Origin of the sequence: Paucibacter aquatile, assembly GCF_002885975.1 — a bacterium.
GTDB lineage: Bacteria > Pseudomonadota > Gammaproteobacteria > Burkholderiales > Burkholderiaceae_C > Paucibacter_A > Paucibacter_A aquatilis.
This window is the reverse complement of sequence record NZ_POSP01000003.1, coordinates 971,426-1,028,757: the sequence shown is the minus strand read 5'-3', so window position 1 is coordinate 1,028,757 and position 57,332 is coordinate 971,426. Positions and strand designations below refer to the sequence as shown.

The 57,332-nt window shown below is 64.4% G+C and carries 46 protein-coding genes and 1 tRNA gene (1 of these 47 cut by a window edge); 18 read left to right on the top strand and 29 right to left on the bottom strand.

The window, feature by feature from the left end:
* The 3 genes from C1O66_RS07690 to C1O66_RS07680 form a co-directional block, all read left to right on the top strand.
* On the top strand, positions 1-33 hold the final stretch of the coding sequence (locus C1O66_RS07690) for a BlaI/MecI/CopY family transcriptional regulator (RefSeq protein WP_102767340.1). The gene continues 420 nt to the left of window position 1, outside the view; 33 of the gene's 453 nt are visible here — the last part of the coding sequence; its start codon lies off the left edge, out of view; its stop codon occupies positions 31-33.
* 32 nt (positions 34-65) lie between these two features.
* Positions 66-1,601, top strand: a complete 1,536-nt coding sequence (locus C1O66_RS07685; protein ID WP_102767339.1) for a M56 family metallopeptidase — start codon at positions 66-68, stop codon at positions 1,599-1,601.
* A 290-nt stretch (positions 1,602-1,891) separates the two neighbouring features.
* Positions 1,892-3,118: a serine hydrolase domain-containing protein gene (locus C1O66_RS07680; protein WP_102767338.1), complete on the top strand. Its 1,227-nt coding sequence runs from the start codon at positions 1,892-1,894 to the stop codon at positions 3,116-3,118.
* 82 nt (positions 3,119-3,200) lie between these two features.
* Here the strand turns inward: C1O66_RS07680 and C1O66_RS07675 are convergent, their stop codons facing one another.
* The 12 genes from C1O66_RS07675 to prfB form a co-directional block, all read right to left on the bottom strand.
* The gene (locus C1O66_RS07675; protein ID WP_102767337.1) at positions 3,201-3,542 is read right to left on the bottom strand and encodes a YciI family protein; all 342 of its coding nucleotides are present in this window, start codon (positions 3,540-3,542) and stop codon (positions 3,201-3,203) included.
* Positions 3,543-3,562: 20 nt separating this feature from the next.
* The gene (locus C1O66_RS07670) at positions 3,563-5,110 is read right to left on the bottom strand and encodes a tryptophan halogenase family protein (protein ID WP_102767336.1); all 1,548 of its coding nucleotides are present in this window, start codon (positions 5,108-5,110) and stop codon (positions 3,563-3,565) included.
* Positions 5,107-6,714, bottom strand: coding sequence for an ATP-binding protein (locus C1O66_RS07665; protein WP_102767335.1), 1,608 nt, complete (start codon positions 6,712-6,714; stop codon positions 5,107-5,109). Before C1O66_RS07665 ends, C1O66_RS07670 begins: the two co-directional genes overlap by 4 nt.
* Positions 6,704-7,420 (bottom strand): response regulator, encoded by a 717-nt coding sequence (locus C1O66_RS07660; RefSeq protein ID WP_102767334.1) that lies wholly within the window; start codon positions 7,418-7,420, stop codon positions 6,704-6,706. The genes C1O66_RS07665 and C1O66_RS07660 overlap by 11 nt, the downstream gene beginning before the upstream one ends.
* Complete coding sequence (locus C1O66_RS07655; protein ID WP_165794525.1) at positions 7,417-8,787, bottom strand: ABC transporter substrate-binding protein; 1,371 nt, start codon at positions 8,785-8,787, stop codon at positions 7,417-7,419. The genes C1O66_RS07660 and C1O66_RS07655 overlap by 4 nt, the downstream gene beginning before the upstream one ends.
* A 640-nt stretch (positions 8,788-9,427) precedes the next feature.
* Positions 9,428-9,751: a hypothetical protein gene (locus C1O66_RS07650; RefSeq protein WP_102767332.1), complete on the bottom strand. Its 324-nt coding sequence runs from the start codon at positions 9,749-9,751 to the stop codon at positions 9,428-9,430.
* Between the two features lie 232 nt (positions 9,752-9,983).
* Positions 9,984-14,258, bottom strand: a complete 4,275-nt coding sequence (locus tag C1O66_RS07645) for a PAS domain-containing hybrid sensor histidine kinase/response regulator (RefSeq protein ID WP_102767331.1) — start codon at positions 14,256-14,258, stop codon at positions 9,984-9,986.
* A 48-nt stretch (positions 14,259-14,306) separates the two neighbouring features.
* Entirely contained in the window at positions 14,307-14,672 is a 366-nt protein-coding gene (locus tag C1O66_RS07640; protein ID WP_243392735.1) for a VanZ family protein, read from the bottom strand.
* Between the two features lie 304 nt (positions 14,673-14,976).
* Positions 14,977-15,052: transfer RNA gene (locus tag C1O66_RS07635), tRNA-Thr, on the bottom strand.
* 25 nt (positions 15,053-15,077) lie between these two features.
* Complete coding sequence (locus tag C1O66_RS07630; protein WP_102767330.1) at positions 15,078-16,091, bottom strand: class 1 fructose-bisphosphatase; 1,014 nt, start codon at positions 16,089-16,091, stop codon at positions 15,078-15,080.
* 90 nt (positions 16,092-16,181) lie between these two features.
* Positions 16,182-18,878, bottom strand: a complete 2,697-nt coding sequence (gene pepN, locus C1O66_RS07625; protein WP_102769528.1) for an aminopeptidase N — start codon at positions 18,876-18,878, stop codon at positions 16,182-16,184.
* A 107-nt stretch (positions 18,879-18,985) separates the two neighbouring features.
* Positions 18,986-20,090 (bottom strand): peptide chain release factor 2 gene (gene prfB, locus C1O66_RS07620; protein ID WP_102767329.1). Its coding sequence is split into 2 segments (ribosomal slippage): positions 18,986-20,008 and positions 20,010-20,090, totalling 1,104 coding nucleotides; the frame shifts between segments, so codons are not numbered across the junction.
* Positions 20,091-20,302: 212 nt separating this feature from the next.
* Here prfB and C1O66_RS07615 point away from each other — a divergent pair.
* Positions 20,303-20,608, top strand: coding sequence for a DUF4212 domain-containing protein (locus C1O66_RS07615; protein WP_102767328.1), 306 nt, complete (start codon positions 20,303-20,305; stop codon positions 20,606-20,608).
* Positions 20,609-20,626: 18 nt separating this feature from the next.
* On the opposite strand, the gene C1O66_RS07610 is transcribed toward C1O66_RS07615, so the two are convergent.
* The gene (locus C1O66_RS07610; RefSeq protein WP_102767327.1) at positions 20,627-21,601 is read right to left on the bottom strand and encodes an alpha/beta fold hydrolase; all 975 of its coding nucleotides are present in this window, start codon (positions 21,599-21,601) and stop codon (positions 20,627-20,629) included.
* Between the two features lie 114 nt (positions 21,602-21,715).
* Here C1O66_RS07610 and C1O66_RS07605 point away from each other — a divergent pair, with 114 nt between their 5' ends.
* The gene (locus C1O66_RS07605) at positions 21,716-22,204 is read left to right on the top strand and encodes a GNAT family N-acetyltransferase (RefSeq protein ID WP_207795918.1); all 489 of its coding nucleotides are present in this window, start codon (positions 21,716-21,718) and stop codon (positions 22,202-22,204) included.
* A gap of 16 nt (positions 22,205-22,220) precedes the next feature.
* Here the strand turns inward: C1O66_RS07605 and arsC are convergent, their stop codons facing one another.
* From arsC to C1O66_RS07570, 7 genes are all read right to left on the bottom strand, one after another.
* On the bottom strand, positions 22,221-22,589 hold the full coding sequence (arsC, locus tag C1O66_RS07600; protein WP_102767325.1) for an arsenate reductase (glutaredoxin): 369 nt from the start codon (positions 22,587-22,589) through the stop codon (positions 22,221-22,223).
* Between the two features lie 28 nt (positions 22,590-22,617).
* Complete coding sequence (locus tag C1O66_RS07595) at positions 22,618-23,421, bottom strand: hypothetical protein (RefSeq protein ID WP_102767324.1); 804 nt, start codon at positions 23,419-23,421, stop codon at positions 22,618-22,620.
* An 82-nt stretch (positions 23,422-23,503) separates the two neighbouring features.
* Positions 23,504-24,181 carry a hypothetical protein gene (locus C1O66_RS07590; RefSeq protein ID WP_102767323.1) on the bottom strand — a complete coding sequence of 226 codons (678 nt, stop codon included), beginning with the start codon at positions 24,179-24,181 and terminating at the stop codon, positions 23,504-23,506.
* A complete protein-coding gene (locus tag C1O66_RS07585) occupies positions 24,178-24,426 on the bottom strand; it encodes a helix-turn-helix domain-containing protein (RefSeq protein WP_102767322.1) in 249 nt (82 codons plus the stop codon). The genes C1O66_RS07590 and C1O66_RS07585 overlap by 4 nt, the downstream gene beginning before the upstream one ends.
* A complete protein-coding gene (locus C1O66_RS07580; RefSeq protein ID WP_165794524.1) occupies positions 24,426-25,022 on the bottom strand; it encodes a DUF2975 domain-containing protein in 597 nt (198 codons plus the stop codon). The genes C1O66_RS07585 and C1O66_RS07580 overlap by 1 nt, the downstream gene beginning before the upstream one ends.
* A 132-nt stretch (positions 25,023-25,154) precedes the next feature.
* Positions 25,155-25,748 (bottom strand): GNAT family N-acetyltransferase, encoded by a 594-nt coding sequence (locus C1O66_RS07575; protein ID WP_165794523.1) that lies wholly within the window; start codon positions 25,746-25,748, stop codon positions 25,155-25,157.
* A gap of 8 nt (positions 25,749-25,756) precedes the next feature.
* Complete coding sequence (locus tag C1O66_RS07570; protein ID WP_165794522.1) at positions 25,757-26,656, bottom strand: dienelactone hydrolase family protein; 900 nt, start codon at positions 26,654-26,656, stop codon at positions 25,757-25,759.
* A 236-nt stretch (positions 26,657-26,892) separates the two neighbouring features.
* Here C1O66_RS07570 and C1O66_RS07565 point away from each other — a divergent pair, with 236 nt between their 5' ends.
* From C1O66_RS07565 to C1O66_RS07550, 4 genes are all read left to right on the top strand, one after another.
* The gene (locus C1O66_RS07565; protein ID WP_207795917.1) at positions 26,893-27,474 is read left to right on the top strand and encodes a GbsR/MarR family transcriptional regulator; all 582 of its coding nucleotides are present in this window, start codon (positions 26,893-26,895) and stop codon (positions 27,472-27,474) included.
* 4 nt (positions 27,475-27,478) lie between these two features.
* Positions 27,479-28,852, top strand: a complete 1,374-nt coding sequence (locus tag C1O66_RS07560) for a cytochrome ubiquinol oxidase subunit I (RefSeq protein ID WP_102767318.1) — start codon at positions 27,479-27,481, stop codon at positions 28,850-28,852.
* An 11-nt stretch (positions 28,853-28,863) separates the two neighbouring features.
* Positions 28,864-29,883, top strand: coding sequence for a cytochrome d ubiquinol oxidase subunit II (locus C1O66_RS07555; protein ID WP_102769526.1), 1,020 nt, complete (start codon positions 28,864-28,866; stop codon positions 29,881-29,883).
* 172 nt (positions 29,884-30,055) lie between these two features.
* Positions 30,056-30,352: a hypothetical protein gene (locus tag C1O66_RS07550; RefSeq protein WP_133155133.1), complete on the top strand. Its 297-nt coding sequence runs from the start codon at positions 30,056-30,058 to the stop codon at positions 30,350-30,352.
* A 92-nt stretch (positions 30,353-30,444) separates the two neighbouring features.
* On the opposite strand, the gene C1O66_RS07545 is transcribed toward C1O66_RS07550, so the two are convergent.
* Both C1O66_RS07545 and C1O66_RS23625 read right to left on the bottom strand, forming a co-directional pair.
* Positions 30,445-30,969, bottom strand: coding sequence for a GNAT family N-acetyltransferase (locus tag C1O66_RS07545; RefSeq protein ID WP_102767316.1), 525 nt, complete (start codon positions 30,967-30,969; stop codon positions 30,445-30,447).
* Between the two features lie 122 nt (positions 30,970-31,091).
* A complete protein-coding gene (locus C1O66_RS23625) occupies positions 31,092-31,271 on the bottom strand; it encodes a hypothetical protein (protein ID WP_133155132.1) in 180 nt (59 codons plus the stop codon).
* A gap of 115 nt (positions 31,272-31,386) precedes the next feature.
* On the opposite strand from C1O66_RS23625, the gene C1O66_RS07540 reads away from it, so the two are divergent.
* Complete coding sequence (locus tag C1O66_RS07540) at positions 31,387-31,887, top strand: SET domain-containing protein (protein WP_102769525.1); 501 nt, start codon at positions 31,387-31,389, stop codon at positions 31,885-31,887.
* A gap of 88 nt (positions 31,888-31,975) precedes the next feature.
* Here the strand turns inward: C1O66_RS07540 and C1O66_RS07535 are convergent, their stop codons facing one another.
* Entirely contained in the window at positions 31,976-32,698 is a 723-nt protein-coding gene (locus C1O66_RS07535) for a UPF0149 family protein (protein WP_102767315.1), read from the bottom strand.
* Between the two features lie 82 nt (positions 32,699-32,780).
* Positions 32,781-35,423 carry an alanine--tRNA ligase gene (gene alaS / locus C1O66_RS07530; RefSeq protein ID WP_102767314.1) on the bottom strand — a complete coding sequence of 881 codons (2,643 nt, stop codon included), beginning with the start codon at positions 35,421-35,423 and terminating at the stop codon, positions 32,781-32,783.
* Between the two features lie 162 nt (positions 35,424-35,585).
* Between alaS and C1O66_RS07525 the strand changes: the two genes are divergently transcribed.
* Positions 35,586-37,076 (top strand): NAD-dependent succinate-semialdehyde dehydrogenase, encoded by a 1,491-nt coding sequence (locus C1O66_RS07525; RefSeq protein WP_102767313.1) that lies wholly within the window; start codon positions 35,586-35,588, stop codon positions 37,074-37,076.
* A 112-nt stretch (positions 37,077-37,188) separates the two neighbouring features.
* On the opposite strand, the gene C1O66_RS07520 is transcribed toward C1O66_RS07525, so the two are convergent.
* The gene (locus C1O66_RS07520; protein ID WP_102767312.1) at positions 37,189-39,660 is read right to left on the bottom strand and encodes a TonB-dependent receptor; all 2,472 of its coding nucleotides are present in this window, start codon (positions 39,658-39,660) and stop codon (positions 37,189-37,191) included.
* A 778-nt stretch (positions 39,661-40,438) separates the two neighbouring features.
* Between C1O66_RS07520 and C1O66_RS07515 the strand changes: the two genes are divergently transcribed.
* Complete coding sequence (locus C1O66_RS07515) at positions 40,439-42,019, top strand: bifunctional metallophosphatase/5'-nucleotidase (RefSeq protein ID WP_165794521.1); 1,581 nt, start codon at positions 40,439-40,441, stop codon at positions 42,017-42,019.
* Between the two features lie 73 nt (positions 42,020-42,092).
* Here C1O66_RS07515 and C1O66_RS07510 read toward each other — a convergent pair whose 3' ends face one another.
* Entirely contained in the window at positions 42,093-42,305 is a 213-nt protein-coding gene (locus C1O66_RS07510; RefSeq protein ID WP_133155131.1) for a hypothetical protein, read from the bottom strand.
* 687 nt (positions 42,306-42,992) lie between these two features.
* Here C1O66_RS07510 and C1O66_RS07500 point away from each other — a divergent pair.
* Entirely contained in the window at positions 42,993-44,450 is a 1,458-nt protein-coding gene (locus tag C1O66_RS07500; RefSeq protein ID WP_165794520.1) for a hypothetical protein, read from the top strand.
* A gap of 819 nt (positions 44,451-45,269) precedes the next feature.
* Here C1O66_RS07500 and C1O66_RS07495 read toward each other — a convergent pair.
* Positions 45,270-45,470 carry a hypothetical protein gene (locus tag C1O66_RS07495; protein ID WP_102767307.1) on the bottom strand — a complete coding sequence of 67 codons (201 nt, stop codon included), beginning with the start codon at positions 45,468-45,470 and terminating at the stop codon, positions 45,270-45,272.
* A gap of 245 nt (positions 45,471-45,715) precedes the next feature.
* On the opposite strand from C1O66_RS07495, the gene C1O66_RS07490 reads away from it, so the two are divergent.
* Positions 45,716-46,621, top strand: a complete 906-nt coding sequence (locus tag C1O66_RS07490; protein WP_133155128.1) for a hypothetical protein — start codon at positions 45,716-45,718, stop codon at positions 46,619-46,621.
* On the top strand, positions 46,591-47,505 hold the full coding sequence (locus C1O66_RS07485; protein WP_102767305.1) for a hypothetical protein: 915 nt from the start codon (positions 46,591-46,593) through the stop codon (positions 47,503-47,505). Before C1O66_RS07490 ends, C1O66_RS07485 begins: the two co-directional genes overlap by 31 nt.
* Before the next feature lie 399 nt (positions 47,506-47,904).
* Here C1O66_RS07485 and C1O66_RS07480 read toward each other — a convergent pair whose 3' ends face one another.
* Positions 47,905-48,201: a DUF3892 domain-containing protein gene (locus tag C1O66_RS07480; protein ID WP_102767304.1), complete on the bottom strand. Its 297-nt coding sequence runs from the start codon at positions 48,199-48,201 to the stop codon at positions 47,905-47,907.
* A 602-nt stretch (positions 48,202-48,803) separates the two neighbouring features.
* Complete coding sequence (locus tag C1O66_RS07475) at positions 48,804-49,577, bottom strand: DNA/RNA non-specific endonuclease (protein ID WP_102767303.1); 774 nt, start codon at positions 49,575-49,577, stop codon at positions 48,804-48,806.
* Between the two features lie 1,378 nt (positions 49,578-50,955).
* Here C1O66_RS07475 and C1O66_RS07465 point away from each other — a divergent pair.
* From C1O66_RS07465 to hsdR, 3 genes are all read left to right on the top strand, one after another.
* A complete protein-coding gene (locus C1O66_RS07465; protein WP_165794519.1) occupies positions 50,956-51,453 on the top strand; it encodes a GIY-YIG nuclease family protein in 498 nt (165 codons plus the stop codon).
* A 55-nt stretch (positions 51,454-51,508) separates the two neighbouring features.
* Entirely contained in the window at positions 51,509-51,742 is a 234-nt protein-coding gene (locus C1O66_RS07460; RefSeq protein ID WP_102767300.1) for a type II toxin-antitoxin system CcdA family antitoxin, read from the top strand.
* 1,987 nt (positions 51,743-53,729) lie between these two features.
* Positions 53,730-57,209 carry a type I restriction-modification system endonuclease gene (hsdR, locus tag C1O66_RS07455; protein ID WP_102767299.1) on the top strand — a complete coding sequence of 1,160 codons (3,480 nt, stop codon included), beginning with the start codon at positions 53,730-53,732 and terminating at the stop codon, positions 57,207-57,209.
* The last annotated feature ends 123 nt before the right edge of the window (positions 57,210-57,332 follow it).

Below are 57,332 nucleotides of genomic sequence, written 5' to 3'. Positions count from 1 at the left end.
CCTCAGCTCCACGTCAAACGCCCCCGCGGCTGAGGTCGCAACACAAGGCGGCGAGGAGGCACGCGATGGATGCCACGGGCTGGGGTCTGTATGTCTTGTTGCACGGCTTGTTGAGCCTGGCGCTGCTGCCCATCTTGGGGTGGAGCCGCCGGCGCCAGGGTTGCGTGTCGCCGGGCGGCATGCTCGGCCTGTGGTGGCTTTGGGCCGGGGCCCTGTTCCTGCTGCCCTTGCTGATGTTGCAGCCTTGGGCCATGGATCGGCAATTGCTGCCCTGGTTTCATGCCAGTGTGCAGCCCTTGGGCGCTACGTCTTCAGCGCTTCCAGGGCCAGAGGCGGTTCTGGACCCCTTGGCCCCGCTCGCGATCAGCTGGCCTTTGAGTTCCGAGCTCCTGGCGAGGCTGGCTCCGCCGACCTGGTTGTGGTGGTTGCTGCCGATGGTGAGTGCCTTCAAGGCCGTGCGGCTGGGGCAAAGCTATCGTCGGACTCGCGCACTGCGCCAGCAGGCCCTGATTTGGAAGGAGGCGCCGGCAGGCTGCCCTGTGCCTGTGGGGGTTCACCCCGGCGTGGACAGCGCCATGCTGGTGGGGCTGCGTCAGCCGGAAATCCTGCTGCCAAGCGCCTACCTCCAGCATCTGAATGCCGCGCAGCTGGCCCTGATCGTGCAGCATGAGCTCTGCCATCAGCAGCAGGGTGATCTGCGCCAGCATGCGCTCCAGCAAGCCTTGAGCTGCTTGTTCTGGTGGAGCCCGGCCTGGCGGATCGCGGCGCAAGAGCTGAGTCGCTGGCGCGAGCTTCGTTGTGATGCCCTGGTCAGCCGCCAGCAGGCGCAGCCGCATCGCTACGCACAAACGCTTCTGGATTGCGCTCTGCTGCAGCAGAAGCAGCCGGGGGATCGGGGACCGGGGCGCGCGCTGGCCCAGCGCTGGTGGCATGCGCCACTGCTTGCCTTGCGCATTGACGCAGTGCTGCGGCAGGAACAGCGCCCGCAGTGGCTGTGGCAGGGCGGGCTGCTGGCGCTGCTGCTCTTGGGCAGCAGCCTGTTTTTGACCCAGCACTTGCAGCTGGCCGACCTGCCGGCTCGCCATGCGCAGGTGAGCGTCAGCGAGCTGGGCCGATTGAGCGTGCTGCTGGAGCGCGTGGCGAGCCAGGATGTGCCGGGAGTGCAATCACTGCTGGCCGAGGGCGCGCCCTTGAATCTGGCCCGGCCTGGCGACGGAACGCCGCTGATGATGGCGGTACGCCGCCAGTCCCTCGCGTTGGTGGAACTGTTGCTCAAGGCCGGTGCCGACGCCAATATCAGCAGCCGGGGCGACGGCAATGCGCTGATCCTGGCTGCTCAGGGTGGCCAGCTGTCCATCGCCCAGCGCCTGCTGGACGCCGGTGCCGATGTCAATGCCGCCGTGCTGGGCGATGAAACGCCTTTGATCCAGGCCGCACGTCGGGGCGACCTGGCCATGGCCCAGTTGCTCCTGGCGCATGGCGCCCTGATCAATCTGCAGGTGCAGACCCCGATGTCCGATGGTCGGGTCTGGCGTTCGGCTCTGAACCAAGCGTCGACGCCTGCCATGCGCGAGCTGCTCTTGCAGCGAGGAGCACGCTGATGCTGCTGCTACCCCGCGTCCGAGGCCCCTGACTCCGGGCTGTGTCGGGCCGTGTCGGGCCGCGCAGGCTTGCGTGGTGCCGCCGACCTTTGCCTTCCCGTCCTGTTCATCACCCTCGCGCTGCTTCGTGAAGGTGCCCATGGTGCCGCCGGCCGCCAGGGAGGTCTGCTGCCCAGTGTTCCGCCTTGGCGCCGCGCCCTTTGTTGTTCTGTCGACCCGGCCGCTTTTTCCTGAGTTCTCAACGTTCTCCTCAGTCTTCTCTTCTCTTCTCTTCAACCCTTAAGGAACCCATGATGCTGAAATTCAAACTCCGAAGCCTGGGCCTGCTGCTCTGTGTCGGCCTCTGTGGCTGCCAGCTGTTCCCTCGGGCGCTGCCTGTTCCTGCCGAGGCACCGCAGCAGTCCGAGGTCTATCAGCCGCAGTTCGCAAAGAGCGCGACCGAGGCCGCCCAAGCGCTCGCGCAAGCGCGCACACAGCAGCGCTGGCCCGCCTTCACGGCGGCGGTGTCCTGGCGAGGCGATCTGGTCTGGGCGGCGGCGAGCGGCTATGCCGATCTGGAGCGCCAGGCGCCGGCCACGATTGAAACCCAGTTTCGCGTCGGCAGCACCTCCAAGGCCGTGACCGCCACCGCCATGGCCCGGGCCGTGACTCGATCCGAGCTGACCATGGACACCCCGATTGGGCAGTACAAGGCCGATCTGCCCAACCCTGCCTGGCAAGCGATGACTCTGCGTCAGCTCATGTCTCATACCGCGGGGATGCCGGCTTATGCCGAGAACACCGACTGGTCAGGCAAGCTGCAGAGCTGGCTCAAGTGGCGGCGCTACACCGATGTGAATGAGGCCCTGGGTTTGTTTGACGACGCCAAACTGCTCTCCGCACCCGGTGAGCGCTTCCACTACAGCTCCTTTGGCACGGTCCTGGCCAGTGCCGTCTTGCAGAGCGCCACCGCTCAGCCCTTTCTGTCGTATCTTCATGCCCAGGTCAGCGAGCCCTTGGGCCTGAGCTCGCTCGCAGCGGCAGAGCAGCCGCATGAACAGCAAGCGCGTTTCTATGAGACCCGCGGCGGCGTGGCGCGCCTGCACCGGCCGGTCGATCTGAGCCAGAAATGGGCCGGAGGCGGCCTGGCGGCCAGTTCGGTGGATCTGGCGAAGCTGGGCGCCGCCTGGTTGCGCCCGTCCTTCATTGCAACGCCGGTTCGGCAGGATTTCTGGACGCCCCAGCGACTGGCCGATGGGCGCGAGAACGAGCAGTCCTACGCCTTGGGTTGGCGCCACTCCAACTTGCAGCACCTGTACTGCGACCGAGCCCATCCGCTCCAATCCGCCGTCAGCTATGTGCATCACGGCGGTGTGTCCGATGGCGCGCAAAGCTTGCTGATCATCTATCCGCAGTGGGACCTGGTCGTGGCCGCCAATATCAACACCCAAACGGCCGACTGGTGCGAGTTCGCCCGCGAGGTCAGTCAGCTGACCAAGCCCTTCCTGCGTCAGCTCGCACCTGATTTGCTGAACTGAAGGCCCGGGGCCGGTCCTGATCTGCTGCCCCGCACGGTGTTTGGCCAAGGCGCCGCTGTCGGGCGAGACGCGGCAAGCGGGCTCAGGACTCCGGGTCGAACATGAAGACCCGCAGCTCCTGCTCGCAGCGGCAGGCGGCGGCCAGGCGCGCCGCCCAGGTCAGTGCGGCCTCACGCGAGGGCAGCTCTAGCACCGCAAAGCCACCGTCCAGCGTCGGGCTCGTGGTGCCCGCGCCTTCTCGAACCGAGCCATCGCCCGCCACCCGCAGCGGCGCCACGGCCGCGTCAATCCCACCTGCGAACACATACACCCCCGCTGCCTTGGCCTCACGAATCACGGCATGGGCGGCCTCGGCCACCGCCGGCAACTCCTCGGCGGGCACGACCATGGCTGCGGCAGGGAAGGAGATCAGGTACTTGCTCATGGGGCGCTTTCCTTGCGTGGTCAGGCGCTGGTGGCCAGCCGCCGCAAAGCTTCGCGGTGCGGCAGGAAGTGTTTTCGGGCCTGATCCATCAGGGCGGCTCGCGCCTGCAGGCCGCTGAGTGCCATGGCCTGCGAGGGCGCCGCCCTGTGGCCAGGCGCGTTCGCCGGGAAGCGGCCCATGCCTGCCAGCAGGCAGTACCACGAGGGCCGCTGGTACATCAGCGCGGCTTCATGCCGGCCCAGGGCCGCGTCGAAGTCGGCGCCGGCGTCCCAGCTGGCCAGCAGCTCCGCCAGGCGATCCGAGCCCGGCTTCATCGCGCGGTTGGCGCGCCAGTACTCGGTGTCCTCGCGGGTGTTGAGCAGGTAGTGGGTTTGCACGTAGTCGCACACACCGTCGAACATGCGGTTGATCTCGGCGTTGTAGCGCTCACGCAAGGTCGCCGGGTCGTCGCCACCGGTTTGCAGCGCTTCGATCAAGTGCTGCACCGAGAACTGGATCAGCATCAGCGCGGTCGCTTCCAGCGGCTCGATGAAACCCTGGGACAGGCCGATGGCCACGCAGTTGTGTCGCCAGTGACGCGCCACGCGACCCACGCGCATCTTCAGGCGCCGGGCACTGGCGCCCTCGGCCGCCGGGCCGAGGTGGGCGCGCAGCGCGGCTTCTGCCGCGTCATCGCTGATGAACTGAGAGCTGTAGACATAGCCGTTGCCGTGGCGATGCGTCAGCGGAATCTGCCAGGCCCAGCCGTGGCCCAGGGCGGTGGAGGTGGTTTCTGACGCAATGTCCCGATCCGGCTCCAGCGGGGTGGGGATGGCGATGGCGCGGTCGTTGAAGAGCCGGTCGCCCCAGGGGATGAAGGGCTCGCCCAGGGTTTCGTTGATCAGCAGCCCGCGAAAGCCGCTGCAGTCGATGAAGAAATCGCCCTCCAGGCGCTGGCCGCTGCTCTGCAGGCGCAGGGCGGTGATGTCGCCGCTCTCGGCGTGGCGTTCCACCGCCGCCACAGTGTCCACGCAGTGCTGCAGGCCCAGCTGCTCCTGCGCATGGCGCTTCAGGAAGCTGCCCAGCAGGCCCGAGTCGAAGTGGTAGGCGTAGTCGGTGGCCGGGTGCTGCGCCGGATGGACGTAGTGGGGCGCGCGGCGCTGACGCGCCAGTTCAGCGGCAAGAAAGAAATCTGCCGGGTTGGCATCCACATCCTCGCCGCACCGGCGCTGATTCGCTTGCTGGATGAAGGCCTGGCCCAGCGGACGGTCGGCCTCGTTGAAGAAGGGGTGGACGTAGCTTTCGTAGCCCGGATGCGTGGACCAGCCGGGAAAGCGGATGCCGGCCTTGTAAGTGGCGTGGCAGGCCGGCATCCAGTCGCGCTCCTCCAGGCCGAGCTGGCGGAAGAAATCGCGCAAATAGGGCGTGGAGCCTTCGCCCACGCCGATGATGCCGATGTCGCTGGACTCGACCAAGGTGTAGCGGCAGGCCGGCCCCAGCTGGCGCGCCAGGAGGCAGGCGCTCATCCAGCCGGCCGTGCCGCCGCCGACGATGACGAAGTGGGGGGAGGCGGGGGGCGCGGAAGTCATGAAGCAGAGGATGCGGAAGAAGTAGCTGCCGCCGAATCGGCGCTGTCAGGCGGAGTCGCCAGCTCCGGCGGCGCCGCAGCGGCATGGCCGGGCAGGGCCAGCCTCACCTCAAAGCCGCCCTGCGGATGGTTGCGAAAGCGCAGGCTGCCGCCGTGGTCGGCCACGATGTCGCGCACGATGGACAGGCCCAGGCCCAGGCCTTCGCCGCGCAGCTTGGAGCCATGGTCCAGCCGGGTGTAGGGCTGGCCCAGCTTGGCCAGGGCGCTCTCGGGCACACCGGGGCCGTGGTCGCGCACGGTCAGCAAGACCTGACCCTCTTCTGCGCTGCCGGGCTCGCCCGAGGCCATCTCCAGCTCGGTGCGGTGCTGCTGGGCGCCGGCGCCGTAGAACATGGCGTTGTCCAGCAGATTGCCGAGTGCGCGCTTGAGGGCCAGCGGCTTGCCGAACACCGTCAGGGGCAGCTCTTTCAGCTCGATCTGCTGGCCGGTCATGCGGGCGTCGCGCACCATTTTCTGCAGCACCAGGTCGATGCGCACGGGCGCGCGGTTTTCGTGGATGTCGGTGTCCTTGACGATCTGCAGGGCGGTCTTGACCATCATGTCCAGCTCGTCCAGATCCTCGTGGAACTCGTCCTGCACGGCGGGGTCGTCCAGGAGCTCGCTGCGCAGGCGCAAGCGGGTGATGGGTGTGCGCAGATCGTGCGAGATGGAGGCGAACAGACGCTCGCGGTCGCTGAGGTAGCGGCGGATGCGTTCCTGCATGTCGTTGAAGGCCTGGATGGCGCGCCGCACCTCCGAGGTGCCGCTCAGGCGCAGCGGCTGCGGCGTGGTGCGGTGGCCCACCAGGGCGGCGGCCCGGCTCAGGCCGCGCAGCGGGCGGGTCAGCGCGCGTGCGGCGATCACGGTCAGGATCAGGGCTAGGCACAGGGTCAGCAGCTGCGGGGCCAGGCGTTGCCAGGTGAAAAAGTCCAGCTGCTCCAGAAAGTAGGGGTCGGGCATGGCGCTGGTCAGGTAGAGCCACTGGCCCGGTTCCGTCTCCACCTGGATCACCAAGAACGGCGCCGGTCGTTCACTGGCCAGCAGCGAGGGGTCGACCCAGCTGTCGGGCAGGTCGGCCAGCAAGGCGCCGCTGGGCGCCACCTTGAGCCCTTGCGGTGAAGCCAGGGCGACCCGGATGGGCGTGCCGGGTGCCAGCTGGGCGCCGATTTCCTGGCGCACGATGGCTTCCACCGAGCGCGCCAATGGCAGATCGGGCAGGGCCCGGGTCGGCACCTCGCCCTTGTTGAGAAAGACCAGAAAGCGCGTGCCGCCCATGGTGCGCAGCTGCTCGATCACCAGCGGCCGGTAGGGCGCCGGCAGCTCGCGCAGGGCGCGCAGCGCGCCCAGCACGCCGCTGGCCACATGGTGGGCGGCCAGCTCGGCCTGGCGGCGCGTGCGCAGCTCGACCTGGCGGTACCAGAGCAGATTGACCAGCAGCTGCACGATCACCAGGCCGGCCAGCATGGCCAGGGTGAAGCGGCCCTGCAGGCTGTCGAACCAGAAGCCCTGGCTGCGCCGCGGCCAGCTCTGGGTTTCTCCGCTCAGGCCCTGGGCCTCAAAGCGCATGCGAGGCGCTGACGGTGGTGGCAAAGACATAACCGGAACCCCGCACGGTCTTGATCAGGGCCGGCTGTTTGCCGTCGTCATGCAGGCGCTGGCGCAGGCGGCTGACCTGCACATCGAGCGAGCGGTCCAGGGGGCCGAGGTCGCGGCCGCGCGTCACCTCGGCCAGGCGGCTGCGGTCCAGCACCTCGCCGGGGTGCTCCACCAGCAGCTTGAGCAGCTGGAAGTCCATGCCCGAGAGGGCCGAGGCCGCGCCTTCGGGGTCGATCAGGCTGCGCTCCAGCACATCGAGGGTGAAGCCGTTGAAGCGGAAGTAACGCGGCGTCTGGCTGCGCTCCTGGCCGCTGCGGCGGTGGATGGCCTTGATGCGGGCCAGCAGCTCGCGCGGGTTGAAGGGCTTGCCGATGTAGTCGTCGGCGCCCAGCTCCAGGCCGACGATGCGGTCGGTTTCCTCGGCGCTGGCGGTCAGCATGATGACGGGCACATCGGAGCGGCGGCGCACCGCCTGGCACAGGGCAAAGCCCTCGGTGTCGGGCAGCATGACGTCGAGAATGCACAGGCTGATTTCGTCACGGAAGCGCTCGAATTCGGCCATGAAGCTGGCGCCGTCGTGGGCCAGGCGCACCTCGTACTGGTTCTTCTCGAGGTAGGTCTTGAGCAGGGTGCGGATCTTCTGGTCGTCGTCGACGAGCAGGATGGTGCGGGTCATGGCAAAGCTTTCGGGGGGCGCGGGCCGAGCGCGCGCAGCAGGGCCTGCAGGCGGCGCTGCGCAGCGGCGGGGGTCTGGTTGGGGTCGAGGGCAAAGCGGTGCACGGTCTCGATGAAGGCGTTCTTGCCGACCTCATCAAACGCCATGCGGTGCACCAGGCTGGGCACGCGCGGCGTGCCAGGGTTGGCGAACAGACGGTAGGAGCGCTGGGCGCAGACATCGAGCTCGTCCACCGGCACATCGCGGCGCACCGGCACCGAGCCCTTGATGCGGTTGTAGCTGATCTGCAGCGTGGCATTGCCCAGCAGCTCGGCCATGCGCTCCTGCGCCGCCTGCTTGGCGTTGTCGCCGGCCAGCATGGCCAGGGTGTCGATGCTGAAGAGATGGGCTTGCGCCGTGCCGGGCACGGCCTTGCATTCGAAATCGCGCCCGCCTTCCTGGCCGAGCGCGCCCAGCTCGCCGCGCACCCAGTCGCCACTGATCAGCATGGCCGTGCGGCCGGCGGCAAAGTCGGCGACCAGCTCGGTCCAGCGGCGCTCGCCGGGGTTGGCGTTGCCGGGCTGGCTGCCGCTGCCCCCGGTGGCGTTCACCGGTGCGGCCAGATTGCGCCATTCACGCAGGCGTTTGAAGCTGCGCTCCAGGGCCGGGTCGTCAAAGGCCTGGAGGTCGCGCTGCACCACCATGCGTTGGTAGAGCGCCGGGCCCGCCTCGCCCAGCAGCATGGCTTCGAACACCGTGGCCACCTGCCAGGGCTCGTCGCTGAAACCCACGGGCGTGATGCCGGCGGCGCGCAGGGCGCTGGCCGCCCGCATCACGCCGGCCCAGTCGCTGGGCGGCTCGATCTTGAGCTGGCGGAACAGGGCCAGGTTGAGGTAGAGGTTGTTGATGCGATGGATGCCCAGGGGCGCGGCCACCACATGGTCGCGCACATTGAGCTGGCTCATCACCTGGGGGAAAAGGGTGCCGCGCCAGTCGCGCCGCTGCGCCACACCGTCCAGGCGCAGCAGCAGGCCCAGCTCGGCCCATTCGCGCAAGGCCTGGCCGTTGAGTTGGGCCACCTGCGGCGCCTGGCCGCGCAGGGTGCGCTCGTTCAGCACCTTGATGGCACCGCCGCCGCCGCCGCCTGCCACGGCGCCGTCGATCCAGCGCAGGCCTTGCTCGGCCATGCGAGCGGCCACATGGTCGGCTGCGGCGCGCTCGCCGGCTGAGGTCCACCAGTGCAGCACATTGAGCTCCTGGTTGAGCGCTGCATTGCTGCTGTTGCCGGCGCTGCCGCTGCTCGTGCCTGTGCTGCTGGATGCCGCGGGCGGCGCCGCCGGCACCGACACCGGCTGCAGCAGGGCGAGTGAGGTGACCAGTGCAAGCATGGCCGGCATCTTGCCTCGCAGGGGCAGGCGCGGGGCCAAGGATTTGTTGGACTTCGGTGAGCTTGTGTAAGGCACGGGCGGACAGCGCGGAGAGGCTTGTGACAATTGTTCAGACCCGCGGCGCACTTGGCGATTGGGGCTTTCGCGGCATCGGCCGCAGAGCGCCCGTGTTCCGGGGCTTGTGGCCACGTTAAATAACGTAACACGCGAAATCGGCGCCACGATGTCGGCCCGCACGCTGCTGCTCGATGACACCGGGGCGAGCGCATGTTTCTGCCCTGTTGCAGACGGTTCAGGGCCGATGCCGGCGGGGAATTGCGTTACATGGCCTGCGGCCCTATCGTCGGGCCTGTGCCCTGGGGCAGGGTGGCTGCTGACGCAGCGCCGCCGCGCCCCATGCGGCGACAAGGCGTGCAGCGCGCATGCCAGGACCCGGGCCAGGGTGTGTTGGATGAGTTGTGCCGAGCCCGTGCTTCACAGGACTGCTCCTTGCCTGCGAGCGCCTCCCCCGCCAATGCGGAGGTGCTCGCAGGATCTTCTTTTCCTGGCCGCGCAGTGCTGGATTGGGCGGGGTTGCCCTCGGTGCTCGCCCAGCGAGGCAGCCGGGCCATCACGGCCCGGGCCGCGGTCCGCGCAGAGCTTACTGGGCGTGGTCTTGTCCTTCTTCGCCCTCGTCTTCGGGCTCCAGGTACTCGTCTTCGAGCTCGTCGTTGTCCAGCGTGGCGACCTCGGCGTATTGCACGCCGTGCAGCTGGTGGCGGTAGGCCAGGTGGGCGTGGCGGGCGGTGGCTTCATGCTCGCCGTCTTCGGCGGCTGCCGCAGCAGCCAGGTGGTGGTCGGCCGCGGCGGAGAAGTGGCGGGCGGCCAGGCGGTGGTAATCGGCCACGGTTTCGAAATCGTCCTCGTCCAGCAGTTCCTGGGTGACGCCTTCGGGCAGGTCTTGGAGGTCTTGGGCTTGGCTCATGGAAATCGTCTCTTCCTTCGTTCGTGCGCCCGAGTCGGGGCGCGGTGGATGGAGCGTGAATGGCCGCTGGGCTCATGGGCGCTGCCGCCCGGGCCTGGGCTCAGACGGCAACGCAGACCCAGCATCACCGCGGGCCGTGAAGCCTTGGTGACAGTGCGCGCGGTCTGTTTGGGGCGAACGAGGAGCGCGGAGCCGTGGTGGAGGTAAAAAAAGGCGCTGAGGGCGGGCCGCGTCAGGCCGTGTCGGCGAGATAGTCCAGGGCGGCCTGACGGGCAGCGTCGAAGGTCAGACGAAAGTGTTGCAAGGCCTGCGCATAGGGCTGCTCGCCCTCGCTGCACAGCTGTTCCAGGGCCAGCGCGGCTTGGCTCAAGTCCTGCATGCCGAGGTAACCGGCGGGTGCCCCTGTGGCGTGGCCGAGTTGGGCCCAGCCCGCGCGGTCGCCGTCATCCAGGGCGTGCATGCGCACCTGGGTGTCGCTGAGGAAGCGCTGCAGCAGGCCTTGGAACTGGCCTGGCTGGCGGAATGCGGCCCGGCCTCGCTCGGCGTCGAAGGACGGCTTGGCCTCGGTGCCCGGCGGCGAGCTTGCGGGAGTTTCGGCCGGCGTGGCTGCCTCGCTGCTCCGGAGGCCCCCGGGTTCCGCGGCGTCGCCGTCGGCGCTGCGCCCCAGCAGGCGGTTGATGGTGCCGACCAGCTCATCCACATTGAAAGGCTTGGCGACGAAAGCATCCATACCAGCCGCCAGCGCGGCCTGGCGTTGCTGCTGGAAGGCGCCCGCGGTGAGGGCCACCACCTTGAGCCGCTGCAGCTGCGGCGTGGCGCGAATCTTCTCGGTGGCGGCATAACCGTCCATCACCGGCATCTGCACATCCATCAACACCAGGTCGATGGCCTCGCCTTCGCCGAGCAGGCGATTCAATGCATCCAGGCCATCGACGGCCTGCAGCACTTCGGCGCCTTCGCCGCGCAGGATGTCCTGGGCCACATCGCGGTTGATCTCGCTGTCATCGGCCACCAGCAGACGCAGGCCGCGCAGGCGTTGCTCTTGCTGCGCGGGCAACGCCGGGGTACCGAGCAAGGCGCCCCGGCGACTCTTGGCCTCCAGCACCACGTTGTAGAGCGCCGAGGCGGTGACGGGTTTGGTCAGCACCGCATCCACCGCCTGGGCGCCGGGTTCGTCGCGCAGGTGGTCGCGGTCGTAGGCGGTGACCATGACGATGATGGGCGCGTCGGGGCGATCGCTGCCATCGGCGTCCTGATGCTGCTGCTCCCGGATCAGCACGGCTGCCGCCAGGCCATCCACCACTGGCATGCGCCAGTCGAGCAGGATCACGTCGTAGGGCAGCTGGGTGGCACGTTCGTGCACCAGCTTCAGGGCCTGGCCGGCCGAGTCGGCGGCATCGGCATGCCAGCCCAGGCTGGCGGCCGTGCTGCACAGCACCTGGCGAGCGATGGCATGGTCGTCGGCGATCAGAACGCGTTGGTGGACCATGGCGGGCAGTGAATTCTCTGCCGGCTCGCTGAGCTGGAAGGGCAGGCGCACGGTGAAGGTGCTGCCCTGGCCCAGCCGGCTTTGCACGGCGATGCTGCCGCCCATCAGCTCGGCCAACTGGCGGCTGATGGTCAGGCCCAGGCCGGTGCCGCCGAAGCGGCGGGTGGTCGAGCTGTCGGCCTGGCTGAAGGCATGGAAGATGTCGGCCAGCTTGTCTTCGGGGATGCCGATGCCGCTGTCCTGCACGCTGAATTCCAGGGTGATGAAGTCCGGGCCGCGCGGGTCGGGCAGGTCGAGCTTGCGCGCCGCCACCACCACCTCGCCCTTGGGCGTGAACTTGATGGCGTTGCTCGCCAGATTGGTCAGCACCTGGCCCAGGCGCAGCGGGTCGCCCTTGAGGAAGAGTGCGCCGGCCGGCGCCGCACCGACCAGCACCTCGACCGGCTTGTTGCCCACGGCCGTGGCCATCAGCGAGGCCAGCTGGTCCAGCACATCCTCGAGCCGGAAGGGCATGTTCTCGATGTCCAGGCGGTGTGCCTCGATCTTGGAGAAGTCCAGGATGTCGTTGATGATGGTCAGCAGGCTGCTGCCCGACTGCTCGATCTTGCGCACCATCTGAAGCGTGCCGGCTTCCAGGGGCTGGCGTTGCAGCAGGTAGCACATGCCCAGGATGGCGTTCATGGGCGTGCGGATCTCATGGCTCATATTTGCCAGGAATTCGCTCTTGGCCTGGTTGGCCGATTGCGCCTGCTCGCTGCGTTCCAGCAATACCAGGTTGAGTTCCTGCAGGCGCAGCTGGGCCTGCTTGAGGGCGCTGACATCGGTGATGAGCACAAAGAAGCCACGCACCTTGGCGGGCGGGCTGACGCCCTCGGCGTCGGTCTCCGGCTTGGCTGCGAGCTCCAGGTCGGGGATGAAATGGATCCAGGCCTCGCTGTGCCGGCCGTCGGCATGTTCGATACGACGCTCTGTCTGCTGGCTTTCGCCGCGCAGGGCGCCATCGACAAAGGGCTGGAACCAGGCCGAGCGTTCGGGCCCCAGCAGCTCGGCCATGGGCCGACCCTTGAGCTCCGCTTCGCCCAGGCCCAACCAGTTCTTGAAGGCGGCGTTGGCAAAGGCGCAGAGTCGATCAGGCGTGCAGTACAGCATCATCCCTGGAACGATGTCGAGCAGCGAATGCAAAAAGCGCTCGTTCTGCTGCAACTGCTGGCGCTGCTGGGTCAGCTCGGTAATGTCGTTGACGACGACGTAGAAGCCCTGCACCTCACCGTCGACCCAGTCGGGTAGGTACTGGGTCAGCGAGTGGCGCGAGCGACCGTCGAGGCTCCTGATGGTGCGCTCGAAGGTCTGTGCTTGTCCTTGCAGCGCCGCTTCGATATGGCGGCGGTTGGCTTCGAAGAGCTCGGGCCCGAGCAGGGCCTGCAGGCTGCGGCCAGGCAGCTGCAGTGGGTCGATGCCGAACCAGTCGGAATAGGCGTGGTTGGCCACCTGGTTGATCAGCTGCTTGTCCCAGTAGCCAATCATGGAGGGCACGCCGTCCAGCACATTGCGCAGGCGGCGGCGTGCGGTTTCCAGTTCCTGGGTGCGCTCTTGCACCTGGCCCTCCAGGCTGGCGTTGAGCTGCAGGATGCGGGCCTCGGCCTGCTTTTGTTCGGTGATGTCGCGCGCGATCTTGGCCGCACCGATCACCTGGCCTTGAGCATCGTGGATGGGTGACACCGTGACCGAAACATCAACCCGGCTGCCGTCGGCTCGTTGGCGCACGGTGATGAAGTGGGGCACCCGCTCCCCTCTGGCGATGCGGCTCAGGATGTTGTGTTCTTCATCCTGCAACTCTGGCGGAATAATCAGTTCACCCAAGGGGCGGCCCATGGCTTGTTCGGCGCGGTAGCCGAAGATGGCCTCGGCCGCCGGATTCCAGCTGGTCACGCGTCCTTGCAGGTCCTTGCTGACGATGGCATCGCTGGAACCCGCCACGATGGTGGCCATATGCGCGGCATCGGCCGCGGCCTGGCGGCGGCGCTGGCGGTTGCTGGCCAGCGAATGCAGCAACAAGGCCAGCAGGGCCGAGACCCCGGCCATGCTGATGCCCACCCAGGTGGGATTGAGCTGCGGCTGAAGCGCCAGAAAACCGGGCTGGGCACGCACTTCGACCAGCCATTGGCGGCCATAGAGCTGCAAGGGCAGGCGCAAGCTGAGCCCGGCCAGCGCTGGGGCACCGGGCCTGGAATCGAAGAAGGGCAGGGGTTCGGCCTGGTTGTCGGCATCCAGCAATCGCAGGGCGGCGCTGTCCTGACGCAGGTCCAGGCCGTTCAGCATTTCTTCCACCAGCAAGGGCGCGTAGGCCAGGCCCTGCACCTCGGCCTGACGCAGGGCCAGGCTTGCGGGTGTGCTGCCGCTGCGATAGATGGGCAGCATGAAGAGCAGGCCCTGGCCTGGTTTGCCGCTGGCTTGCAGCAAGGTGATGGGGCGAGTCAGGGTCGGCTGACCACTGTTGAGCGCGGCCAGCATGGCTTCGCGTCGCGAGGACTCGGAGGCGATGTCCAGGCCCAGGGCTGCGGCGTTGGGTGCCTCCGGTTCGATGAACTGGATCACCCAGCGCTCATCGCGGTGAGGGCTCAGCGATTGGATGTGGAAGTCGGGTCGGATTTCCTGCTTCAGTCTGCGCAGAAATGCCGCTTCCTGCTGTGGCTGGATGCGGCGGATCAGGCCGAAGCCGCGTGCGCCGGGGAACTCGCGTTCCAGGTCGCGCGAGCGCATGTACTCCCGAAAGCCTTCGCGGCTGAGCTGATCCAGCCCCGCCGCCAGGGCTGCACCGCGGGCGCCGCGCAGGCCGTATTCGTAGCTGCGCATGCGGGCTTGCACCTGCCCCAGGGTTTGCTGGGCCAAATCGGCGAAACGCCTTTCGGTTTGAGCCTCTTGCTGCCGCTGCAAGGCCAGGGTGGTGGCAAAGGCCAGCACGCAGCCTCCCAGCAGCACCGCCAGAGCCCAAGCTCCGGACTTGCTGCCTTGCTTCATGTGCGCTCCCTGCGGTCGGCCCGGGGAGGCGACCGCTTTGGAGCGAGACTAACCCATTTCCCGCGTAGCGGGCGCGCGCTGTGGGCGCCAGAGTACGCGGGCCGCGCGCTGCAGCGCAAAGGCCAGCAGCAGGCCCAGGGCCAGGCCTGCGCTGTCGGCCAGCAGGTCGGCCCACTCGCCGCTGCGCCCGGGCACCTGGCTTTGCAGGATCTCGATCGCGCCGCCGTAGGCCAGCAAGCCGATCCACAGCGCCACCCGGCGCCGCGGCCAGGCCAGCAGGCCGACCGTGCACAGGCCCGCAAACGCGCTGGCATGGTTGAGCTTGTCCCAGCCCAGGGTCGCTTGCTTGGGCGGAGCCGGGCTCAGCGCCAGAAAGGAAATCACCGCGAGCATCAGCAGGAACAGTCCCAGCAAGGCGCGATGGAGCCAGGGCTGTTGCCAAAAATCCGGCTCGCCGAGGGGCGATGCGTGAGAAGCTGAGGCGGTGGCCAGAGGATCAGGTCGTGTCACGATGCGGCGCGAATTCGGTGAAGCCGGGAGTGTCGCCCGACCGCCATTGCATCGTGGCAGCTTTGTGTGACGCGCTGACAGGGCCGGACTGGCTTGCCACGTCGGCGCAGCCGCCTGCGTGTCCTGGCCGGCTGTGCGTGCAATCCCGTTCCAGCCCAGAAACAACAAAGCCCAGCTCTTGCGAACTGGGCTTTGCAGATTTTTTTGATGGTGCCGGAGAGATGAATCGAACACCCGACCTTCTCATTACGAATGAGCTGCTCTACCGACTGAGCTACACCGGCATCAAGCCTTAAATTCTAGCAGGAATTATTGGGCCGAATCAAGATGGTAGGCGGTGACGCGCTCCACCTCGTTCTTGGAGCCCAGCACCACGGCCACGCGTTCGTGCAATTGCGTGGGGGTCAGGTCCATGATGCGCTGGCGGGCGTTGGTGGCGGCGCCGCCGGCCTGCTCGACCAGGAAGGCCATGGGGTTGGCCTCGTACATCAGGCGCAGCTTGCCGGCCTTGTTGGGCTCACGCCGGTCCCAGGGGTACATGAAGACGCCACCGCGGGTCAGGATGCGGTGCACATCGGCCACCATGGAGGCGATCCAGCGCATATTGAAGTTCTTGCCGCGCGGGCCTTCTTCGCCCGCCAGGCATTCGTCGATGTAGCGCTTCACCGGCGCATCCCAGTGGCGCATGTTCGACATATTGATGGCGAACTCCTTGGTGTCCTCGGGGATCTTCACGCCTTCTTGCGTCAGCACAAAGCTGCCTTGCTCGCGGTCCAGGGTGAACATGGCCACGCCGGCGCCGAAGGTCAGCACCAAGGTGGTTTGCGGGCCGTAGACGCAGTAGCCGGCGGCCACTTGCTGCTTGCCCGGCTGCAGGAAGTCGTCTTCCGACACGCCCTTGCTGCCCTCGGCCTTTTTGAGCACCGAGAAGATGGTGCCGATGGAGACGTTGACGTCGATGTTGGATGAGCCATCCAGCGGGTCGAACATCAGCAGGTATTCGCCCTTGGGGAAGCGGTTGGGCACCAGGTAGATGCCTTCCATTTCCTCGGAGGCCATGGCCGCCAGATGGCCGCCCCATTCATTGGCCTCGATCAGCACCTCATTGGCGATGATGTCGAGCTTCTTCTGGATCTCGCCCTGCACGTTCTCGCTGCCGGCCGTGCCCAGCACCTCGCCGAGCGCACCCTTGGTGACGCTGATGGCGATGCGCTTGCAGGCGCGCGCAACCACCTCGATCAGGAGGCGCAGCTCCTGCGGGATGTGGCCGTGCTGGCGCTGTTGTTCGATCAGGTATTGAGTCAGGCTGATGCGACGTGTCATGGTGACGGTCTTTCTCGGGGAAGTAAAAAAACGGGTCAGAACGCGGCAGACGAAGAAAAGGGGCCTCGCGGCCCCTTGTCATCTGCCCGTTCAGGCGGCGGCGTCGGCCGACTTGTCGGACTCCAGCGCGCGGTCGATGACCTCGCGCACATCGCTGGACAGGTCGGGCTTGGCGGCCACGCGGCGGATCGCTTCCAGGGCGGCGCTGCGGTAGGGCTGGGCCAGGGTGGTCCAGCGGTCCATGGCCCGCGCCAGGCGGCTGGCGATCTGCGGGTTGATGGCGTCCAGGGCCAGCACCTGCTCGGCCCAGAACACATAACCCGCTGCATCAGCGCGGTGGAAGGCGGCCGGGTTGAACATGCACAGCGAGGAGATCAGGCTGCGCGCGCGGTTCGGGTTCTTGAGCGTGAAATCCGGGTGCTGGGTCAGCTGCTTGACGCGGGCGAAGCTCTTGCCATCCAGCTCCGGCGTGCGGCCTTGCAGGGCGAACCACTTGTCGATGACCAGGGCGTCGTCCTTGAACAGCTCATGGAAGCGGGCCAGGGCCGGCTCGGCTAGCTCGGCATGGGCGTTGACCAGGGCGCTCAGGGCGCCGAGGCGCTCAGTCATATTGCCGGCGTCCTTGAAGCGCTGGTAGGCGCGGCCGGGCCAGACCGTGTCGCCGCTGCGGGCAGCGTCCAGCACCAGCATGCTCAGGGCCAGATTGGCCAGGGCGCGCTTGCCAGAGGACACCGGATCGGGCGTGTAGCCGCCCTGGATCTGGTTGGCCTCGAAGGCTTCGATCCAGTCCTCACGCAGGGCTTGTGCCAGCTGGCTGCGCGCGGCCTCCACGGCGGCGTGGATGGCTTGCGGGTCCACCACCTCCAGCTGCTCGGCGATATAGCCTTCGCCGGGCAGGGTCAGGGCCAGGTCCTTGAAGGCGGCGTCCAGCTCGGGATGGCGCAGCACGGCGCGCATGGCTTCGATGAAGGCGCTGTCCAGCTGCAGGGCGCTGCCGCTGCGCACGGCCGCCAGGATGCGGTTCAGCGCCAGGCGCTGGCTGGCTTCCCAGCGGTTGAAAGCATCGGCATCGTGCTGCAGCAGCACCAGCAGGTCCGCATCGCTGAGGCCGTCATCCAGCACCACCGGGGCCGAGAAACCGCGCAGCAGCGAGGGCACGGGCTGGCTGGCCAGGTTGGTGAAGACAAAGCTTTGTTCGGCTTCGTCCAGCACGATCACGCGCTCCAGGCCGGCGGCCTGGTCTTCGCCCTGCAACTGCAGAGGCAAGGCCTGACCCTCAGCACTCAGCAAGCCTAGGGCCACCGGGATCACCTGGGGCAGCTTGTGCTCCTGGCCCGGGGTGGCGGGGTTGTGCTGCTTGAGCGTCAGGGTGTAGGTCTGGGCGGCCGCGTCGTACACGCCGCGGGCCTGCACGCGCGGCGTGCCGGCTTGCGAGTACCAGCGCTTGAAGTTGTCCAGGCGTGTGCTCAGGGCCGAGCCGGGGTTGGCGGCGGCGATGGCGGCGGCGAAGTCGTCGCAGGTCACGGCCTGGCCGTCATGGCGCTCGAAGTAGAGCTTCAGGCCCTTCTCGAAACCAGCGCGGCCGACCAGGGTCTGGTACATGCGTACCACTTCCGAACCCTTTTCGTAGACGGTGGGGGTGTAGAAGTTGTTGATCTCGACGAAGGTGTCGGGGCGCACCGGGTGGGCCATGGCGCCCGAGTCCTCGGGGAACTGGCTCGCGCGCAGGGCGCGCACGTCCTGGATGCGGCAGACCGCGCGGGCGCTGGCGCCGCCGGCCATGTCCATGCTGAACTCCTGGTCGCGGAAGACGGTCAAGCCCTCTTTCAGCGAGAGCTGGAACCAGTCGCGGCAGGTGACGCGGTTGCCGGTCCAGTTGTGGAAGTACTCGTGCGCGACGATGGACTCGATGCGGGCGAAGTCAGCGTCCGTTGCGGTGGCCGGCGAGGCCAGCAGGGCGCTGGTGTTGAAGATGTTCAGGCCCTTGTTCTCCATCGCGCCCATATTGAAGTCGGACACGCCGACGACCATGAAGCGCTCCAGATCCAGGGGCAGGCCGAAGCGCGCTTCGTCCCAGACGATGGAGGCGATCAGCGAGTTCATCGCGTGCTCGGTCTTCTCCAGGTCACCGCGGCGCACGAAGACTTGCAGCAGATGGTCCTTGCCTGCACGGGTGCGCACGCGCTGTTCGCGCGCCACCAGATCGCCTGCCACCAGGGCGAAGAGATAGCTGGGCTTGGGGAAGGGGTCGTGCCATTTGGCGAAGTGGCGACCGTTGTCCAGGTCGCCCGAGTCCAGCAGATTTCCGTTGGACAGCAGCACCGGGAACTTGGCCTTGTCGGCGCGCAGCAGCACGGTGTAGATCGCCATCACATCGGGGCGATCCAGGAAGTAGGTGATGCGGCGGAAGCCCTCGGCCTCGCACTGCGTGAAGAAGCTGCCACCCGAGGTGTAGAGGCCGCTGAGTGCGGTGTTCTTGTCGGGCGCGCAGGTGTTGCGGATCTCGAGCGCGAAATCGGCATCGGGCACGTTGTCGATGATCAGCTCGTGGCCTTCCTGGCGGAAGGACACGCTCTCGCCATTGATCAGCACGCGCAGCACATTGAGCTCTTCGCCGTGCAGGCGCAGGGCGCCGTGGGCGACGGCGGCATTGCGCTCCAGCTGCATCTTGGAGGTGACCAGGGTCTTGGCCGGGTCCAGATCGAAAGTCAGGTCGACGGTACGGATCCAGAACGCGGGCGCGCAGTAGTCTTCGCGGCGAATCAGGGTGGCAGTGCCTTCACGCATGGCGGGCATCCTTGGGTGGCAAGAGGTTTGAAGCCCCGCGCGGGTGGCGCGGGGTCAGAGGCAAGGCAGGGAACGGTCAGGGAAAGAGCCGGGCGGGCGTCTGGGTCTCAGACGCCTTGCTTCAGGCTCTCGGTGATGAAGGGATCGAGGTCGCCGTCCAGCACCTTCTGGGTGGCCGAGGTTTCGTAGTTGGTGCGCAGGTCCTTGATGCGGCTTTGGTCCAGCACATAACTGCGAATCTGGTGGCCCCAGCCCACATCGGTCTTGGTGTCTTCCAGCTTCTGCTGTTCTTCCATGCGCTTGCGCATTTCATGGTCGTACAGGCGCGAGCGCAGGCGTTTCCAGGCCACGTCGCGGTTGCTGTGCTGGCTGCGGCCGTCCTGGCACTGGACCACGATGCCGGTGGGGATGTGGGTCAGGCGCACGGCCGAGTCGGTCTTGTTGATGTGCTGGCCGCCGGCGCCGGAGGCGCGGAAGGTGTCGGTGCGCACATCGGCCGGGTTGATGTCGATCTCGATCGAGTCATCGACTTCCGGGTAGACGAACAGCGAGGCAAAGCTGGTGTGGCGGCCACCCGAGCTGTCGAAGGGGCTCTTGCGCACCAGGCGGTGCACACCGGTCTCGGTGCGCAGCAGGCCGAAGGCGTATTCGCCCTCCACCTTGATGGTGGCGCTCTTGATGCCGGCCACATCGCCGTCGGTCTGGTCTTCCAGCGTCGCCTTGAAGCCCTTGCGCTCGGCGTACTTCAGGTACTGGCGCAGCAGCATGCTGGCCCAGTCGCAGGCTTCGGTGCCGCCAGCGCCGGCCTGGATGTCGACAAAGCAGTTCAGCGGATCGGCCGGGTTGTTGAACATGCGGCGGAATTCCATCTGCTCGACGATCTCCGTCAGCTTGGCCGCATCGGCCTCGATGGCTTCCAGGCCCGCGAAATCATCCTCGGCCTTGCTCATCTCGTAGAGCTCGGCGTTGTCGGCCAGATTGCTCTCGAGGTGGTCGACGGTGTTGACCACGTTTTCCAGCGTGCGCTTTTCCTTGCCCAGTTCCTGGGCGCGCTTGGGCTCGTTCCAGACGCTGGGGTTCTCCAGCGCGGCATTGACTTCGTTCAGTCGCAGTGCTTTGCGATCGTAGTCAAAGATACCCCCTTAGCGCGGCAGTCCGCGCTGTCAGGTCGGCCAGGGTGCTACCGATGGTGTTGATGCGTTCGATGTCCATGTTCTTGGTTCCCAAGGAGTGCTTGCGGTGGGATGCGGGCGGTCTGTGGCGCGCCGTGCGGGGCGCCTGTCGGGCCCCACCGCTTGCAGGATGCGGCCAAGCCCGGCTTGCTCGCGCATCCGAACCCGCTATTTTCACATGCCGGCGCGCGCTGGCAGCAAAGCGCTTGCCCCAGGCCGCCCGTCGGGGGAAATGCTGCACACTGCCCAGCCATGAATCTGCATGATTTCGACCGCCCTGCGCCCCTGCCGGGATCGCTGCCGACCGCGCCGCCCAGCGCGCAGCAACTGCGCTACTGGCAGCGCACCCGCCGCCTCACCGGTGTCTTGCTGCTGATCTGGCTGGGCGTGGCTTTCGGGTTGAGCTACTTTGCCCGCGAACTGAGCTTCGATTTCTTTGGCTGGCCCTTCAGCTTCTGGGTGGCCGCCCAAGGGGCGCTGCTGGTGTTCTGCCTGATCGTGGCCGTGTATGCCTGGGCCATGCACCGGCTGGACCAGCTCCATGCCGGGCCGGGCTGATCGGCCCTTGAGCTCGCTTCAGGCGAGCAGAAAGTCTTCCAGGCAGCGCGCCAGCGCCTCGGGTTGGTCGTGGTGCAGCATGTGGCCGGCATCGGCAATGCGGTGTTTTTCCAGCCGGGGCACGGCGCTGAGCCGGGCTTCGAAATCGGCACGCGGGTAGCGGTCGCCCCAGAACTGGCTCAAATCGCTGGCTTCGCCCTCGACCCAGAGTGTGGGCGCGGTGATCAGCTTCCAGCCGGCCACGATTTCATCCTTGCGGTAGAGGATGGGGTTGGCGCGCTTGTGCGCCGGGTCAGCCAGCAAATGCCAGCTGCCGTCGGCCTGCTGGCGCGACCAGTGCGGTGCCAGCCAGGCGGCCTTGTCCGGGCTCAGGCGCGGGTTGGTCTTCATCAAGCGTTGAGCCACGGCCTCGACGCTGGCGTAGGGTCGCAGCTGCGGTGCTTCCTTCAGTTCTTTCAGCCAGGTGGCCAGACGGCCCGGGGCCTGCTCGGGCTTGGCTTCCGGCAGGCCGAAACCTTCCAGATTGATCAGCCGCCGCACCCGCTCGGGCCGCACGCCGGCATAGCTCATGACGATATTGCCGCCCATGCTGTGGCCCAGCAGATCGACCGGAGCCTCGGGGCTGAGTCGGTCCAGCAGGGCGTCGAGATCGGCCAGGTAGTCGGGGAACCAGTAATTGCTGCCCGGGGCGTTGTCGCTGAGGCCGAAACCGCGCCAGTCCAGGGTCACGATGGGGCGGCGGTCGTTCAGCGCACTCAGCGCGTCGACCACGAACTGGAAGGACGCGCCCACGTCCATCCAGCCATGGACCATCACCAGCAGTGGCTGCGCGCTGGCGGTCGAATGCTCGCTTGCCGCCTCGCTGCGCCAGTGCATCAGGTGGTGGCGCAGGCCGCGCAGCTCCAGGAATTCGCTGCGGTGTGCGCGCTGCACCTGGTAACAAGGCTTGCGATCGGCGGCTTCGGTGCTTGGAGGGGGCGTGGTGGCGTTCATGGCCTGCACTGTAGGCCGAATGGCGCTGCGCCGATGTAGCTGGCGCGACAGCGGGCGCTCAAGTGCGCGATCAAACGGCCGGGCCGCAAGACCTTACCCCATTCCCCGGGCAGAATGGGGCGCATGATTTCATACACCTTGCGTTCCGCCGAGCCCCGAGATGTGCCGGCCATTGTGGGCCTGGTCAAGGAGCTGGCCGAGTTCGAGAACCTCAGCCATCTGCTGGAGCTGACCGCGGACAAGCTGCGACTGCATCTCTTCGGCCCCAAGCCTGTGGTCGAGGCCCTGGTCGGTGAGATCGGCGGTGAGGTGGTGGGCTATGCCCTGTTCTTCACCAACTTCAGCACCTTCCTCGGCAAGCCGGGCCTCTATCTGGAGGACCTGTACGTGCGCTCGGCGCACCGCCGCAGCGGCCTGGGCCAGGGCATCCTGACCCGCTTGGCGCAGATCGCCGTCGAGCGCGACTACGGCCGCTTCGAGTGGACCGTGCTGGACTGGAACGAAGACGCGATCCGCTTCTACGAGCGCATGGGCGCCCATGTGCTGCCTGAGTGGCGCATCTGCCGCCTGGCCGGCCCCGATCTGCAGCGCTACAAAAAGTAGGCCGCAGCCTTCTTCTTCAGCCGAGCAGGGCCTTCAGGCGCTCGGGCGGCCGGGCGATCACGGCGCGCTGGCCATCGCTGACGATGGGGCGTTGCAGCAGCTTGGGATGAGCGGCCAGCGCCGCCAGCAGTTCGGCCTCGCTGAGTTCAGGCCGGGCCAGGTTCAGGCTCTGGTACTCCTCTTCACCGCTGCGCAGCAGTTCCCGGGTATTGAAGCCGGGTTCGGCGGCGCGCAGCTGGCTCAGCAAGGCCTGCAGTGCGGGCAGGTCCAGCGGCGTTTTTTGATAGTCGGTCACCTCGACCTGGCGGCCGCTGTGTTCCAGCAGGGCCAGAGCTTCGCGCGATTTGGAGCAGCGCGGGTTGTGGAGCAGATGCAATGGGGTCATGGTTTCAGTGTAGGGGTGCGGCGCGCGCTCATTTGATGGAGAGGCCCTTGACGCTCAGTCGCGTATCGGCCGGAGCGATCAACCGCGCCTCATCTGGCCAGCTTTCCTGGCCATTCAAACTGGTGCAGCTGCGCGGTGGCTCGCCAGCCACGGCATCGGGGTCTTTGTCCTTGGGGTCAGCGCTCAGTGGCAGGCCCACGAGCTGACCTCTCTCGCGCCACTCGAGTTCCCAGGCCGGTTTGCTGCTGCAGATGCGAACGCCTTCGAACTGGGGGAACATAGGCTTCAAATACCAGGGCAACAGATCGCTGCGCAGCTTGTGGGCCAGGCGTGTGATGCGTCGCACCTGGCCCATGGTCAACTGCTCGGCGCGGGTGGAAATACGCAGGGAACCCTGGATGCTGGCGCTGCCGCGCTTCCAGTTGCGCGCCAGATCGGCATCCTTGCCGAGTTCCAGCGGCAGCACTGGCAGGGTGAAGGTGCCGTCGGTGGCGATCGTGATGGGTACCGAGCCTTCGTTGTGGTACAGCGCCAGCTTGGGCGCGAAGCCAGCCGGTTTGGCTTCCTTGAAGCTGAGCTTGAACTCCATGTAGAACTGAGCTTCGCCATACTTTTGCATCAGGCTCAGGATCTCATTCATCTTGCCGTAGGGAATCAGCGATCCGTCGCGCTGCAGCGTCATGGAAACGGTCTCCAGCTGCACCGGGGTGCTGGCCGCATCGGCGGGCGGCGTTGTTTGGGCTTGGGCCTGGACCTGCAGGGCAAGTGCGCTCAGCGTGATCAACAGGGCCGCGGAGCGGCGAGAGAGCGGGATTGCAGAGGTGTGGTTCATGGGCTTGTGGGCGGCGGGTGTCTGTGAATGGAGCGTGGCGCAAGTGTGGGTCTGGTCCGGTGCGGCGTGACTCACTTCTTACTTACTTCTTGCACGAGGACACCAACTTGGGTGCGCCTCGGGTCATCGGGTCGAATGCAAACAGCTGGCTGACGCGAGCGTCTTGCACGTCGTAGCAAGAGCTGCCTTGGCGGATGCGGGTGTGGCCGGGCGCAATCTGTTCCTCGGTCTGTTCGGGTGAGCCCAGCGCGCTGGCGATGCGCTCGCCCACATCGGGCCGGCGGGTGTTGCTGCGCGGGTCGAGGCGTGCCATCTCGGCGGGGCTGATCGCTGCGCCGATCGCCTGGCGCAGCGGGAGCTTGAGCTTCAAAGGCTCAGGGCTGCTGGCCGCGGGTTCGGGCGGCGGCGCCTGCGCCGCGAGGCGTGTGGTGATGGGCTCCTTGGGCGCTGTGATCGGAAGGGCTTGAGGCGTGGCGCTCTGGGCTTGGCGCGGCAAGCGGCCCGGCATTCGGATCTCGGGCGTCATGCGTTCTGGCTTTTTCTTCTTCTCCAGTTCTTGCGGACGCAGCGAGGGCCGATTGAACAAGCGCATGGTGACCCATCGCGCCTGCGGTTCGGCCTTCGCCGCGGTGTTCAGGCTGCTCTGGCGAGCCTGCAGAAACAAGGCGAGCAGCAACAGGTGCAGCAGGGCCACACCGAACCAGGCCCAGCGCCGGGTCGGGCTGCGCGGGTGGAGAAAGTCGGGGTGAGCGCGCTTCACGATTCGGCCTCGGCACCGTCGGGATCAGTGCCGGTCTCGGTGCCGGGCTCATAACGCAGCAGATCACCGGGCTGGCAGTCCAGGATGTTGCAGATGCGGCTCAGGGTGTCGAAGCGCACGCCGCGCACCTTGCCTGATTTCAGCAGCGAGAGATTGGCCTCGGTGATGCCCACCCGCTCGGCCAGCTCGCGCGAGCGCATCTTGCGCCGTGCCAGCATCACGTCCAGGGTCAGAACGATGGGCATCAGATGAACTCCGCGTTCTCTTCGGCCACCGCCTGCGCCTGCTGCATGACCTGGGCGATGCCCCAGATCACCAGGCCGATGAACAAGCTGATGAAGTGCTCGAAGCCCAGGCCCAGCACCAGCTGGCGCTGACCGGCCGGGTTGCCCAGGGTCAGCGCCAGGACGGAGAGGGTGTGGGCGACCGGCTGCGCCAGGGCGTGCACCATCAAGGCCAGGGCCAGGCGGCGCAGCCGCCGTACCGGCTCTGCCGTGAAGACCTGGCCCAGGCGGTAGGCGCCGAACAGGCACCAGACCTGCCAGAGTGCGAACAGCAACACGGCGCAGGGCAGACAGCTGGCGGCCCAGCCCCAGGCGCGCGAGGCAGCGTCGAGTTGCAGCGGGATGCTGCTGTCGCTGACCCAATAGTTGCGCGCCACTTTTTCCACCCAATCGGCGCGGCTCCACAGCTGCGCTGGCACCAGCACCAGCATGGCTGCGCCGGCCGCGCATAGCAGCTGCACCCACAGCGCCAGGCGGCGCACGCGTTCCAGCGGCTGCATTCGGGCCGATTGAGGTCGGGCAGGGCTTGGGTGCTTGGAGGTGGTGTCGGGGCGCATGGCCGGCATTCTCTCTTGATAAATTTCTGTAAAACAATAATTTATCAAAGTCGGCCAGAAAATTCACCGGCACCGCGGCGTGATGCCGGCCGGAGCGTGAGGCGCACCCAGCTGGGCTGGGTGGCTGGTTGATCAGGGCGCTTGGTCATCCGGCCAGGCCGGGTTCACCAGGTCAAAGAGCTCATGGTCGCGCCAGGCGCCAGCGATGAAGAGGTAGCGACGGCTCAGGCCAATCGGGCTGAAGCCCAGGCGCTGCAGCACCGCGCGGCTGCGCCGGTTTTCTGGCCTCACGGCCGCCTGCAGCCGGTGCAGGCGCACGCGCGGGCCAAACAGCTCGGCGATGACGGCCTGCAAGGCCTCGTGCATCAGGCCCTGACCCTGGGCATGGGCATCCAGGCTGTAGCCCAGGCTGGCATTCTGGAAGGGCCCGCGGCTCAGTTGCGAGATGCCGATCTGGCCGATCAGCACGGCCGGTGCCACGCGGCGCGCGAACCAGTAGCGCAGGGCGGCGCCGGCGGCAAACTCATCGGCGCCTTGCTGCAAGCGGGCCAGCACCACCTCGGGCGTCAGAAAGTCAGGCGGCTGGGGCGGGTCCCAGGGGGCGAGGTGTTCGCGGTTGCGCAGCTGGAAATCACGCACCGCCTCGCACAAGGCGGGGGAGGGCGCCCGCAAGAGCAGGCGGGGGCTGTGCAGCTCAGGGCTGGCGCCTGCGTTTGTCATCGTCATCGTTGTCGTCATTTCAGCTGTTCGCGTAAAAAGCCCAGCATGGCCTCGCGCGAAGCGGCCCAGGCTTCGGCATTGCCGCCGACATGCACGCCGGCGCCCGGGTTCACCCCGTTGGGCACCTCGCGGCGCAGGCGCACGGGCGCGGCTGCATCGAAGCCGTGGTACGCGCCGGTGTAGGTCTGGAATTGAACGGCGGCGCCACCGGCCTGACCGCGGCTGTGGGCGCCCAGGGCTTCGCAAGGCGCTGCGGCCGTCCAGTCGTCAGCGGCGCCCAGCAGCATCAGCAAGGGCGCCTGGGCGCGGTAGCCGCGCTTGAGTTCGGCTTCGCAGCCCGGGTAGAAGGCGACGGCGGCGCGCGGCTTGAGGGGCGCGGCTTTCGCTTCCTCATGGTCGGCGGCCGTGCTGGCCAGCACCGTGCTGCCGCCGTTGGACCAACCCAGCAAGGCGATGCGTGCCGGGTCCACCTCAGGCCGGGCCGCCAGCCATTGCAGGGCGCCCAGGGTGTCGCGGCGGCGTTCGCGCATGGTGACTTGGCGGCTGCCGATGCGCTGGGTGCAGAGCTCGCGCTCGCCGCGCGGGCTCAGGGAGTCGAGCACCAGCACATGCCAGCCTTCCTGATTCAGCAGCGTGCGGTAGCTCTGCATGCGTTCGGACAACCGATCCGCCTGGCGGCCCAGGGCGCCGCCGCAGCCATGCAGCAGCAGCACGGCCGGCCGCGCCTGGGCTTCGGCGCTGCTGGCGGCCGGAAACCAATAGCCGCTCAAGGCCAGGGGCTGACCGTCCTGCTGCGGCAGGCTGGCGATTTCCACACGGTGCGCGGCGTCGCTGGCGACAGCGGCTGTCGCGGCGCACAGGGCCAGCAGCCCCTGGAGCAGCAGGGCAAGAAGAAGTCCGGGGCGGCTCGGCATGGGGATCAGGTGGGTGGAGGCGGTCAAGGAGCGGGGAGGGGCGATGAGCCTGCCCAGCTTTCCTCGCATTATTGGCGCCCCTCATGACGCAGCAACCTCGCTGCTCGCACGGTCAAGGACTTGTGGACTTGCTGAATTTTCAGGAATTCTTGAAAATTCAGCAAAATCTTGAAGCAGATCAAATTCCTCCACCCTCAAAAGACGCCGGCTTTGCGCTGGCGCAAGGACACGCCGCCATGCAAGCCATGAGTCCCCTGGTTCGTAGTTTTGTGGCCCATTTCGGGGAAATGGGCAGCCGTTGGGGCATCAACCGCACCGTCGGGCAGATCTACGCCCTGATCTTTGTCTCGCCCCAGGCCATCAATGCCGATGAGATCGCCGAGAACCTGGAGTTCAGCCGCTCCAATGTCTCCATGGGCCTGAAAGAGTTGCAGGCCTGGCGCCTGGTGCGCCTGCGCCACCTGCCGGGCGACCGGCGCGAGTATTTCGAGGCGCCGTCAGATGCGTGGGAGATCTTTCGCACCCTGGCCGAAGAACGCCGCCGGCGCGAGATCGAACCGACCTTGTCCATGCTGCGCAATGCCTTGCTGGAGGCGCCAACCTGCGAAGAGGACCGTGTGGCGCAGGAACGCATGCGCGGCATGCACGACCTGATCGAACTGATGACGACCTGGTTCGACGATGTGCAGAAGATGGATTCGCAGACCCTGGGCCAGCTGATGAAGATGGGCTCCAAGGTGCAGAAGATGCTGGAGCTGCCGGGCCGCATCGGCCGCGCCGTCAGCGGTGTCGCGGGCAAGCCGGCTTCGGAGGTGTGAAGCCATGGACGCCCTTCATGCTCTCGACCCCGTGGTGCTGGCCCGCATGCAGTTCGCCGCCAACATCACCTTCCACATCCTGTTTCCCACCATCAATATCGCCCTGGCCTGGGTGCTGCTGTTCTTCCGCTGGCGCTGGTTGAGCACGCATCAGGAGGCCTGGCTCCATGCCTACCGTTTCTGGACCAAGGTGTTTGCGCTGAGCTTTGCGCTGGGCGTGGTCAGCGGCATCACCATGAGCTTCCAGTTCGGCACCAACTGGCCGGGCTTCATGGAGCGGGCCGGCAATATCGCCGGGCCGCTGCTGGGCTATGAGGTGCTGACAGCCTTTTTCCTGGAGGCGAGTTTCCTCGGCGTGATGCTGTTCGGCCATGGCCGGGTCAGCGAGCGGGTGCATCTGGCCGCCACCTTTCTGGTGGCCTTTGGCACCAGCCTGAGCGCCTTCTGGATCCTGAGCCTGAACTCCTGGATGCAAACGCCCCAGGGCTTCGAGATCGTCAACGGTGAGTTCCATGTGCTGAGCTGGACCGAGGTGATCTTCAATCCCAGCTTCCCCTACCGCCTGGCTCACAAGCTGCTGGCCTCGGGCCTGACCGTGGCCTTTCTGCTGGCCGGCCTGAGTGCCTGGCAGCTGCTCAAGCGCAAGAGCCAGCCCAGCACCGCCCGCGTGCTGCGGGTGGGGCTGACGCTGGGTGCGGTGCTGATCCCGCTGCAGATCCTGGTGGGCGATATGCACGGGCTCAACACGCTCAAGCACCAGCCGGCCAAGGTGGCGGCGATGGAAGGCGTCTGGCAGACCGAACGCGGCGCGCCCTTGCTGCTGTTCGCCTGGCCGAATGAGAAGTCGCGCAGCAATGAGTTTGCAATCGGCATCCCGAAGCTGGCCAGCTTGATCCTGACCCATGAAGCCGAGGGCGAGATCCGCGGGCTGGACGAGTTCAAGGGCGCGCATCCGCCGGTGGCCCCGCTGTTCTTCGGCTTCCGCATCATGGTCGGCACGGGCGTTCTGATGCTGGCCTTCAGCTGGGCGGGCCTGTGGCTGTACCGTCGCCGCGCCTGGGTGGCTGAGCAACTGCCGCGGCCGCTGCTCTGGGGTCTGAGCGGCATGGCCTTCTCGGGTTGGCTGGCCACCGTGTCCGGCTGGTATGTCACCGAGATCGGCCGCCAGCCCTTCATCGTCTACGGCCTCTTGCGCACCAGCGAGGTGGCCTCGACCACACCGGCGCCGCACATCGCCCTGACTCTGGCGGGCTATGTGACGTTGTACTTGTTCCTGATCCTGGCTTACGTCGGCGTGCTCAAGTACATGGCCGAGAAGCCGCTGGAGCATGGGCCGAGTACGCCCTCGCGCCTGACCCAGAGCCGCACCTTTGCCTGATGGAGGGCCTGATGAACTTTGCGAACCCGGATCTGAGCACGCCTGCCGGCTGGATGCCCTTGGTCTTTCTCGGCCTGATGGGCCTGTCCCTCTTGATTTACGTGGTGCTGGATGGCTACGACCTGGGCGTCGGCCTGCTGATGCTGGGCGCCAGCGATGCCCACAAGGACCAGATGGTGGCCTCGATCGGCCCTTTCTGGGACGCCAACGAAACCTGGCTGGTGCTGGGCGTGGGCATCTTGCTGGTGGCCTTTCCCAAAGCCCATGGCCTGATCCTCCAGGCGCTCTACCTGCCGGTGGCGCTGATGCTGCTCGGCTTGATGCTGCGCGGCGTGGCCTTTGACTTCCGCGTCAAGGCGCCGGCTGAGTGGAAGCCCTTCTGGAACGGCAGCTTCATCTTCGGCTCGGCCCTGGCGGCCCTGTCCCAGGGCTGGATGCTGGCGCGCTACATCACCGGCTTTGCCGAGGGCCCGGGCTACACCGCTTTTGCCTTGTTGATTGCCCTGGCCTTGGCGGCCGCCTACGCCATGCTGGGCGCCGGCTGGTTGATCATGAAGATGGATGGCGCTGTGCAAGCCCTGGCCGTGCAGCGGGCCAAGCTGGCCTGGCCGGCCGTGGTCTTGGGTCTGGCGGGCGTGTCGCTGATGACGCCCTGGGTCAGTGCCACGGTCAGCGAGCGCTGGTTCCGCATGCCTGAGCTGATCGCCTTGCTGCCCATCCCGCTGATGACGGCGCTGAGCCTGCTGGCTTTGCGCGCCATGCTGAACTCGCACCGGGTGCGTGGCAAGCTGTGCTGGCTGCCGTTTGCCCTGATGGTGGCCGTGATGTTGTTGGGCGCGCTGGGCCTGGCTTACAGCCTCTATCCCTATGTGCTGATCGACCGCCTGACGGTTTGGCAAGCCGCCGCCGCACCCAAGTCCTTGACCGTCATCCTCTGGGGGGTCTTGGTCACTTTGCCGGCGATTCTGGTCTACACATGGTTTGCTTACCGGGTATTCTGGGGAAAGTCGAGTGAGCTTCGGTATGCTTGACGCCGATCAACCCGGGTTTCACCGGGTGTGGAGCGAAATTCAGGTGGCTGCACCGCTGCCTCATCGCCCAAAACTGCAGTTCGTCGCTTTTTACTGGAGCTGACCCTGCGCCTTGGTGATACTTCGCTCCATTGATGACAGATCGCCCAAAGCAGGCGGGGGAGTATTGGAAATGCAGCAACGTCAAAAGACACGGGCAAGGCAGAGCGTCAGGCCCTTCTCTCGTGCCTGGGCCGCGCCCCTGGCGCTCAGCGCCGCTTTCCTGGGATTGGCTTTTCCGCCGGCACCGGTGCAGGCCAGCGAAGTGGTCAAGCTGGCGCGCCTGGTGGTGACGGGCAAGCGCCTGAGTTCCGCCCCGGTCGTTCGTGCCCCGGCCAAGCAACTGCCCAAGGTGGTGGTGGAAGGCCAGGCCACGCCGGAAGAGATGCGCATGGCCGATCTGCGCCGCGCACAGTTCCGCCCGATTTGAGTGAAGCCGGCGCCTCTGGCGCGGTAATCATTCCCCAAGAAGCAAAAGGCCGCGTTCGCGGCCTTTTGCTTTTTCGGTCGCTTGAACCGTCTTCAGTTCCAGCGCGGCGGATTGGGGTGCAGGCGCGCCATGGCCAGGGTGTCGACATAAACCCCGTTGCGCAGGGCGTAGGCGCGCATCAGGCCCTCACGCTGGAAGCCGAAGCTCTCGTAGAGCCGAATTGCCCGGGCGTTGTCGGCGTAGACCGTCAGCTCGGTGCGCAAAACCTGGCCCCAGTTGTCGGCATAGTCCATCAAGGCGGCCATCAGGGCCCGGCCGATGCCTTGGCCCTGCGCTTCGGCGGCGACCGAGATGCCCAGGCCCATGGCGTGGCGCCGGCGCAGAGAGGCGCCTGCCGGATGCAGGCCGGCGCTGCCAAGCACCTGGCCCTGAACCTCGGCCACCAAGGACAGATCGGTCTTGCCGGGCACGGCGTTGTCCTGCAGGCGGGCTCGCCAGAGCTCCTCGCTGGGGTAGGGCAGTTGCAGCAGGCCGGAGAAGACTTCAGGGTGGGACATCAGCTGGGCCATGGCGGCGGCGTCTGAAACCTGGCTGCGTCGGATCGTGATCTTCTCCATCGGGGGCTCCTTCGGTTGGAAAGCAAGCGCTTGTTGAAATGCGCGGGGCGAGAAAAGAAAAAGCCCGCTGGGTGGCAGCGGGCTTTTCGGGGGAATCAGGCTTGTGTGGTGAGGCCGGGCCTTCAGCTGTGAGGGGCTGCCCGCTGTTGCAGCCCCACCAGGTGTCCATGTGCATGGGCCAATAGCATGGCGCCCACGCAGGACGGCATCCGGTCCACCACCATGGCACGCTGCTGCATGTGGTGATGCTTGACGCGGCTGCGTTCAGCGTTGCGGCGAGCGGAAATGGCGGCGGAGTTCATGCGGCGCAGTATGTCGGCCCGCCCGGCCCTGGGTCAAGCGCGAGGCGATGGGCGCCGATGCAAAGCGGGTGAACTGCGGCGCGGCAGCGACAGGGGCTGCGACAATCGCGCCACCATGCCGCGCCTCTCTGCTTTGCCCACCGAGCCCCGATCTGTGACCCAGGAGGCGGCGCCTGCCGACGCAGCACCGGCGGGCAAGCGCCCGCCCTTGCCGGCCGAGCGTTTCGCCTTGCGCGTGGGCGAGAGCCCCATCGATGGCTTGGGTGTGTTCGCGGCCGAGCCGATTCCGCATCGGCGCAAGATCGGCGAGCTGCGCGGTGAGGCCATCTCGGTGCGCGAGGCGCGCCGCCGGGCCAAGGGCCGCGAGCGCATCCACATCGTCGAGGTTTCCGAAACCCGGGCGGTGGATGCCACTTTGTCCACTGACGCGCTCCGCTGCATCAACCACAGCTGTGCCGCGAACGCGGTGCTGCGCATCAGCCAGGGGCGGGTGGAGTTCTACGCCTTGCGCGATATCGAGGCCGGCGAAGAGCTGACCTGCGATTACGGCGAAAGCCACCACGAGGGGCGGCTGCGCTGCCGCTGTGGCGCGCCCAACTGCGCCGGGCGTTTGTGAGCTGAACCCGGCAGCGCTGTCGCCGGCGAGTCTGAGCTCGCCGGGTTCAGGTGCAGGGTGTCAGGTGTCAGGACTTCGACGTCAGGACTCAGGCGTCCGGGCCTTCGGCGTCGTTGGCAGCTTCGTCCCGGTCGGCTTGCTGTACCCAGAACAGGCGCAGGTCCTGGGCCGAGAACAGGGCGTCGTCCAGCAGCACGTCCTGGTCGACTTCTTCGCCTTCGTCGTAGGCTTCGGCGATATAGGCTTCGCGCTGCTCGCCCGGGGCCATGGCCACGGCGGCCACGGACATCAGCATGGCGTCCAGCATCTGGCCTTCTTCGCTTTCGCTGTCGAAGATGTACCAGGCTTCTTCGAAGTCATCGACGGCCTGCATAAAGCCTTCGACCCACATCAGGCCATTGGGCGGCAGCTGTTCCAGCTGTTCGGCGGTCAGAACGCCCTGGCTCAGCAGGTCGGCCTTGGTGGCGTCGTCGAACTCGGTGATCAGCGGCGTTAGCTGCATGGCTTCCGGGTGGGCGGCCAGAGCTTCGGGGTTGAGGCTGTCGGCGATCTCGTTCCAGCGCTCGTGCAGCACGCTCATGAACTCCTCGGTCGCGTCCTGCTCGTCCAGGGCATCGGCCCAGTCTTCGCCGAACAGCGCGTCCATGGCCTGGATGGGCGTGACCACCACCGGGCCGCAGATCAGCGCGGTCAGGTAGCCGTCGAGCATGTCGATGGGCACGGCGGTTTCGTCTTCGGGGGTGGCGGCTACGAGGATCTGCAGGAGAGCGGCCAGGCGCTCGGCGTTTTGGTGGTCAATGGTGTCGCTCATGCGGACTCCTGGTGGGGTGCAGCTGAAAAGAACAAGGGCCCATTCGCTTGGGCCCTTGCGTGTGGGGAGGATGGTAGGGGGTTTACAGGCGTTCTGCCACCCAGGCCTGGACCGATGCCAGCGCGGCCGGCACGGCCGCCGCCTGCGTGCCGCCGGCCATGGCCAGATCGGGCTTGCCGCCGCCCTTGCCGCCGCATTGCTGGGCCACGAAGCTGACCAGCTCGCCGGCCTTCAGGCCACGGGCGATGTAGTCGGCGGTGACGCCCGCCGACAGGTGCACCTTCTCGCCTTCGACGGCGGCCAGCACGATCACGGCCGAGTGCATCTTGTCGCGCAGCTTGTCGATGGTTTCGCGCAGGGTCTTGGCATCGGCGCCATCGAGGGTGACGGCCAGGACCTTGGCACCCTTCACATCGATAGCCTGAGTCAACAACTCATTGCTCTGCGCGGCAGCCAAGCGGCTCTTGGCCGTGGCCAGGTCTTTCTCCAGGGCCTTGACCTGGTCCAGCACGGCTTGCAGGCGCGGCTCCAGCTCGGCCGGCGCGGTCTTCAGGGTTTGGGCGGCGCGGCTGACCGTGCCTTCCAGCTGCTGCAGATAGGCCAGAGCGTTGTCGCCGGTGACGGCTTCGATGCGGCGCACGCCAGCGGCCACGCCGCCTTCGGACACGATCTTGAACAGGCCGATATCGCCGGTGGCTTTGACGTGGGTGCCGCCGCAGAGTTCCTTGGACGAGCCGATGCTCAGCACGCGCACGGTTTCGCCGTACTTCTCGCCGAACAGCATCATGGCGCCGCTCTTCTGCGCATCATCGAGCGCCATGACCTCGGCCTTGGCACCGGCATTGGCCAGGATCTCGGCGTTGACGATAGCCTCGACCTTGGCGATCTGCTCGGCGGTGACCGGGGCGTTGTGGGCAAAGTCGAAGCGGGTGCGTTCGGCGTTGACCAGCGAACCCTTTTGCTGCACATGGGCGCCCAGCACTTCGCGCAAGGCCTTGTGCATCAGGTGGGTGGCGCTGTGGTTGCGCACGGTCTTGGCGCGGGCTTCGGCGTTGACGCGGGCGACAAAGCTGTCGCCGGCTTTGATGGTGCCTTCCAGCACCCGGCCGTGGTGGCCGAAGACATCGGCCTGGATCTTCAGCGTGTCTTCCACGGCGAAGCGGCTGCTGTTGTTGCGCAGCTCGCCGGCATCACCGGCCTGGCCGCCGCTCTCGGCGTAGAAGGGCGTGTGGTCCAGCACGACGACGGCGTCATCGCCGGCATTCGCCTGCTCGACCAGGGCGCCGTCCACGTAGACGGCCGTAACTTTGCTGCTCTCGCAGACCAGGTGCTCGTAGCCGTGGAAGGCGGTGGGCTGGCCCTTGTACTCGAGGCCGGCGGCCATCTTGAACTTGCCGGCGGCACGGGCTTGCTCGCGCTGACGCGTCATGGCGGCTTCAAAGCCGGCCTGGTCGACGGTCACGCCGCGCTCGCGGCAGACGTCGGCGGTCAGGTCAGCGGGGAAGCCGTAGGTGTCATGCAACTTGAAGGCCGTGTCGCCGTCGAACACGGTGCTGCCGCTCTTGCCCATTTCGACCAGGGCGGCTTCCAGGATTTCCATGCCGTTGGCGATGGTCTGGAAGAAGCGCTCTTCCTCTTGCTTGAGCACTTCGGTCACGCGGGCTTGCGCTTGGCGCAGCTCGGGATAGGCCTCGCCCATCTGGTTCACCAGCTCGGCCACGATCTTGTGGAAGAAGGGGGTGCGGGCGCCCAGCTTGTAGCCGTGACGGATGGCGCGGCGGGCGATGCGGCGCAGCACATAACCGCGACCTTCATTGCCCGGGATCACGCCGTCGACGATGGTGAAGCTGCAAGCGCGGATGTGGTCGGCGATGACCTTGAGCGAGGCGCTGTCCTTGTCGCAATCCTGAGCGCCGGAGCTGTCGACCGCTGCCTTGGCTGCGGCCAGCAGGGCCACGAAGGTGTCGATCTCGTAGTTCGAGTGCACATGCTGCAGCACGGCGGCCAGGCGCTCCAGGCCCATGCCGGTGTCGACGCTGGGCTTGGGCAGGCGGTGCATCACGCCGTCTTCGGTCCGGTTGAACTGCATGAAGACGTTGTTCCAGATTTCGATGTAGCGGTCGCCGTCTTCGTTCGGGCTGCCCGGAGGGCCGCCGGCCACATCGGGGCCGTGGTCGTAGAAGATTTCCGTGCAGGGGCCGCAGGGGCCGGTGTCGCCCATCATCCAGAAGTTGTCGGACATGTAGCGGCCGCCCTTGTTGTCGCCGATGCGCACGATGCGCTCGGCGGGCACGCCCACCACCTTGTTCCAGATCTCGTAAGCCTCGTCGTCTTCGGCGTAGACCGTGACCCAGAGCTTCTCGGCCGGCAGCATGAACTTGGTGGTCAGCAACTCCCAGGCGTAGGAGATGGCGTCATGCTTGAAGTAGTCCCCGAAGCTGAAGTTGCCCAGCATTTCGAAGAAGGTGTGGTGGCGCGCGGTGTAGCCAACGTTGTCCAGGTCGTTGTGCTTGCCGCCGGCGCGGATGCATTTCTGGCTGGTGGTGGCGCGGCTGTAGGCGCGCTTGTCGAAGCCCAGGAACACGTCCTTGAACTGGTTCATGCCCGCGTTGGTGAACAGCAGCGTCGGGTCATCGCCAGGCACCACGGGGCTGGACGCCACGATCTGGTGACCTTTGGATTCAAAAAACTTCAGAAACGTCTGGCGAATTTCAGCTGCTTTCATTCCGTGGCTTTCTGCGGGCAGCCCTGTCTTTCGAACAGGGTAAATGCTTGATTTTTGTGGACTTTTGATTATAGGTCGCGGGCCGCACCGTCCGGGCGAGCGGTGGCGGCGAAGCAGGTAGAGTGTGGCCCCAAGAAGCCACGAACCTAGGAGACCTCTGCAATGGACCACAGCAAGAATTCACCCCTGGCCGCACTCGATGACGCCAGCCTTCTGCGCACCCAGGCCTTGATCAACGGCGAGTGGGTGGCCGGCAGCGAACGCTTTGCCGTCGTCGACCCGGCCACTGGCGCGCAACTGGCCGAGGTGGCCAATCTGGGCGCCGGCGATGCGGAAGCGGCGATTGCCGCGGCGCAGAACGCCTTCGGCCCCTGGCGCAGCAAGACGGCCAAGGAGCGCGCCGCCATCCTGATGCGCTGGTCGCAGCTGCTCCACAAGCATGCCGACGACCTGGCCCGCATCATGACGGCCGAACAGGGCAAGCCGCTGGCGGAAGCGCGCGGCGAAGTGGTCTACGGTGCCAGCTTCATCGACTGGTTTGCCGAAGAGGGCAAGCGGGTCTACGGCGAGACCATCCCGACCACCGACAACAACAAGCGCTATCTGGTCATCAAGCAGGCCATGGGTGTGTGCGCGGCCATCACGCCCTGGAATTTTCCGATCGCCATGATCACCCGCAAGGTGGCACCGGCGCTGGCTGCCGGCTGCACGGTGGTGATCAAGCCGGCCGAAGCGACGCCGCTGTCGGCCCTGGCCGTGGCCGAGCTGGCGCAGCGCGCCGGCATGCCGGCCGGTGTGCTCAATGTGCTGACGGCGGACGCCAGCAACTCCATCGCCATCGGCCATGTGCTGTGCGAGAGCGATGTGGTGCGCCATCTGTCGTTCACCGGTTCGACCGAGGTCGGCCGCATCCTGATGCGCCAGTGCGCGCAGACGGTCAAGAAGCTGTCCCTGGAGTTGGGCGGTAACGCGCCTTTCATCGTCTTCGATGACGCCGATCTCGACAGCGCTGTGGAAGGCGCCATCGCCAGCAAGTACCGCAATGCCGGCCAGACCTGCGTTTGTGCCAACCGCCTGTATGTGCAGGCCGGCGTGTACGAGGCCTTCCTTGACAAGCTCAGCGCCAAGGTTGCCGCGCTCAAGGTGGGCAACGGCTTTGAGCCGGGCGTGAACGTCGGCCCGCTGATCGACGAGCAGGCCATGGCCAAGGTGGAGTCGCATGTCAACGACGCGCTGGCCCTGGGCGCGCGACTGCTGAGCGGCGGCAAGCGTGCCAGCGAGCTGGGTGCGCAGTTCTTCGAGCCCACCTTGCTGGCGGATGTGACGCCGCAGATGCTTTGCTCGCGCGAAGAGACCTTTGGCCCGGTGGCGCCGGTGTTCAAGTTTCAGACCGAGGCCGAGGCCATCGCCCTGGCCAACAACACCGAGTTCGGCCTGGCCAGCTACTTCTACAGCCGCGATATCGGCCGGATCTTCCGGGTCGGCGAGGCGCTCGAGTACGGCATGGTGGGTGTCAACACCGGCCTGATCGCCACCGCCGAGGTGCCCTTCGGCGGCGTCAAGCAGTCGGGCCTGGGCCGCGAGGGCGCGCACCACGGCATGGACGATTACGTCGAGATCAAGTACCTGTGTTTGGGTGACATTCTTCGCTAGGCGCTCTTCATCCAGAAAAGAAAAAACCGCGATACAGCTGCAGGCTGTATCGCGGTTGCCGACTTGATGGATCGGGCATTGAAGCCCGGTCCGTCGTCTCGAAACCTGAGGTTTACTCGACGTCCACGCTGAAAGTCAGCGCGGTCAGGCGGGGGGCGCCCAGGTAGTAGAACGAGGTGGATGGGTTGTAGTTGGCGCCGGAGCCATTCAGCGTTGTCGCAGCTGCATTTGTAATGACCGACGAAGGGCTGCGGTACTTGGTGTTGCCGATGTTGCTGATGTTCAAACGCAGTTGCGGGTTCTTCAGCATGCCCCAGTTCGAGAACTTGTAGCCGGCGTCAAAGTCAGCCGAGGTGTAGCTGGGAGCCTCTTGCTGGTTCATCAAGTCGACGAACTGCGCGCCGGTGTACTTGCCCTTCAGGCGCAGGTAGATCGGACCTTGCTCGTACTGCAGCGACAGCGAGGCCATCTTCTCCGGCGTCTTGCCGAATTGCTTGCCCTTCGTTGGCAGGTAGCCCGTGGTGGTGACTCGCAGGTCTTCCTTCATCTTGCTCTTCTGGAGCGTCAGCGATCCATAGGCAGAGAAGCCGTTGAAGACTCCGCTGCCCAGTTCCAACTCCAGGCCGCTGTTCTTCGTGCCACCGGCATTCAAGTAGGTGCTGACCAGTGTTTCTGGATCTGTCGCTTGAACCTGACGATTCTTGAAGTCGGAATTGAACAGTGTGACGGACAGCGACAGATCGCGAGACTGGAAGCGATAGCCTGCGTCGATCATCGTCGAGGTTTCCGACTTGACTTCCAGAATAGGCTGCACCGGGCCGCCGTTGATGGACGCCACATAGACACCGCTGGAACTGACCTGGTATGCGTAGTTCGGCGGCGCACGGAAGTTCTTCGACACGTTTGCGAAGAGGTGTTGCTTCTTGTCGATGTTGAAGCGAGCGCCCAACTGCGGCAGCACTTCGCGGAAGGTGCGTTCGATGTTGAAGGTCTTGCTGGTCGCGGTCCCGGCGGTGTAAATGCCATTGACCACCGTGTAATTCGGGACCTTGGTTTCGTTGGCGTAATTGGTGACATCACGCGTCACGCTGGGAAGCTTCAGGCCCAGGTTGATGAACGCGCGGTCGTTCAGCAGGCTGATCTGGTCGTTCAGATAGAGCTGGTAGACCGTGCTGATCGTCTTGCTGTCGCGGCCTTCATAGCAAGTGCCGTCGACGCGTTGAACGCAGTTGTCCCGCAGCCATTTGTCGGTCGCCGTGCCGTCATCATTCAGTCGCACCGCGGGCTGAGTTTGACGGTGAGCGGCTCGCTCGTACCACAGGCCGGCCTTCAGGTAATGGTTGCCCATCGTGGTGCTCACTTCGGCAGTAACGCCGGGGCGGTTGGTCTTGGTCACGCTGGCGCGACCGAGAGCCACGGTGTCTAGCGTGTCACCGTCACCGTTGATGTCTTTCGCACCACCCATCAGGCCGGTGCTTTCCGAAAGCAGCAGGCGCGACCAGCCGCCATTGCCGAAGCCGTACCACATGTAGGGCTGCACCTTCAGGTAGGTGTCCTCGGCGAGTTTGAACGAGCCCGACACCGACGCGATCACGTTCTCGAACGGGTTGAGCGCCAAGCCGTAATAGATGCCCGACCCGGCTGCGGTGGTCGGCTGGGCAATGTCTACTTGGGCGCCTGGGCCTGGCGTCTTCTGCCCGATGTTGGTGGGCGAGTAGTCATAGTAGTACCCGTACTGGTTCAATTGGGTCAGGCTGAGCGTTTGGATGTTTTGGTTGACCATCCGGTTGTACAGAATCGAACCCAGAATCTTGTTGTCTGCGTTCAGATCGAGCGAGAAGCCTGCGTCAATGTGGTCCTTCTTGCCGGATCCAATGCCCTTCCACTTATCGACTTCGGCGTGCGAATAGCTCAGGAACACCTTGGCCTTGTCGTTGGCGAAGCGACCCGAGTCAAAACGCACGAAGGTACGCTTCAGGTTCAGGCCTCCGAGGGTCTGGCTGAATCGGACGCGGCGAGTGTCGGTGGGATCGCAGGTGATCATGCTCACCGAACCGCCAGTGGCACCGCTGTTGGGCGACTCCAGTTCAGGAGAGCCTTGGGCCACCGAAGCGGTGCAGACGTTCTCCTTGTCGATCATTTCTTGAGCATAAAAGGCGTAGCCGCCCGAGTCGTTAACCGGCACGCCATTCACCGTGAAGCCGATCTGGTCGGACGCGAAGCCGCGGATGCTGACGTCGCCGCCGAACATGCCAGTGGCGTCGTAGTTGTAGGTGTTCACGCCGGGCAGCAGGGCAATGCTCTGCAACACGTTGCCGGTGCCGAGTTCCTTCTCCATCGCAGCTTTGGTGATGGTGCTACGGCCCTTGACCGAGTCATCCTGGACCATCTGGCCGCCGGCGAGCTTGCCTTGGCCCACCACAGAAATCGTGCCTAGACGGACCGTGTCCTCCTTGGCGCGGGGCGAGGCCGTCTCGCTCTCTGATGCGGGGGCAGTTTGTGCCATGGCAGGCGCGCCCGCCACGAGTGCGGCGGCGATGCTCAGCGCCGTCCTAGAAAAAACCGACTTGTACCTGCTGCTCATCGTGATTACTCCAATAAAAGCGCTGAAATACGCGTAAAAAATTTGTCACAAAAATGTACATCGAAGGCAGTCGCAAACGTTTACTTGCGACTGATTTCCGCATCGAAGCCACAATGGATTCGGTTTGCAGAGAGTCCTTCTTGTCAAACGTCGGGCCTTGTGTCTGACACTTTCTTCCCGGCCTGAGCTCGCGGAGCTTTCATTCGAAAACGTTTGCGCGCGGGTTCAAAAAAAAGCGGTAGACGGGGCAGAATGTTCAATTGTCGTTCCAGCTTGGGCTTAGGGCCGCATGGGAACTAGATCGCATGACCCAATTTTCCAGCTCCCGAGCGCCTTGGCGATATCCGGGTGCACCCGGAAGTCGGGGGTGTTCGAAGCTCAAAACCGGCCAAATCTGTCTCCAGGACGGACTGTGCCGAGGGGATGTTGAAGTTCCGTGACACCTTCTGTGGCCTGCGTTCTGCGTTGTGAATTCGCGACGAAAGCTCATTGGCCGGGTCTTGGAACACGTGGGCGCGCTGTCACGACGCTTTTTTACGATGACGGTGCTGGTGAAATTCTTGTCGGCCGAGACCGTTCGCGGTCGGATCGGTCTGTTTGCTGCTTTAGGGAGTCTGCCTTGTCTTCATTCATGCACCTTGCCGCTCACGCGCCGGGCCGCGCACGCGCTCAGGGTTCGGCGTCGCGCTGGACAGGCTTGTCCTCTTTGAGCCTGTTGGCGCTTGCCCTGGCGGGCTGTGCCGCGCCCGTGGCGCCGGTCGCGACGACACCTCGCGAGTTGAGCATTTTTTCGATCAACGATTTCCACGGGCATATTCAGCCCAAGTCACCCACGCCCCTGATGCCACGGCTGCCGGATCCGCAGACGGGTGAGATCAAGCCTCAGCCCGCTGGTGGCGTGGCCTATCTGGCCGATGCCCTGCAAAAGCTCCGCGCGCCCCGCCAGCACTCGGTGTTTGTGGCTGCAGGCGATTTGATCGGCGCTTCGCCGCAGCTCTCGTCCCTGCTCAAGGATGAGCCGACCCTGAGTGCGCTGGGTGAACTTGGCCTGGTCGCTACATCGTTGGGCAACCATGAGTTGGATGCAGGCCTGCCTGAGCTGATGCGCAAGGCGCGCGGTGAATGCCCCGCGAATGGCTGCGTCTGGCCCGAATTCAAGGGCCCGGGCTTTCCGTACCTGGCGGCCAATCTCCTGGATGCCAACAGCGGCCGGGCCCTGCTGCCCAGCCATGTGATCAAGGAGGTGGGCGGGTACAAGGTCGCTTTCGTGGGTGCTGTGACCCGCGACACACCCCTGGTCGTGGTGCCGCGCGCCATCACTGGTCTGCGCTTCGCTGACGAAGCGGACACCCTGAACGCCTTGGTGCCACAACTGCGTGCCGAGGGCGCGCAATTGCTGGTGGCGGTGATGCACGAAGGCGCCACCCAGGCCGGGGGCGCCAATGATCCGAGCTATGCCTGCCCGGGCATTCAAGGGCGTGGCGTGGACATCGCCAACCGGCTCGATCCGGCCTATGCCCTGATCATCAGTGGCCACACCCACCAAGCCTACACCTGCAAGATCAAGGGCCGCCTGCTGGTGCAAGCCGGCAGCTACGGCGGATGGATCACCGAAAGCCGCCTGACCTTGGACGCCGAAGGCAAGGTGCTGGATGCGCAGGCGGTCAACCATCCGGTGCTGCAATCGGCTTACCAGCCGAATCCGGCGTTTGTGGCCCTGGTGCAGCGCGCGGCGGCCCTCACGGCTGCGGTGCGCACCAAGCCGGTGGCGACGCTGAGCCAAGGCGCTCAGCGCAGCACTCGCGCGCCGTTTGGCGATGGCACGCTGGGCAATCTGGTGGCCGACTCTCAGCTGGCCTACGCCAAAAAGCGTGGTGCAGCGGACATCGCCCTGATGAACCCGGGTGGCATTCGCGCCGACCTCACAGTGGAACCGGGGCGACCCGTGACCATGAGCGATCTGTTTGCCATCCAACCCTTCGCCAACGAGCTGGTGGTGATGAGCCTCAGCGGCGCACAGTTGCATGAGCTCTTGCTGCGCCAATTGCCCAAGGGTGATGCCCCGCCGCGAATGCTGCAGATTTCCCACAGCTTGCGCTACCAGTGGACGCAGGATGCCGATGGCAGCTCGCGCCTGACCGAGGTCAAAGTCGACGGCCAACCCTTGGACCTGCAGCGCAACTACCGCGTCGTGGTCAACAACTTCATGGCCGATGGCGGCGATGGCCTGAGCGTGTTGCGCCAGGGCAAGGACCGCGTGCCTCTGGGCGTGGACATCGACGCCATGGTCGAGTGGCTGTCCGAGAACCCTGCGGGCGCGATGGCACAGATCGAGCCGGGTCGGATTCGCAAGCAGTAATCAAGCCACCGGCGGACTGGGCCGGTATCGAGGAGCCCTGGCGTAAGCCCGGCTCGCTCGCGCTTTGCCGGCCTCAGCGCTTGGGGCCGCCCAAGGTCAGCTGCGCAAACGCGGCGGCCCAGACGTCGAAACTGGATTCGCTCACTTCCAGGCCATCCAGCCCGCAATGGCTGAGCTCGGCGCTGATGCCGGGGTCAGGTCTTGCTGGCTGAGCCGCTGTGGCCTGAGACGGTTGAACACGGTGGGCGGTGGCGAAGTGCTGCATGTCGGGCTTGGGGAGTTCCATGCCGACAGCATCGCTCGCCTCGTGGCGTTCAACCATCCTCCTGGAGGGGGTGAGCTCACGGGCTCCTACAAGCCTTGTCCTTCTGATGGGGGAGGGCGCTGGAACTGCGCTAGGCAGATAACACGGGGGGATTGAAGCGGGTGCCGATGGGGCAAGACCTGACCCTTGCGTGGATCAGCGCCTAGTGAGGAGATGGAGCGGGCGAAGGGAACCCGCTCCATGTCTCAATCCTCCAGGGCGTCACCCTTGGTTGAGCTGCCTTTGTAGCATGACTTTGTAGCAAGTTATGTAGCAAGTTTTGTAGCAAGTTTGGCTCGCGGCAGGACTGCATGAAGCGGCTCGCACGGACCGGTGGTTCAGCAGCGCTAGTGCCCGGAATCCGTGGCAATGTCATCCCACGCAGTAAAGCAACTGGCCAGACCATATAGACTCGACCCCCCCTCGCGCCTGAAGCCCTGTCCATTCAGTGCCGGGTCTGTGCAGGTCTTGCCGCGCGAAGTCTTGCAGGATTGGCCCCGGGCTGCGAGTTTTTGCCGCATTCGCCCGCAGCCCACCTGGTGGAATGCTCTCCAGCCTCGCTCGGGCGCCATTTCATCTTCAACCCCATCGATGTGGCTTTGTCGGCGGTGCTCAGATTCCCCTGTCCATCTGTGAGCAGGTCTCCAGCGTCGGCGGGTTGGTCGCAGCGTGGGGATCTTGCTTGGTAGTCAGGAACTTGTCGTGGTAGTAGAGAGAAGTGCGTGGGTTCCTGCGGATTTCGTCGAGCATCTTCGGGGCGCAATTCCGGGCTTCGATCAGGAGTCCCAGAAGGACCAGTTGTGGCTGGCGAGATTTGCTTGGGTCGGTCATTCCAAAGCGCGCCAGCACAAAGGGTTCAAGGAGTTCATGAGCGTCAGCCATCGAGAGTTGGAGTCTGTGTTTGGTCGGGGAAAGTTCGAGCCCCTGAACAAGCGTTTGAACTTCCTCCATGTGGCGCCGTACTGGTCTAAGGCCAATGCATCGACCAAAGGATATGCCTTCGCCCGACGAGTCAGTGAAGCACGGGTGGCGTACTTTGCCGCTCTTCCCAGTTCCCCGACGAATCTGGTGCTTTCAGACGGTTCAACTCTAAGGAAGCTTCCACCGGCTGTCGCATCAAAGGACATGGACGGTTTGACCACCACCGCGTGGAAGAGTGCCAAGGCCATGAACCGGATTCCCGTCAATGTGGCGGCATTGCACGAGTTTCGGGGGTTTCTGGAGGTTTGCCTTGATGAGTGCATTGCTGGCACTGCCCCTCCTGAGTGGAGTGGTCAGTATGCGGCGGGGCGGTTTCGAGAGCTGCTGGCAGCGTCAGGCCAGGTACTGCGTATGGCCAACACAGCTGCTGCCGGCCCAGGTTTCGTGCCGCAGCATTACGTGCAGGCCCGCAGTGGGCGGCTCTATGGGCAGGGATTCACTCTTCAGTCCGTGCCCACACCCGTGCGTCATGCCGCAATGGCAGGATGGTATGAGTACGACATTTCGAATTGTCACTACAGCATCGTTTCGCAGATGGCCCGAAAGCACGGCTTTTGCTGTCCTGCCATTGACGCTTATCTGCTCGATAAAGACGGGTTTCGCCGTAGGGTCGCGGCGCAAGTCGGGATAACTGTCGACCAAGCAAAACAGTGCCTGTTGGCCATCTTGTATGGCGCCCGCAGGAACCCGTCAGAGCACAACTCAATTCCGCAAGAAATTGGGTCAGAGCGCGCCCGTAGCTTTTATGACATGGCGGAAGTTGCAACACTGTTCACGGAGCTTCAGGGCGCCCGCCGAGCAATTTTGCGTAACTGGACCAGGTCTGGGAACGCCCGTTTGGTCAACGATTTTGGACGTGCGGTGGACCCCAAGCAGACGCCGGAACAGCAACTGGCCCACCTTACCCAGGGCGTTGAGGCGAGGGCACTGCTGACGTGTGTCAACCTTGCCCCGTCACAAATCGTGCTGCTTCAGCACGATGGCTTTGTGTCTACGTCGCCCTTGAACATGGACGAACTGACCAATCGGATTTGCGACGCTACCGGCTATCGTTTTTCGATGGAAGAGGTACATATCGCCGCACCGATGGGCAGGACGAAATCCAATTTGATTTCGCTTCTACGCCAAGATCCATGGGGGCTGTAGTGAGTTTGTTGTTACTTAGTGCCCGTGCTGCCTCCCTGTACCTCCTGTAGCCCAAAAACTGACCTCTACTTCCCTTAGGGCCCTTGGCCCTGTAAAGCTGAATTGGACTGACTGAGCTGCTGAACGGTGATGCCGGGTGGTCGTGCTCGGACTGGTGCACCGCTGACTGTCTGCTCATCACTCTCATTGCATGCCTCTGGGCTCGCCACGGGCGCGCACCAAAAATTCAATCCTTGAAACAGCAGCCCGGAGGGGCAGGGGATTGATATGAGCAAGAAGAGCATCGACAGCGAACGCGCCCGTGTTGACCGCATCATCCGCAACCGCGCGAGGTCGGCCGCCCATGAGCACTTTTTGAAGCGTATAGGGTTCGACAAAGGCTCTCTGCGACACCAGTCCGTACGAGCGATCCTTCAAGAGGGCTGAAAGGGCCCGAGAAGGCGCGATCTCCTGGGCGGCATACCGTGGGGTGCCTCGGTCGCCCAGCGCGCCCGGGCGGGGCCTGGTACCCCTAGAAACGAGGGGAGGGAGGTGAGGGCCTTGCTTGTGTCGTAGGAGCTGAGAATTGCTCAGTTCTTATAGGTGGATCGATGCTCTTGCCGTTCATGGATCCAGGCGCAAGCCGGGTGCCCTTGGCGAGCGGCGCAATGGCAACTTGGTCAGGATACTCAGCCAGTTGGGCAGAGGCTTCCCGGGCACTTTTAACTCCCAACGTCATGAACTCAGAGGATGCCAACAATGCTGGAGCTTCGATGGCCACGACCGAAGCGAAGCGAGCGAGAGTGGCCGGTCGACATAGCCCACGTCCGGGCGACTGGCTCATCTTGCCTGCGGCGGCATCCACTCCAGCAGCGCCTGCTCCCATGCACCCCAGGTGGACTCTGTTACCTCAAGACTATGAAGTGCATCCGCACGCTCAGTCGCCTCAACGCGCCGCTCAAGCAGCACTTCGGTTTGGCGCAAGATTTTCAGCAACGTAGCGGTGAACGTATGGCCGGCAGGCTGGTGGGCGGTATGCATGGGGCTCTCCTACAGTGATGGCGCCAGCATCCATCAGCGCCCGCTGCGCAACCATCCCACCGGGGTGGGCCCTCTTTTGGAGGAATGGCCGAAAACGGACTAGCATTCCTGTGCTCTACTGGCGGCGGGATTTGCCCGCGAGGGCTAAGCTCTACTCGCCCAGGGCGTCTGGGTGGGGCTCCCCTTTCTCAAGAGTGCCCCAGTACAAGTAGCATTGGCCGGTCACTACCAGCACAGACAATCCCATGACCAGCTCTGGCGCAGCGGACCTTCAAAGATGGCGCGAAACGCCCGTCCTGCGTTTGCTTTGCACTGGAAGCCTCCTGCAAGGTAACCATCTCAACAAAGTCTGGCGAGGGATGGCGCAGCGTTCAAGCAGCCTTGAGCCTGCCGTACCGATGATGGTGAAGTGGGTTGCCAAGAAGGAAGTGCTGGCGGCAGAGTTGGCTTGCGCAGCTGCTGCGCGCGCTTTGAAGCTGCCGGTCCCCGGCGGTGCACTCGTTCTCGCTGAAAAGCATGATCTTCCCGGGATTCCCGCGAAGGTTCGCGGCGCAAACACCGACCTGGTCATCTGCTTCGGCAGCGAACTGCAATGGCCGGATGACACGTTGGCCCGCCCCCGTGGCACGGACGCCGCTGAGGAATGGGTGTGGGGGCAGGTTTGTCAGAGCCAGCAGGGCGCAAGTGGCGGGGCGTGGGATGAGCTGGTTGCCAATGACGACCGGCACTGCGAGAACTTGGTCTACGACGGCTTGCGCTGGTGGCTCATCGACCATGAGCGAGCTCTGCCGAGCGTGGCGAAGGTGATGCAGAAGTTTGCCGAGGCTATCGCTCGGCAGACGGTGATCGACGAGCGGGCGAGCCGAAACACCCTTGCGACGGAAATGCTCATGCGACGACCGACGGATCACAAAATGGAGATGCTGCCGTCAAGTTGGACCAGCCAGCGACAACGCCTCATCTGGATGGCCGACCAAGCTCAATCCTGGTCCACGGGTATTCCGGACGTTGATACCGTTTTGATGATGGCTCATGTCTATCTCCGGAGCATCAATCTTCGGCTCCCAGCGCTCGCTCTACACTTACAAGATCGCCTCGCCCGTCCAAGTGCCGCATCCCTGTGGAACTCTTCCAGCCCGCCGTCCGCCTAGACACGCCGTCGCAGCATCTTGCCGCGCCGCCGTTTGTCGCCCGGTTTTCGCCCGTTTTCTGGGAACCAGTTCCCGGAACGGGTGAGCGGGTTGTCGTCCTGATTGCGGTGGAGCCGGACGCAGGGAGCAAATCTTCGGTCAGCCCGGGTACCTATTGCGTCCTGCCGCTCCTCCGACTACGGGCGCTCTTAGGTGTCCAGCGCGGAACGGCGGCACACGGTGTACTGCGCCAAGCTGCCGAGTTCATGACCCTTCGGCAACAGGCGGGAGTACCGCTTGAGGATTTGGAAGCTCCGTTCCATGGCTTCATCTTGGGACCGCAGTTGATGGGAAGGGGTTATGGCATCGAGCAATTGTTGGATGCAGCCGTTCGAAGCGTGAGCGCGTTCGGCTCTGCTGATGCTCTCGTCGATGATGAAACCGTCTCGGAGCGACCGCGTCACACGATCAAGACTCAAGAGTTCCTACAGGCAATACGGCGTCAGGTCGCTGGAGACGATCCCGAGCGCCGTGCCAGATTCGAGAAAAGTCTTCAACCCAGCCTTGATCTTCCCGAACTGACGGTCGACTACGCCTGGCGACAATGGCTCTTGCAGGTGACAAGTCTCCCCGGGACCAAGCGTCAGAGCATGAACACGTTGCGCGAATCTCAGAGCAAGCTCTATGAAATTGACGTGATCCGCCGGCACATGCAGGGAAACGCCGTGAAGCCCGTGCTGTTAATCAATACAGATACGCTGAATGGAGCGGCTAGCGAGGAAGTCGTGAAGGAGGCGACTTCGATGCTCGACCGCCTCCTGCGCTTGGCCAAGGCAGAACAATTGGATGTCATTGAAGCTTCATCTCCGATGGAGGCTGCCGAGCACGTCAACGCGCTGCAGTAAGCAGCCGATTTAGCGCCGATAGCGCGATACGTCGCATTCCGCCTTCAGGTCACCCCACGGACCCGTCCTCGCACGCCGGAACCGTCGCACGAGTCGGCCTTATGGTATCAGCGAGTTGCGGCGAGGTAACCTGCTACTCGGCGGCCAACTCAACCAATCTATAAACCCGTCCTGGTTTGGAGTAATTTTTGAAATCCGGGTAGGTCTCGACATAGCCAGCAGCGGCCGAGGCTCGTGGTAATCAGAGGTCACTCGTTCGCCGCCGCGTCGGCTCGCAGGCCGCTGTTGTGTGCGACGTGTGTGACGGCTGCTAGGTGCCCGGCCGGCCGAGGTCTTCTACCACGTCAGATGAAAAAAGGGGCCCCGACGAGGCCCCTTGCGCGAGAAACGTCCGGGCGGTTATGCCGCGGCGTCCCACGGGCAGAAGTTCAACGACAACAAGTTGTCGTTCCAAACGCCATTGGCGTAGGTGCGCAAATACGGCGCATGATTACCGGGGCGCACGACACCGACATCTGCGCGCTTGCCCGAGACCGGGTCCAGCACGAAGAATGTGTTGGTCTTGTTGTCAATGCTTTCGACGACCTGTGCCACGGGCCACATCCAATTGCCGGCTGGGTTACCGACATTCGTGATGTGGTCGTGGCCGCCCTGGGGATACGACTTCAAAATACAGGTGATGCGAACATCAGCCATGGTTGCTTCTCCAGTTACAAACCAGACCACCATGAAATCTCAAACCGTGTAGCATCAAGCTTCCACACATGATCTTCGGATCGAGCCCCGGGTGGTCACCTTGGGGGCAACGGCCAAGTGCGCAAGCCCTTGGCCGTTTGCATTTCTGTAAGCAGGATAGCAGCAAAACTAGATGTGTGTCTAAAAATGCGACGACACACTACATATAGTGTGTTATACATTTTTTCGCACATGTTGCGAACAGCTTGTCCACAACGTTATCAACACATCGCGCTGGCAAATCCGCAGAAATTGCTGCCGGCAGGTGCCGTAGCTGAGACGGGCGGTAACGGCCGCAACTCCGAACGGTACTCGTCGCCGTGCGCAATGGCTGCTTGACGGTGCAGAGCGTGAGTAGGCGTGACGCCGGTCAATGGCAGCAATCGCTGCGCTGCCGTCCTTCGCCCTTGACTTCGAACTTCGGCTTTGGGCACATTGCCGCCATACGAGCTCCGGCCGCGACCGTCAGCAACCGCTGCAGAGCTGTCCTCCACAAAGAAACCGGGACGTCGGTTGAGGGCGTCTTGCTCACACTCGGTCCCGCGAGACTAGATGGCTGTTGGTTAAGGTCTTGTGGCCCCCGGCGGCAACCATTGGACGCCCGTACGTCGTACCAATTCTTGGTAGCTGATCGGTTTTCCGGCGACTTCGTCGTCACGGTTGGCTTGCCAGTGAACCCAGGCTTGCCGAGTTTGACCGTCGTACACCAGTTTGAACAGGTGGCTTGGTACATGAACGCCGTTGTCACCGATCCGCGTATTGCTTCCAGCAAAAACCGCCCCGGTGATTACATAGACGTCGCCCTGGGCGCGCAGTACGTACTTTCGCGTGTCCTGTTCGATCTTGGACCAAGCCCCGGAATTGTGCCGAATCGACTGCGGCACCATATTGGCCAGCGAGAAGGACTGCGCGAGCGCCACTTCAGTGGCCATATCGCCCGAGGGTGCCAGATGTCCTCGGGAGTAGCCTGACCGCTTGTAGTCTTCAAGCTCGGCTCGCTCTGTGCGAGGGAGTCGTGCATCTGCAAAGAACCGGTCTGACTTTTGACGCTTGATCCCGCCCAGGGCCTGCCTGTTGAGTCGCTGCGCCGCAAAGACGGGCGTTTTTGTAGCCCCGCTATGCAGCACCGCAAAGCTGTCGTAGCAGAGCTCGCGCAGCTGCGGATTGCGAGCTATGACCGGTGCTTGCTGTTGTACGAAAAACTTCGGGCAGCTTGCGAAAGAGCTCGGCAGGCTAGCCACTTCCGTGCTGATGGCCCCGGCACTTCCAGGCACATGCCAAAGAGATCCGCAGACGAGTGCCGCTGGTGATAGGTATCGGTAGATCGGCGAACGCATGGGAGTATTTCAAGGGCGACCGTAAAGATGATGGCTGAACCCAAGTGGTGCACCGGCAACTATCGCTGCTCTTGATGATCTCACCCTTGCTGGTCCTGAGCTGAGGTAGCCGTACCTCGTCCGAGCTGCCCTGGAGCAGCATGAGCTAACCCGAGCTAAGCCAGCCTGAAACGGCATGTCGCGTTCGCATTCTGAATCGGTCCTGGGTTCCTGGTCTCCTCAATCTTCATGTTTTGAAGCATGACTTGATGAAGGAGCTGGGCTGTGCTCGGCAGGTGGATGGCACCGCTGGTCCCCGGAGCCAAGTAGTCAACACCTTCGTCGCGTTCCGCGTTGTTTGCCACGGGCACGTGCCAAGCATGCAATCCTCGAAATTGCAGCCCGGAGGGGTGGGGGATTGATATGAGCAGAAGAGCATCGCCATCGACCGGGCCCGTGTGGATCGTGTCATCCATAACAGGGTGAGATCAGCCGCCCACGAACGCGTTCTGAAGCGACAGGGTTCGACAAAGACTCCCTCCGACACCGGCCCGTGAGAGCTATCCTTCAGTAGGGCTGAAAGGGTCCTAGAAGGCGAGATCTCCTGGGCGGCATACCCTGAGGGTGCCTCGGTCGCCCAGCGCGCCCGGGCGGGGCCTGGTACCCCTAGAAACGAGGGGGGGGATGTGAGGGCCATCCTTTTGTTGTGGGACCTGAAAATCGACGAGACCTTATAGAGTGGTTCGAGGACCCTGCGGGGGGGGGGCACTTGATGTCTCGGTGTTATCAGCACAACGCTGCGTGTAGGGCGGGTATAGATCAGGGCAAGCAGATCATTGAGCACCAACGGCGTCTCGGCCAACATCCATGGGCCGCGCTCCGGATCCGCAATCCGGTCCAGGTGCGCGAACGCTAGCAGAAACCGCTGGATGCGCGTCTTGGCGCCCCTTTTTTGGTCTATCGCATCGAGCTACTGGCAGAGGTTGCCGGCCGGTCCGGTGAGGGGCCTCGCGCCCAGGTCGTTCGTCCTGTAGCTCCACCAAAGCCAGCCGCGTCAGAGCTGCGAAGCCAGTCGCGTTCGCCGGGGCCCCCAAGGGCGGATGCCTCGTCGATTCCGCCTTTCGCACGTTCACTAGCTAGCGTAGCGCACAAGCGCGAAAGTACGGGCGCATGACTCTTTGTCATTAACTTGGAGTCATCTTGAGAATCAATATGGGGGATTGGGTGTGGCTCGCGGAAATATTTTTGCCTCATAGAGGTATGAGTATTAACTTACTTACTTCTTGCGTAAGTCTGATTATAGTCGTAGGTGTCGAATTCTGTTTTCCGGATTTGCCTTGATGTCGTTGGTTGAGCTGGAGGCTATATTGCCTCTTTCGAAACTAATTTGATGTCGCTTATGAAGTATCTAACAGCGCACTTGCCCGAAAGCCCAGGTATCTATGTAGTCTTGAACGTGCGGGATGGCCGTCGCATGGTGGGGGTGACCAAGAATGTGAGAAAACGTGCTACCGTTCATTTTGGACAAATCAAAGCAGGTAAATGCCAAAATCGTTTGCTTCGCCGGGCGGCCGAGCTTGCTCATTTCGATGACTTCCAAGTAATCTGTGTTCAAGAAATTGATGGCAATCTTCGTCATGCTCAGAGAGCGATGTTGGAATATGCCTGGGCGGTGAGGCTTCGGTCATGTCGCGAGGATACCGGCTATAACTTGGCTGCCGGAGCGCACTGGACGCCGGGCGCAAGATTTCGTGTGACTGAGGAGAGAATGGAGAAATTTGGAAGGTATATGCAACTTAGCCATGTGGATCACTGGGCGCCCATTAATGAGGAGCTGTTGGCAAGCTGGTGTCCTGGAGTTCTACCAAACCCACATGTGCCCATCGGGCATATGTGATTTCTAATTGAAGTTATAAAACGGCCTGCGTGTCGAGTTGATTGGGAGGACTCCAATGATTAATCCATCGAAGCCGCGAACGACCAAGGTCAGAGTCAGCAGCAAGCTACTCGCGCGCGCAGCCCAGCTTGGCGTCAATATCTCCGAAGCGGCCGAGCAGGGCATTGCCGATGCAGTAGCAAAGAGCGTGGCCGCTAAATGGCTCCAAGAGAATCAGGATGCACTGCTGAGCTCAAATGCGTTCGTCGAGGAGCACGGTGTGCCGCTCGCGAGGTTTCGACAGTTTTGAGGTGCGCTTTTCCGCGTGGGTCAATGGTTTCGTCCGTCATTGCTGGGCAGCTGACCGCTGAGGGATGCGTGCTACCGCTCAGCCGGATCGGGTTGCTGTCGCGCTCCTGGGCGTGCGGCGACCTACAGGAGCTCCCTTGGAGATGATCAGCTGCGGTCCTGAAAAGTTGAAAAATTGTCCCTCGCAGCGCGCGTGTCTATACTGATTTTTCCAGCGCTTTACGGGTAGCCAACGGTCGGGCGCAATTGGAGAAGTCAGTCGCCCAAGCTGATGAAGGACGTAGATGGAAGCAGACATACGTCCCCGGGAGGAGCGCCTGAAAAGGGTGCGGCAAGCCGGGTCTGCGTCCTGAAGTGAGTCGCCGAACTCTCAGAGCTCACTTCAGGACTACTGCCGCAACTGAGGGAAGGTTCCATATACGGAAGTGTCCGGTATGGGCAAGGTAGCCTGAACCCGACGTCGTCGTCGGGTAAGGGGCGCTATGCCTTTCCATACCGGAAGCCCACAACGTCAATGCACTTCTAGGTTCCTTGCTGCTCAAAACTCTCGCCGCCCGATCGCCTTCTTCATTTGCGTCGCAAGAGCCCGCGGGCGCCCTGATGCTCCTAGAGCTCCTTCTTTCAAATCTGCAGCCTGGGTTTTGACGCCATCCAGATCCCCGGTTGGCGCCTAGTTCCAAGTTGTTCCTGCTCTGTTCATTCGGGCGAGATTGTTGGTGGCTCACGTAGCGAGCTACCGATGCGCGACGATTGCTCACATGAAAGCAGTTGAATTTTGGTTCTGGATGATGAAAGACTGTCATGGCGCGGTTCGCCAGTCACCCTGTCGCTTCACCGTGACAGACGCCCTGCAGCGCGACCCAGACGCTGTGCGAATTCCAGGTAGCTGCATCGTGCGGCACCTCCCGGTCACCCCGGAGGAGTTTGATGCTCAATGCACGAGCGCCTTTCTGCGGAAGAGTAGTGGTGTTCACAGGTCCGTGTAGACCGGCATGCTGACCACCTACCTCGGATCATCTGAGCTAGCCTAACCCGGGTTGGCTTAGGCTATCCCGGTACAGCTTAAGCTAACTTAGGCTAACCTGAGCTAGCCCGAGTTAGCCCGAGCTAATCCGTGTTAGTTCGTGTTATGCCGTGATATTCCGAGCTACCGTGTGCTGTGTTAACTCGTTTCGGGATAGCACGGCCAGGTGTAGCCGAGTCAACATGGCTTGGATCCTGGGCGCCATGCGGCGTGCGAATCCTCGCGCCCTTGATGCGAGTGCTTGAAACTGTTCAAAAGGCATCAAAGAACTGATGCTTTGATCAAGAGGTGCCCCCTGTCGAAACTCCCCATGTTTCCGGGGATCTGAGGTCTTTGGATGGCCCCGGGTGTTTAAAACTGTTGGTAAACCCAGGGGGTAAAACGCTAATTGAGTGACGCTGGGCCGGTGCCGCGGGACGACAGCCTGCCGGTGGCCAGACTAGGGCAGGCTGATCGGTGAATGAGAGTTCATGACGATTCGCTCCGGGCTACTTTTGCATTGGGGCGTGCGATGGCCACTGGGAACGGTGCGCGAACTTACAGCCGGGCAGGCCATGTCACTGGGGCGGCTCTATGCATTTGAATGGTGGGTGGAGCGGGGGAATAAAGGGCAGGGTATGAGTGGCTGGTGAGCTGAAACATGCAAGTTGGCGCTATGAGGCGCGGAGGGGCATTTGGTTCATGACAGAAAAGGCTGTCGCCGAACTGCCAGTTCTTACTGGGCGGCCTGTGGCGGGCGTTTGTGCCCGGGCGTTTTTTCCTTTTTTCCGCATGTGCTGAGGTGCGGTGTGTGTCAGTCGCCGAGGGGGTAAGAGTTCCCAGCTTGCATGCAGTTGATCAAAAACCTGCGTGATGAGGGTGATCCACGCCCGGGCGGGTGCTTTCGCCTTGGTATGCTCAGCCCACAAAAGTAACGGGGTGCAACCGCGCGCCACCGTTAAAAGAATCAAACCCAGGGTAGGACATGGGAAGCCCCTCGAACTTCAGCTTTCTTGCAGAGCATGCGCCGCTGCTTGCCGATCTCGGCTTGACCGCGGAAAAGTTGTATCCCTTCGACCCCGCGAGCTGCGTGCTCAAGCTGCGACTGATGGGCGAGGCGCTGGCACAGGAAATCGCCGCCCGGCTCGGGCTGCAGCTGCAGCAGCCTACCCAGGCGGAACTCTTGCGCGCGGTGGATCATCGTTTGGGCCTGGACCCACAGGTCAAACAGATGTTCCATCTGCTCCGCCAGCGCGGCAACACTGCGGCGCACGAGCTCCAGCACGACATCGGTTACCGCGAGGGTATTGAAACACTGAAGGTCGCTCGCGAGCTTGCGGTTTGGTTCCACCGCAGCTTCGGCAAGAACGCCGCCTTCAAGCCCGGCCCTTTTGTCCTGCCAGATGATCCCAGCAGCCAGCTGGTGCGCTTGCAGGCTCAGATTGATGCCCTCCGCACCGCGCTGCAGACCGCAGAGCACTCGCAATCCAGCCAGGCAGAACTCGCCCAACTCCTCGAAGCTCAGGCCGCCCAGGAGCGCGCCATGGCGCTGCGCGCCCAGGAGGATCGCCAGATCTACGAAGCGCTGGCGGTCGAGGCCAGCGAGCGATATGCCGCGCTCAAGGTCGAGTTCGACGCCCGGGTCCGCTCGGCAGACCGAGCAGCGAGCGCGGATGAAGTGAGCGATTTCGCCGAGCGCGCCAGCCAAGCCGCCAAGAAGGTGCAAATGGATGAGGCTGCCACCCGCCTCATCATCGATCGCCAGCTCATTGAAGCGGGCTGGGAGGCGGACACCGTCAACCTGACCCACGCCAAGGGCGCCCGCCCGGAGCGGGGCCGGAATCGTGCCATCGCGGAGTGGCCCACCCAGGGCAAGCAGAGCGCGGATTACATGCTCTTTGCTGGGATGACGCCGGTCGCCGCCGTCGAAGCCAAACGGTTGAACACCAACGTCGCGGGCAAGATTGAGCAAGCTGAGCGCTATGCGCGCGGCTTGAGCCTGGAGCCCGAGCATCAGCCCGCCTGGCAGCTGGCTGGCCTCCAAGGACCCTGGCCGGATGGCCAGGGCGGTCAATTCTTCGTGCCATTCGCCTACTCCTGCAATGGCCGCCCCTTGGTCAAGCAGAGCCCGGAGCACAGCGGTACCTGGCACCGCGACCTTCGCCATCCTTCCCATTTGAAGCGGGCGCTGGAGAACTTCCACTCGCCCGATGGCTTGCTGGATTGCCTGAAGCGCGACCGGGCGGCCGCCCAGGCCCTGCTGGAGAAAGAAAGCTTCGCCTACCTGCGCCTGCGTGCCTACCAGGAGCGAGCCATTCAAGAGGTCGAGTCGGCGCTCGCGAAGGGTCAAAGAAACTGCCTGCTCGCCATGGCGACTGGCACCGGCAAGACCCGCACCATCATCGGCCTGATGTACCGCTTCCTGAAGGCTGAGCGCTTCAAGCGCATCCTGTTCCTGGTGGACCGCACCGCTCTGGGCGACCAGGCCATGGATGCCTTCAACGAGGCACCCCTGGAACAGAATCAAACGCTCTCAAGCAACTACACCATCGCTGACCTGGGCGATATGGCGCCAGAGGCCGCAACACGCGTGCATGTCGCGACAGTGCAGGCCATGGTCAAGCGTGTGTTCAGCAGCGATCAGCCGCCCAGCGTGGATGCGTATGACTGCATCATCGTTGACGAAGCCCACCGCGGCTACACCCTCGACCAGGAGATGACCGAGGGCGAATTGGCGGTGCGTGATCAGGCGCAATACCTCTCCAGCTACCGCCGTGTGCTCGACTACTTTGACGCGGTAAAGATCGGCCTCACCGCCACCCCCGCCCGCCACACGACCGACATTTTCGGCAAGCCTGTCTACACCTACTCCTACCGCGAAGCCGTGGCGGACGACTGGTTGATCGACCATGAGCCCCCCGTCCGCTACCAGACTGTGCTGAGCCAGAACGGCATCCACTTTACCAAGGGCGAGTCGGTCGAGGCCATCAATATGGGCACCGGCGAGATCGAAGCCGCCGAGCTTGAAGACGAGCTCCACTTCGATCTGGGCAGCTTCAACAAGCGGGTGATCAACGAGGATTTCAACCGCGTCATCTGCGACGCACTGGCCCAGGAGCTTGATCCCAATGGCGAAGAAAAGGCCATGATCTTCTGTGCCACCGATGCCCATGCCGACATGGTCAAGCGTCTGCTCGATGACGCCTTCAAGGCGGTGCATGGCGAGCAGTACAACGAAGCCGCAGTCCGCAAGATCACGGGTGCATCGGATAAGGTGGACCAGCTGATCCGCCTCTACAAGAACGAACGCTTTCCCAGCATCGCCATAACGGTGGACTTGCTGACCACGGGCATCGACGTGCCCAAGATCTGCCACCTGGTCTTTCTGCGTCGCGTGCGCTCCCGCATCTTGTATGAGCAGATGATCGGCCGCGCCACGCGCCGTTGCGACGAGATCGGTAAAACCGTCTTCACCATCCACGACCCGGTGGACCTGTACGCCTCGCTGCAGCAGGTCAACACCATGCAGCCCTTGGTCAAGGACCCCAAGGTCAGCATCGAGCAGCTGATCGATGAACTGAACAATCCAGCCAGCTACGAAGCCCCGGGCAGTGGAGAGGGCCGATCGCACGCCCACGACGTGCTCGACCAGCTCAACCAGAAGCTGATGCGCGTGCTGCGCAAGGCCGCTCACGCCGGCGAGAAGCGCCCCAAGCTGCAGGCGCACCTGGCCGCGCTGGAGCAGCATTGGGGCGTGCCACCCGATCAGCTGCATCGCCATCTTCATGAGTTGGGCGAGAAGCAGGGCCCGCGAGCTGCCGCTGAGTTCCTCCGCAACAGCACCCGCCTGCTGACCCAGCTCGCCGAGGTGCAAGAGTTGCTGGGAACCGCTTACATGCCCATCCTGTCCAACCACACCGACGAGCTGATCTCCCGAGAGCAGAGCTGGGGCCGCCACAGCAAGCCCGAGGATTACCTCGACAGCTTCGCTGACTTCGTGTTGCGCCAAGTCAACCAGTCCGCTGCCCTGGCGGCCGTAGTGCAGCGACCGAAGGACCTAACGCGCGAGCAGCTCAAGCAGGTGCGCCTGCTGCTTGATGAGCACGGCTACTCCGAAGCCAACCTCAAGGCCGCCTGGCGCAACAAGAGCAACCAGGACATCGCCGCCAGCATCCTCGGCTTCATCCGTCAGGCCGCCCTGGGCGAGGCACTCGTGCCCTTCACCGATCGGGTGGCCACAGCCATGCAGCGCATCTACGCCAAACGCCCCTGGACGCCGGTGCAGCGAAAATGGCTGGATCGTCTCGCCAAGCAGCTCACACATGAGGTGGTGATGGACACCAGCTTCGTCAACGACGCTTTCGCCCAGGACGGGGGCGTCAAGCAGCTTGACAAGCTTTTGGGCGGTGAACTTGATCAAGTGCTTACTGATCTTGCTGCCTCGCTCTGGAAAGACGCCGCTTGACCCGGAAGCTACTGACCTGAACCCTGACCCCGAACCTTTGACCGCCTGATCCCTCCTGCCTGCCACGCCGGGCGCGCCCTGTGCTCAGTTGCGCCGCCGGGCAGGCCGCTTCCCCTTTGACCG

Bases quoted from the DNA above. Each gene is read 5' to 3' on its own strand.
- C1O66_RS07685 (WP_102767339.1), top strand. From the start codon at position 66: ATGGATGCCACGGGCTGGGGTCTGTATGTCTTGTTGCACGGCTTGTTG.
- C1O66_RS07680 (WP_102767338.1), top strand. From the start codon at position 1,892: ATGATGCTGAAATTCAAACTCCGAAGCCTGGGCCTGCTGCTCTGTGTC.
- C1O66_RS07675 (WP_102767337.1), bottom strand. From the start codon at position 3,542: ATGAGCAAGTACCTGATCTCCTTCCCTGCCGCAGCCATGGTCGTGCCC.
- C1O66_RS07670 (WP_102767336.1), bottom strand. From the start codon at position 5,110: ATGACTTCCGCGCCCCCCGCCTCCCCCCACTTCGTCATCGTCGGCGGC.
- C1O66_RS07665 (WP_102767335.1), bottom strand. From the start codon at position 6,714: ATGCGCTTTGAGGCCCAGGGCCTGAGCGGAGAAACCCAGAGCTGGCCG.
- C1O66_RS07660 (WP_102767334.1), bottom strand. From the start codon at position 7,420: ATGACCCGCACCATCCTGCTCGTCGACGACGACCAGAAGATCCGCACC.
- C1O66_RS07655 (WP_165794525.1), bottom strand. From the start codon at position 8,787: ATGCTTGCACTGGTCACCTCACTCGCCCTGCTGCAGCCGGTGTCGGTG.
- C1O66_RS07650 (WP_102767332.1), bottom strand. From the start codon at position 9,751: ATGAGCCAAGCCCAAGACCTCCAAGACCTGCCCGAAGGCGTCACCCAG.
- C1O66_RS07645 (WP_102767331.1), bottom strand. From the start codon at position 14,258: ATGAAGCAAGGCAGCAAGTCCGGAGCTTGGGCTCTGGCGGTGCTGCTG.
- C1O66_RS07630 (WP_102767330.1), bottom strand. From the start codon at position 16,091: ATGACACGTCGCATCAGCCTGACTCAATACCTGATCGAACAACAGCGC.
- pepN (WP_102769528.1), bottom strand. From the start codon at position 18,878: ATGCGTGAAGGCACTGCCACCCTGATTCGCCGCGAAGACTACTGCGCG.
- C1O66_RS07615 (WP_102767328.1), top strand. From the start codon at position 20,303: ATGAATCTGCATGATTTCGACCGCCCTGCGCCCCTGCCGGGATCGCTG.
- C1O66_RS07610 (WP_102767327.1), bottom strand. From the start codon at position 21,601: ATGAACGCCACCACGCCCCCTCCAAGCACCGAAGCCGCCGATCGCAAG.
- C1O66_RS07605 (WP_207795918.1), top strand. From the start codon at position 21,716: ATGGGGCGCATGATTTCATACACCTTGCGTTCCGCCGAGCCCCGAGAT.
- arsC (WP_102767325.1), bottom strand. From the start codon at position 22,589: ATGACCCCATTGCATCTGCTCCACAACCCGCGCTGCTCCAAATCGCGC.
- C1O66_RS07595 (WP_102767324.1), bottom strand. From the start codon at position 23,421: ATGAACCACACCTCTGCAATCCCGCTCTCTCGCCGCTCCGCGGCCCTG.
- C1O66_RS07585 (WP_102767322.1), bottom strand. From the start codon at position 24,426: ATGCCCATCGTTCTGACCCTGGACGTGATGCTGGCACGGCGCAAGATG.
- C1O66_RS07580 (WP_165794524.1), bottom strand. From the start codon at position 25,022: ATGCGCCCCGACACCACCTCCAAGCACCCAAGCCCTGCCCGACCTCAA.
- C1O66_RS07575 (WP_165794523.1), bottom strand. From the start codon at position 25,748: ATGACGATGACAAACGCAGGCGCCAGCCCTGAGCTGCACAGCCCCCGC.
- C1O66_RS07570 (WP_165794522.1), bottom strand. From the start codon at position 26,656: ATGCCGAGCCGCCCCGGACTTCTTCTTGCCCTGCTGCTCCAGGGGCTG.
- C1O66_RS07565 (WP_207795917.1), top strand. From the start codon at position 26,893: ATGCAAGCCATGAGTCCCCTGGTTCGTAGTTTTGTGGCCCATTTCGGG.
- C1O66_RS07560 (WP_102767318.1), top strand. From the start codon at position 27,479: ATGGACGCCCTTCATGCTCTCGACCCCGTGGTGCTGGCCCGCATGCAG.
- C1O66_RS07555 (WP_102769526.1), top strand. From the start codon at position 28,864: ATGAACTTTGCGAACCCGGATCTGAGCACGCCTGCCGGCTGGATGCCC.
- C1O66_RS07550 (WP_133155133.1), top strand. From the start codon at position 30,056: ATGCAGCAACGTCAAAAGACACGGGCAAGGCAGAGCGTCAGGCCCTTC.
- C1O66_RS07545 (WP_102767316.1), bottom strand. From the start codon at position 30,969: ATGGAGAAGATCACGATCCGACGCAGCCAGGTTTCAGACGCCGCCGCC.
- C1O66_RS23625 (WP_133155132.1), bottom strand. From the start codon at position 31,271: ATGAACTCCGCCGCCATTTCCGCTCGCCGCAACGCTGAACGCAGCCGC.
- C1O66_RS07540 (WP_102769525.1), top strand. From the start codon at position 31,387: ATGCCGCGCCTCTCTGCTTTGCCCACCGAGCCCCGATCTGTGACCCAG.
- C1O66_RS07535 (WP_102767315.1), bottom strand. From the start codon at position 32,698: ATGAGCGACACCATTGACCACCAAAACGCCGAGCGCCTGGCCGCTCTC.
- alaS (WP_102767314.1), bottom strand. From the start codon at position 35,423: ATGAAAGCAGCTGAAATTCGCCAGACGTTTCTGAAGTTTTTTGAATCC.
- C1O66_RS07525 (WP_102767313.1), top strand. From the start codon at position 35,586: ATGGACCACAGCAAGAATTCACCCCTGGCCGCACTCGATGACGCCAGC.
- C1O66_RS07520 (WP_102767312.1), bottom strand. From the start codon at position 39,660: ATGAGCAGCAGGTACAAGTCGGTTTTTTCTAGGACGGCGCTGAGCATC.
- C1O66_RS07510 (WP_133155131.1), bottom strand. From the start codon at position 42,305: ATGGAACTCCCCAAGCCCGACATGCAGCACTTCGCCACCGCCCACCGT.
- C1O66_RS07495 (WP_102767307.1), bottom strand. From the start codon at position 45,470: ATGCATACCGCCCACCAGCCTGCCGGCCATACGTTCACCGCTACGTTG.
- C1O66_RS07490 (WP_133155128.1), top strand. From the start codon at position 45,716: ATGACCAGCTCTGGCGCAGCGGACCTTCAAAGATGGCGCGAAACGCCC.
- C1O66_RS07480 (WP_102767304.1), bottom strand. From the start codon at position 48,201: ATGGCTGATGTTCGCATCACCTGTATTTTGAAGTCGTATCCCCAGGGC.
- C1O66_RS07475 (WP_102767303.1), bottom strand. From the start codon at position 49,577: ATGCGTTCGCCGATCTACCGATACCTATCACCAGCGGCACTCGTCTGC.
- C1O66_RS07465 (WP_165794519.1), top strand. From the start codon at position 50,956: ATGAAGTATCTAACAGCGCACTTGCCCGAAAGCCCAGGTATCTATGTA.
- C1O66_RS07460 (WP_102767300.1), top strand. From the start codon at position 51,509: ATGATTAATCCATCGAAGCCGCGAACGACCAAGGTCAGAGTCAGCAGC.
- hsdR (WP_102767299.1), top strand. From the start codon at position 53,730: ATGGGAAGCCCCTCGAACTTCAGCTTTCTTGCAGAGCATGCGCCGCTG.